At 38.7% G+C, this 57671-nt stretch carries 57 protein-coding genes and 2 pseudogenes (2 of these 59 cut by a window edge); 18 read left to right on the top strand and 41 right to left on the bottom strand.

What is annotated here, in order from left to right:
• From AC6UDD_RS00800 to AC6UDD_RS00785, 4 genes are all read right to left on the bottom strand, one after another.
• Window positions 1–1299: the 5' end (the start) of an MMPL family transporter gene (locus AC6UDD_RS00800; RefSeq protein ID WP_500717565.1), read on the bottom strand. 1431 nt of this gene lie to the left of the window's left edge; 1299 of the gene's 2730 nt are visible here — the first part of the coding sequence; it begins with the start codon at window positions 1297–1299; the stop codon falls past the left edge of the window.
• A gap of 132 nt (window positions 1300–1431) precedes the next feature.
• A complete protein-coding gene (locus AC6UDD_RS00795; protein WP_500717562.1) occupies window positions 1432–2343 on the bottom strand; it encodes a DMT family transporter in 912 nt (303 codons plus the stop codon).
• Between the two features lie 14 nt (window positions 2344–2357).
• A complete protein-coding gene (galE, locus tag AC6UDD_RS00790) occupies window positions 2358–3350 on the bottom strand; it encodes a UDP-glucose 4-epimerase GalE (protein ID WP_500717559.1) in 993 nt (330 codons plus the stop codon).
• A 12-nt stretch (window positions 3351–3362) separates the two neighbouring features.
• Window positions 3363–3635: a GNAT family N-acetyltransferase gene (locus AC6UDD_RS00785; RefSeq protein ID WP_500717557.1), complete on the bottom strand. Its 273-nt coding sequence runs from the start codon at window positions 3633–3635 to the stop codon at window positions 3363–3365.
• Between the two features lie 152 nt (window positions 3636–3787).
• On the opposite strand from AC6UDD_RS00785, the gene AC6UDD_RS00780 reads away from it, so the two are divergent.
• Entirely contained in the window at window positions 3788–5527 is a 1740-nt protein-coding gene (locus AC6UDD_RS00780; RefSeq protein WP_500717555.1) for a phospho-sugar mutase, read from the top strand.
• A gap of 51 nt (window positions 5528–5578) precedes the next feature.
• On the opposite strand, the gene AC6UDD_RS00775 is transcribed toward AC6UDD_RS00780, so the two are convergent.
• A complete protein-coding gene (locus AC6UDD_RS00775) occupies window positions 5579–6079 on the bottom strand; it encodes a hypothetical protein (protein ID WP_500717553.1) in 501 nt (166 codons plus the stop codon).
• A gap of 184 nt (window positions 6080–6263) precedes the next feature.
• Here AC6UDD_RS00775 and AC6UDD_RS00770 point away from each other — a divergent pair, with 184 nt between their 5' ends.
• From AC6UDD_RS00770 to AC6UDD_RS00720, 11 genes are all read left to right on the top strand, one after another.
• A complete protein-coding gene (locus AC6UDD_RS00770; RefSeq protein WP_500717551.1) occupies window positions 6264–7025 on the top strand; it encodes a pyrroline-5-carboxylate reductase family protein in 762 nt (253 codons plus the stop codon).
• Window positions 7026–7048: 23 nt separating this feature from the next.
• Window positions 7049–8458, top strand: coding sequence for an MFS transporter (locus AC6UDD_RS00765; protein ID WP_500717549.1), 1410 nt, complete (start codon window positions 7049–7051; stop codon window positions 8456–8458).
• Entirely contained in the window at window positions 8451–9674 is a 1224-nt protein-coding gene (locus tag AC6UDD_RS00760; RefSeq protein ID WP_500717546.1) for a DUF2075 domain-containing protein, read from the top strand. Before AC6UDD_RS00765 ends, AC6UDD_RS00760 begins: the two co-directional genes overlap by 8 nt.
• Window positions 9675–9875: 201 nt before the next feature.
• Entirely contained in the window at window positions 9876–10616 is a 741-nt protein-coding gene (locus tag AC6UDD_RS00755; RefSeq protein WP_500717544.1) for an amino acid ABC transporter ATP-binding protein, read from the top strand.
• Window positions 10617–10633: 17 nt separating this feature from the next.
• Window positions 10634–11497 (top strand): transporter substrate-binding domain-containing protein, encoded by an 864-nt coding sequence (locus AC6UDD_RS00750; protein WP_500717542.1) that lies wholly within the window; start codon window positions 10634–10636, stop codon window positions 11495–11497.
• Complete coding sequence (locus AC6UDD_RS00745; RefSeq protein ID WP_500693380.1) at window positions 11494–12144, top strand: amino acid ABC transporter permease; 651 nt, start codon at window positions 11494–11496, stop codon at window positions 12142–12144. Before AC6UDD_RS00750 ends, AC6UDD_RS00745 begins: the two co-directional genes overlap by 4 nt.
• A complete protein-coding gene (locus AC6UDD_RS00740) occupies window positions 12141–12785 on the top strand; it encodes an amino acid ABC transporter permease (protein WP_500717539.1) in 645 nt (214 codons plus the stop codon). The genes AC6UDD_RS00745 and AC6UDD_RS00740 overlap by 4 nt, the downstream gene beginning before the upstream one ends.
• 70 nt (window positions 12786–12855) lie before the next feature.
• A complete protein-coding gene (locus tag AC6UDD_RS00735; RefSeq protein ID WP_500717536.1) occupies window positions 12856–13122 on the top strand; it encodes an AbrB/MazE/SpoVT family DNA-binding domain-containing protein in 267 nt (88 codons plus the stop codon).
• Window positions 13122–13469 (top strand): type II toxin-antitoxin system PemK/MazF family toxin, encoded by a 348-nt coding sequence (locus AC6UDD_RS00730; protein WP_500693377.1) that lies wholly within the window; start codon window positions 13122–13124, stop codon window positions 13467–13469. Before AC6UDD_RS00735 ends, AC6UDD_RS00730 begins: the two co-directional genes overlap by 1 nt.
• Window positions 13470–13682: 213 nt before the next feature.
• Complete coding sequence (locus tag AC6UDD_RS00725; protein WP_500717534.1) at window positions 13683–14234, top strand: biotin transporter BioY; 552 nt, start codon at window positions 13683–13685, stop codon at window positions 14232–14234.
• On the top strand, window positions 14227–15012 hold the full coding sequence (locus tag AC6UDD_RS00720; protein WP_500717531.1) for an energy-coupling factor transporter transmembrane component T family protein: 786 nt from the start codon (window positions 14227–14229) through the stop codon (window positions 15010–15012). The genes AC6UDD_RS00725 and AC6UDD_RS00720 overlap by 8 nt, the downstream gene beginning before the upstream one ends.
• Here AC6UDD_RS00720 and AC6UDD_RS00715 read toward each other — a convergent pair.
• From AC6UDD_RS00715 to AC6UDD_RS00700, 4 genes and pseudogenes are all read right to left on the bottom strand, one after another.
• Window positions 14993–15349, bottom strand: coding sequence for an MmcQ/YjbR family DNA-binding protein (locus tag AC6UDD_RS00715; protein WP_500717529.1), 357 nt, complete (start codon window positions 15347–15349; stop codon window positions 14993–14995). The genes AC6UDD_RS00720 and AC6UDD_RS00715 overlap by 20 nt on opposite strands.
• A 1-nt stretch (window position 15350) precedes the next feature.
• A pseudogene (locus AC6UDD_RS00710) lies at window positions 15351–16466 on the bottom strand (glycerol dehydrogenase).
• Between the two features lie 106 nt (window positions 16467–16572).
• Entirely contained in the window at window positions 16573–17232 is a 660-nt protein-coding gene (locus AC6UDD_RS00705) for a histidine phosphatase family protein (protein ID WP_500717526.1), read from the bottom strand.
• Between the two features lie 83 nt (window positions 17233–17315).
• Window positions 17316–19979, bottom strand: a complete 2664-nt coding sequence (locus AC6UDD_RS00700; RefSeq protein WP_500717523.1) for a YfhO family protein — start codon at window positions 19977–19979, stop codon at window positions 17316–17318.
• 314 nt (window positions 19980–20293) lie between these two features.
• Between AC6UDD_RS00700 and AC6UDD_RS00695 the strand changes: the two genes are divergently transcribed.
• Window positions 20294–20815 (top strand): HdeD family acid-resistance protein, encoded by a 522-nt coding sequence (locus AC6UDD_RS00695; RefSeq protein ID WP_500693370.1) that lies wholly within the window; start codon window positions 20294–20296, stop codon window positions 20813–20815.
• 47 nt (window positions 20816–20862) lie between these two features.
• Here the strand turns inward: AC6UDD_RS00695 and AC6UDD_RS00690 are convergent, their stop codons facing one another.
• Window positions 20863–21036, bottom strand: coding sequence for a hypothetical protein (locus AC6UDD_RS00690; RefSeq protein WP_500693369.1), 174 nt, complete (start codon window positions 21034–21036; stop codon window positions 20863–20865).
• Between the two features lie 145 nt (window positions 21037–21181).
• Here AC6UDD_RS00690 and AC6UDD_RS00685 point away from each other — a divergent pair, with 145 nt between their 5' ends.
• Together AC6UDD_RS00685 and AC6UDD_RS00680 are read left to right on the top strand one after the other, a co-directional pair.
• Complete coding sequence (locus AC6UDD_RS00685) at window positions 21182–22126, top strand: NAD(P)H-binding protein (RefSeq protein WP_500717521.1); 945 nt, start codon at window positions 21182–21184, stop codon at window positions 22124–22126.
• Between the two features lie 133 nt (window positions 22127–22259).
• Entirely contained in the window at window positions 22260–23588 is a 1329-nt protein-coding gene (locus AC6UDD_RS00680; protein WP_500717519.1) for a replication-associated recombination protein A, read from the top strand.
• 77 nt (window positions 23589–23665) lie between these two features.
• On the opposite strand, the gene AC6UDD_RS00675 is transcribed toward AC6UDD_RS00680, so the two are convergent.
• The 8 genes from AC6UDD_RS00675 to AC6UDD_RS00640 all read right to left on the bottom strand — a co-directional run bounded on the left by AC6UDD_RS00675 (window position 23666) and on the right by AC6UDD_RS00640 (window position 30034).
• On the bottom strand, window positions 23666–23863 hold the full coding sequence (locus AC6UDD_RS00675) for a hypothetical protein (protein WP_500695384.1): 198 nt from the start codon (window positions 23861–23863) through the stop codon (window positions 23666–23668).
• A 158-nt stretch (window positions 23864–24021) separates the two neighbouring features.
• The gene (locus AC6UDD_RS00670; RefSeq protein ID WP_500717517.1) at window positions 24022–25062 is read right to left on the bottom strand and encodes a ketopantoate reductase family protein; all 1041 of its coding nucleotides are present in this window, start codon (window positions 25060–25062) and stop codon (window positions 24022–24024) included.
• A 77-nt stretch (window positions 25063–25139) separates the two neighbouring features.
• Window positions 25140–25622, bottom strand: a complete 483-nt coding sequence (locus tag AC6UDD_RS00665) for a CPBP family intramembrane glutamic endopeptidase (RefSeq protein WP_500717515.1) — start codon at window positions 25620–25622, stop codon at window positions 25140–25142.
• Window positions 25623–26021: 399 nt separating this feature from the next.
• Window positions 26022–27536, bottom strand: a complete 1515-nt coding sequence (locus tag AC6UDD_RS00660; RefSeq protein WP_500717513.1) for an FGGY-family carbohydrate kinase — start codon at window positions 27534–27536, stop codon at window positions 26022–26024.
• A 112-nt stretch (window positions 27537–27648) separates the two neighbouring features.
• On the bottom strand, window positions 27649–28089 hold the full coding sequence (locus AC6UDD_RS00655) for a helix-turn-helix domain-containing protein (protein ID WP_500717511.1): 441 nt from the start codon (window positions 28087–28089) through the stop codon (window positions 27649–27651).
• A gap of 16 nt (window positions 28090–28105) precedes the next feature.
• Window positions 28106–28453 carry a hypothetical protein gene (locus AC6UDD_RS00650; RefSeq protein ID WP_500717509.1) on the bottom strand — a complete coding sequence of 116 codons (348 nt, stop codon included), beginning with the start codon at window positions 28451–28453 and terminating at the stop codon, window positions 28106–28108.
• Window positions 28454–28647: 194 nt separating this feature from the next.
• Complete coding sequence (locus AC6UDD_RS00645; RefSeq protein WP_500717507.1) at window positions 28648–29406, bottom strand: hypothetical protein; 759 nt, start codon at window positions 29404–29406, stop codon at window positions 28648–28650.
• A gap of 130 nt (window positions 29407–29536) precedes the next feature.
• Window positions 29537–30034: a methylated-DNA--[protein]-cysteine S-methyltransferase gene (locus tag AC6UDD_RS00640; protein ID WP_500717505.1), complete on the bottom strand. Its 498-nt coding sequence runs from the start codon at window positions 30032–30034 to the stop codon at window positions 29537–29539.
• Window positions 30035–30165: 131 nt separating this feature from the next.
• On the opposite strand from AC6UDD_RS00640, the gene AC6UDD_RS00635 reads away from it, so the two are divergent.
• Together AC6UDD_RS00635 and AC6UDD_RS00630 are read left to right on the top strand one after the other, a co-directional pair.
• The gene (locus AC6UDD_RS00635) at window positions 30166–31212 is read left to right on the top strand and encodes a zinc-binding alcohol dehydrogenase family protein (protein WP_500717503.1); all 1047 of its coding nucleotides are present in this window, start codon (window positions 30166–30168) and stop codon (window positions 31210–31212) included.
• Window positions 31202–31330 (top strand): hypothetical protein, encoded by a 129-nt coding sequence (locus AC6UDD_RS00630; RefSeq protein WP_500717500.1) that lies wholly within the window; start codon window positions 31202–31204, stop codon window positions 31328–31330. Before AC6UDD_RS00635 ends, AC6UDD_RS00630 begins: the two co-directional genes overlap by 11 nt.
• Before the next feature lie 49 nt (window positions 31331–31379).
• Here AC6UDD_RS00630 and AC6UDD_RS00625 read toward each other — a convergent pair whose 3' ends face one another.
• The 6 genes from AC6UDD_RS00625 to AC6UDD_RS00600 form a co-directional block, all read right to left on the bottom strand.
• Complete coding sequence (locus tag AC6UDD_RS00625) at window positions 31380–32378, bottom strand: Abi family protein (RefSeq protein ID WP_500717498.1); 999 nt, start codon at window positions 32376–32378, stop codon at window positions 31380–31382.
• Window positions 32379–32501: 123 nt separating this feature from the next.
• The gene (locus AC6UDD_RS00620; RefSeq protein ID WP_500717496.1) at window positions 32502–34331 is read right to left on the bottom strand and encodes a putative glycosyltransferase family protein; all 1830 of its coding nucleotides are present in this window, start codon (window positions 34329–34331) and stop codon (window positions 32502–32504) included.
• A gap of 107 nt (window positions 34332–34438) precedes the next feature.
• Complete coding sequence (locus AC6UDD_RS00615; RefSeq protein ID WP_500717493.1) at window positions 34439–34699, bottom strand: hypothetical protein; 261 nt, start codon at window positions 34697–34699, stop codon at window positions 34439–34441.
• Window positions 34699–35148 carry a helix-turn-helix domain-containing protein gene (locus AC6UDD_RS00610; protein ID WP_500717490.1) on the bottom strand — a complete coding sequence of 150 codons (450 nt, stop codon included), beginning with the start codon at window positions 35146–35148 and terminating at the stop codon, window positions 34699–34701. The genes AC6UDD_RS00615 and AC6UDD_RS00610 overlap by 1 nt, the downstream gene beginning before the upstream one ends.
• A 322-nt stretch (window positions 35149–35470) precedes the next feature.
• Window positions 35471–36670 (bottom strand): hypothetical protein, encoded by a 1200-nt coding sequence (locus AC6UDD_RS00605; RefSeq protein WP_500717488.1) that lies wholly within the window; start codon window positions 36668–36670, stop codon window positions 35471–35473.
• Window positions 36667–37050 (bottom strand): hypothetical protein, encoded by a 384-nt coding sequence (locus AC6UDD_RS00600; RefSeq protein WP_500717486.1) that lies wholly within the window; start codon window positions 37048–37050, stop codon window positions 36667–36669. Before AC6UDD_RS00600 ends, AC6UDD_RS00605 begins: the two co-directional genes overlap by 4 nt.
• Window positions 37051–37571: 521 nt before the next feature.
• Between AC6UDD_RS00600 and AC6UDD_RS00595 the strand changes: the two genes are divergently transcribed.
• A complete protein-coding gene (locus tag AC6UDD_RS00595) occupies window positions 37572–38699 on the top strand; it encodes a DUF3290 family protein (RefSeq protein WP_500717483.1) in 1128 nt (375 codons plus the stop codon).
• Between the two features lie 52 nt (window positions 38700–38751).
• Here the strand turns inward: AC6UDD_RS00595 and AC6UDD_RS00590 are convergent, their stop codons facing one another.
• From AC6UDD_RS00590 to AC6UDD_RS00510, 17 genes and pseudogenes are all read right to left on the bottom strand, one after another.
• Window positions 38752–39309, bottom strand: a complete 558-nt coding sequence (locus AC6UDD_RS00590) for a hypothetical protein (RefSeq protein WP_500717479.1) — start codon at window positions 39307–39309, stop codon at window positions 38752–38754.
• Between the two features lie 27 nt (window positions 39310–39336).
• Window positions 39337–40365 carry an acyltransferase gene (locus AC6UDD_RS00585; RefSeq protein ID WP_500717476.1) on the bottom strand — a complete coding sequence of 343 codons (1029 nt, stop codon included), beginning with the start codon at window positions 40363–40365 and terminating at the stop codon, window positions 39337–39339.
• Between the two features lie 144 nt (window positions 40366–40509).
• Window positions 40510–42147 carry a putative glycosyltransferase family protein gene (locus AC6UDD_RS00580; protein ID WP_500717473.1) on the bottom strand — a complete coding sequence of 546 codons (1638 nt, stop codon included), beginning with the start codon at window positions 42145–42147 and terminating at the stop codon, window positions 40510–40512.
• Window positions 42148–42258: 111 nt separating this feature from the next.
• The gene (locus tag AC6UDD_RS00575) at window positions 42259–43320 is read right to left on the bottom strand and encodes an acyltransferase (RefSeq protein ID WP_500717469.1); all 1062 of its coding nucleotides are present in this window, start codon (window positions 43318–43320) and stop codon (window positions 42259–42261) included.
• Between the two features lie 120 nt (window positions 43321–43440).
• On the bottom strand, window positions 43441–45081 hold the full coding sequence (locus tag AC6UDD_RS00570; RefSeq protein WP_500717466.1) for a YfhO family protein: 1641 nt from the start codon (window positions 45079–45081) through the stop codon (window positions 43441–43443).
• 222 nt (window positions 45082–45303) lie between these two features.
• Window positions 45304–45909: a nitroreductase family protein gene (locus tag AC6UDD_RS00565; protein WP_500717462.1), complete on the bottom strand. Its 606-nt coding sequence runs from the start codon at window positions 45907–45909 to the stop codon at window positions 45304–45306.
• Between the two features lie 18 nt (window positions 45910–45927).
• Complete coding sequence (locus tag AC6UDD_RS00560) at window positions 45928–46917, bottom strand: NAD(P)-dependent oxidoreductase (protein WP_500717459.1); 990 nt, start codon at window positions 46915–46917, stop codon at window positions 45928–45930.
• Between the two features lie 11 nt (window positions 46918–46928).
• A complete protein-coding gene (locus tag AC6UDD_RS00555; protein WP_500717455.1) occupies window positions 46929–47921 on the bottom strand; it encodes an NAD(P)-dependent oxidoreductase in 993 nt (330 codons plus the stop codon).
• A gap of 267 nt (window positions 47922–48188) precedes the next feature.
• Window positions 48189–49526: pseudogene (locus AC6UDD_RS00550) on the bottom strand (DUF3329 domain-containing protein).
• 115 nt (window positions 49527–49641) lie between these two features.
• Entirely contained in the window at window positions 49642–50400 is a 759-nt protein-coding gene (locus AC6UDD_RS00545; protein WP_500717453.1) for an NADP-dependent (R)-specific alcohol dehydrogenase, read from the bottom strand.
• Between the two features lie 119 nt (window positions 50401–50519).
• On the bottom strand, window positions 50520–50963 hold the full coding sequence (locus AC6UDD_RS00540) for an aggregation-promoting factor C-terminal-like domain-containing protein (RefSeq protein ID WP_500717450.1): 444 nt from the start codon (window positions 50961–50963) through the stop codon (window positions 50520–50522).
• A 146-nt stretch (window positions 50964–51109) separates the two neighbouring features.
• Window positions 51110–51877, bottom strand: a complete 768-nt coding sequence (locus tag AC6UDD_RS00535; RefSeq protein WP_500717448.1) for an SDR family oxidoreductase — start codon at window positions 51875–51877, stop codon at window positions 51110–51112.
• A gap of 86 nt (window positions 51878–51963) precedes the next feature.
• Window positions 51964–52995 carry a glycosyltransferase gene (locus tag AC6UDD_RS00530; RefSeq protein WP_500717445.1) on the bottom strand — a complete coding sequence of 344 codons (1032 nt, stop codon included), beginning with the start codon at window positions 52993–52995 and terminating at the stop codon, window positions 51964–51966.
• A gap of 29 nt (window positions 52996–53024) precedes the next feature.
• Window positions 53025–54149 (bottom strand): glycosyltransferase family 4 protein, encoded by a 1125-nt coding sequence (locus tag AC6UDD_RS00525; RefSeq protein WP_500717442.1) that lies wholly within the window; start codon window positions 54147–54149, stop codon window positions 53025–53027.
• 26 nt (window positions 54150–54175) lie between these two features.
• Window positions 54176–55600, bottom strand: coding sequence for a flippase (locus tag AC6UDD_RS00520; protein ID WP_500717439.1), 1425 nt, complete (start codon window positions 55598–55600; stop codon window positions 54176–54178).
• 2 nt (window positions 55601–55602) lie between these two features.
• Window positions 55603–56721: a UDP-galactopyranose mutase gene (gene glf / locus AC6UDD_RS00515; protein ID WP_500717436.1), complete on the bottom strand. Its 1119-nt coding sequence runs from the start codon at window positions 56719–56721 to the stop codon at window positions 55603–55605.
• 167 nt (window positions 56722–56888) lie between these two features.
• Window positions 56889–57671: the 3' portion of a GT-D fold domain-containing glycosyltransferase gene (locus AC6UDD_RS00510; RefSeq protein ID WP_500717434.1), read on the bottom strand. Its footprint extends 57 nt past the window's final position; the window shows 783 of its 840 coding nt (coding positions 58–840); its start codon lies beyond the right edge, outside the window — the gene reads right to left on this strand; its stop codon occupies window positions 56889–56891.

The raw sequence follows: 57671 nt of genomic DNA, 5'->3' as shown, positions 1-57671 counted from the left end.
CTCGTTATTGACTTTGTGTTTTGATTGAATATAAATCGTTGATGGTTCGGCAGTCCCCTTTGAGAAATGTTTAGATACCGTATTCAATCCCTGTTTTGAAGGCAATGAATTGCTTAATTCAACCGAATTATCGTAATTCAAACTGCTCTTTCCAGCAAAGAAAATCAACGGCAAAGTCAAAACTAGAACCAAGGCAATTGCCATCACTGGGTGAGCCACTGAATGACTGGACAAGAAGTACCAGATTCGGCTACCCCGTTTCTTTGATGACAAATTCTTAGCGGGCCAGTACATGGTCTTGCCAAGCAGTGCCATAAAGAACGGATTTAACGAGAGAAGTACCAGTAATAGAACTACTACCCCGATGGCAACGGCTACTCCAGACTGGTAAATTGAAAACTTGGCTAGCCCAAGCGCAAAGAAACCAATCAGGACCGAGCCACCACTGTAGAGAATGGTCTTACCAGCGCGTCTTCTGGCATCGACTGTCGCTTCCACTTTGTCCATTCCTTGCCCCAGATTATCCTTAAAACGATCGTACAGCAGGATGTTGTAGTCGGTTCCAATTCCAAATAGCACTACCACCATGAAGACCTGGGTAAAGTTTGAGAGTGGAAAGCCCATATATTTCGCTAAATTCATGACGACACTCAAAGAGACAATGAAAGAAACTCCCACGGTCAGAAGCGAAATCAACGGAACGATTGGGGACTTAAAGACGATGATCAACACAATCAAAATGAAGACTGCCGCAATGATTTCGGTCTGCTTGATTCCGTCGATCATTGACTGCCGCATGTCGTCATCTAAGACATCGGATCCCGTCACGTACGATTTCAAGTTCGCCGTTTTCGCACCCTTTTTGAGTTTGTTGTTCATCGTTTCAACCGAATCCTTTTTAGAAACATTCAGTTGAACTAATTCAGTCGTACCGTCCTTTGAAATCAGTTGTTTCTTGGTGGCGGCATTCTCATTTGCTGAAGTAACACCCTTAATTCCATAGTAATCAGCGTCATTTTTTAGCTTCGAAACGGTGTGATCAATGTTAGCCTGTTTACTAGCATCGATGCGTTTATCACCGTTGTTATATACCAATACAACCTGTCTGGTATCGCTAATGTGATGACCCCAATGCTTTTGAATATTTTCAGCAACCTGACTCTGCATGTTAGCTGGAATCTTAGTTTGTCCATGTTGTGCAGTTACCTGTGAAATGCTGGGCAAAAAGAAAATGGCAGCTAAAACAGCAAGAACCCAAAATATCGCAAAAAATATGTATTTTTTGACGAACCTATTCATCAAACTCCTCCTCAATGCTTAATATTTTACTTAAAATATTAATTCGTGTATAACGCTTTCAATTATACAAAAATGATCACAAACAAGCAATACGCCAAAAGTGGCCTAATCAAAAAAGCACCAACCGATTAGTCAGTGCTGAAGTGATGATTTCCTGGGTCTGATTGCCAGGATAAAAACGGTACTTAAGACCAAAATGCCACCAATGGTTTCATAGATATTAAAACTAGTGTGTAAGAAAACCACCGTTCCAATGGTTGCTGAAAGTGGTTCAAACGTATCAAGTAGTCCGGCAGTCGTGGCGGACACATACCTTAGACTCGATGTGAAGCATAGAAATGACAGCATTGTGCCAAAAAGCACAATGAAGGCCACTCCCAAAATGCCACCAAGGGAAAGCTTAGGAACGTCCACCCAGAAGGGATGAATACAGGTGAAGATCACTCCACCAACGATCATTGCCCATCCAATAATGACAAACGTGCTGAAATTTTCTTGGAGTTTAACCGGCAGCATGGTCTGAAGCGCACCAGCAAAAGCCAGACAAAGGCCAAGCGTAAACGCTTTGGGACTCATTGCAAGATGAGTCAAGTCCCCTTTCGTTACCAGTAACCACGTTCCAAGTAAGGCAACCACTACGGCAACCCCCTGCTGAATCGTTGGCGCTTTTTTGTACACAATCACCGTCAAAATCATGATGATGACCGTTCCCAGGCTCTGCATGATGGTCGAAGTGGCCGCATTACTGGCTCTCGTTGTCAGTAAGTACAGGTATTGAACGGCCGATAAACCAAAAATAGTATAACAGAGAAGGATGACCCAACTATAGCCAGTGTGCCAAATTTTTAAAATCCTATTTTTTTGAACAAATTTTGTAAATAAAAGAATTAAGATGCCGGCAACCGACATCTTAACTCCCATCAGCCATTCCGTTGAAAAGTTCTTGTCTTGAAACAAGTACTGCGAAACGGGTCCTTGAATTCCCCACATGATGGCTCCAGCAATTGCTAGGATGACACCAATGTAAGTTTTACTCTTCTTCAATATTTGTGCCCCATTTACTTATCTTCGTAACCATTTGGATGCTTAGTCTTCCAAGTCCAAGCGGTTTTAATGATTTCTTCAACATCATCAAACTGTGGTTTCCAACCAAGCACTTCTCTCGCCTTGTCAGAGTTTGCAACCAATGTATCCGGATCGCCACCACGTCTTGCCGCAATTTCAACCGGAATCTTCTTACCGGTAACTTTTCGAGCAGCATCAACGATCTGCTTATTGGAAAAACCAGTCGATGAGCCGAGGTTAAAAATGTTACTTGGATTGCCTTTTTCCAGGTACTTCATGGCTAAGATGTGAGCGTCAGCTAAATCAAGGACGTGCACGTAATCACGAACGTTAGTCCCATCTGGCGTGTCGTAGTCATCCCCAAAAATCTTCATGGTATCCTGCTGACCCGCAGCCACTTTTAAGACGATGGGAATTAAATGGGTCTCTGGATGGTGATCCTCACCAATAGACCCGTCTTCCTTTGCTCCAGCGGCGTTGAAGTATCTAAGAGCAACAAACTTAATACCGTAAGCTTCATCAACCCACTTCATAATGTGCTCCATGATTAACTTGCTTTCACCATAGGGGTTGATGGGGTCCTTTCGGTCTTTTTCATAGATTGGAATTCGCTCTGGATTACCATAGGTCGCAGCGGTAGAAGAAAAGACCAGGTACTTGATCCCAGCTTTCTTCATTGACTCTAACAATTTAATCATCCCAATGACATTGTTATCAAAGTACTTCAAGGGATCCTTCATTGATTCTGGAACCAGTGAGAAAGCATCCATGTGGATGACAGCGTCAATATCTTCCTTAGCAAAAACCTCATCCAAAAAGTCAGAGTCACGAGTATCTCCCTCGTAAAACTTGGCCTTTGGATTAACAGCCTTGCGGTGTCCTGTTGATAAATTATCAATTACCACGACGTCATAACCCTTGTTAATTAAACGATCGACCATGTGAGAACCAATGTATCCGGCCCCTCCAGCAACTAGTACAGCCATCTTAATTACCTCCTATTTAACCAGTAAATCATCATATTGAGTGTTTTTTTCGAAAAATTTAACGGCAAAGGAACAAACTGGTTTGATTAAATCATGGTTTTCTTTGGCGTAATCAATCATTACCATAATTAACTTTCCAGCTAGGCCCTGGCCACGATAATTTGGGTTCACAAACGTTTCGTTAATGGAGACCACTCCATTATCTTCAGTAAAAGTAACTTCAGCAATTAAATCACCACGGACATCGTTAGCATAGAAACGGCCTGGTTCATAATCAAATTTCATTTGTCTCACCACCTTAGCGTAAGTATATCATAGTCTTAACGTCAATATAAAGGCGCTTACATTGACGGAGTGTCAGACTTTAATTATAATCCTTATTAGAAGTTACAATTCAAACTATTCGACGTGGAAAAATTGTTTCCAGGAGGAAAATTATGAGTGCAACAGATACTAAACAGGAATACGATAACTGGGTTTCTCAAGAAGATATGCCCGCAGAACTAAAAATTGATTTAGCTAAGATGAGAAACGATTCGGAACAAATTGAAGACGCTTTTGGTTCATCCCTTTCATTTGGAACGGCCGGAATGCGTGGAACGCTCGGTGCCGGGACGAACCGGATGAACATTTATACCGTTAGACAGGCCACTGAGGGTCTCGCCCAATTGATGGACACCCTTGATCCTGAGGTAAAAAAGCGTGGGGTCGTCATCAGTTTTGATCCCCGCTACAACTCGCAACTTTTTGCTCACGAAGCGGCTCGGGTCCTTGGTGCTCACGGCATCAAGACGTTTGTTTTTGATGACATTCGTCCAACCCCAGAACTTTCGTTTGCTGTGCGTCACTTACACACTTACGCCGGAATCATGATTACCGCTAGTCACAATCCAAAACAATACAACGGTTACAAGATTTACGGTGAAGACGGTGGTCAAATGCCACCCAAAGAGTCCGATCTAATCACCACTTACGTTCGAAAAGTCAACGACCTCTTCAAGATCCCAGTTTCAGAGGAAAAAGACCTTAGAAATGACGGACTCATGAGTATCGTTGGTGAAAACGTCGACGTGCCTTATCTAGAAGCCGTTCAAACGGTCAACGTGAACCATGACCTGATTAATAAGGTAGGAAAAGACCTGAAGTTTGTCTACACTCCCCTTCATGGGACTGGTAAAATCATTGCTAGACGAGCACTCTCAGACGCTGGGTTCAAGAACTATGACGCGGTTGTTGAACAAACCATCGCCGACCCCGAGTTTCCTACTACACCATTTCCTAATCCAGAATTCCCGCAGACCTTCGATCTTGCCATCAAATTGGGTAAAAAGGAAGATGCAGACGTTCTGATTGCTACTGACCCTGACGCTGACCGTCTGGGAGCTGCCGTTAGACAACCCGATGGTGAGTACAAACTCATGACTGGAAACCAAATCGCTAGTGTACTTTTAAATTACATTCTTCAAGCCAAAAAAGACGCTGGTACCCTTCCAAAGGACGGGGTCGTGGTTAAATCAATCGTTTCAACCGAACTCGCCACTGATATTGCCAAAAATTACGGGATTGAGATGAAGAATGTCCTCACCGGGTTCAAGTTTATCGCGGAACAAATCAAAAACTTTGAACAAAATCACGATCATACCTTCCTCTTTGGATTTGAAGAAAGCTATGGCTACTTAATTAAACCATTTGTAAGAGATAAGGACGCCATTCAGTCGACTTTACTGCTTGCTGAAGTCGCTGCTTACTACCGAGAAAAAGGGATGACCCTGTACGACGGTCTTCAGGATATCTACAAGAAGTACGGTTACTTTAGAGAAAAGACCATCTCTAAGGAATTCGATGGTCTAGAGGGTAAATCCAAGATGGCCGCAATCATGAAAGACTTTAGAGACCATCCCATGACGTCGTTTAACGGTGCCAAGGTAGTCAAGCTTGAAGACTTCCAGACATCCACCACCACGATGGCTGATGGTTCAACCCAAAAGATTGAGTTACCACAATCGAACGTTTTAAAGTATTGGCTTGATGACGGGACTTGGCTTGCAATTCGTCCTTCTGGAACGGAGCCCAAGATTAAGTTCTACATCGGTGTCAAAGCTGATACAGCAAAGGCGGCTGATCAAAAACTTGAAAGCTACACTAAAGCCGTTGACGATGAACTATTAAATAAATAATTTTAAGCAAACAAAAACTGGACTCGTTTGAGTCCAGTTTTTTTAGTACGTTCATTTAGCGGCCGGTTCATCAGCATTCACAAGGGCCACCGTGTACACTTTTTCCACCTTAAATTCCTTAATGGCCTTCTCACTACGCCAGAACATCTGGATCGCAGCATGACCAGTTGTTCCTTGGCGCATATCACGCCGCATCCCCGTAACATAATCAGAAACATACGTAATCATCTTAATCAACTGCGCAATTAAGGAGGCCAACTTTGATTTTTTGGGTGCGTCCATTCTCTTTAACAATTTAATCGAATAAGCGCATTTTTCAAGCAAGTTATCGTCATTGACTAGGTCACCAATCGCAAACGCAAATGAATTCTCAACGGTGTAACCATCCCCACGATAATGAACTAACCCGGAGTTATCCTTAAAACTATTAACAACCGTTTCAAGGTATTTTCCTTCGTTATCAATGAATTGAACGTTATCCGCCAGTTTTGAATCCGAAAGGCTCAGGGTCTCCTTATCCGTCAAATTACTAAACCAACTTTTTAAGCTCAAATTGCCAACCCCTTTCTGATGTTTGGTTTGTGAATTATTACCTTCATTATATCATTAGCTGTAAGCGCTTACCAATAGTAACTTTCTCCTGGGTAAAATCATCGGTTTGTTAATTCCTGCTTACATAACCAATTAACAATGATGTATCATTATTACCATAATGATAAATTAAGGAGTGAATCACATGAAAATTGGAGTATTAGGTGCCGGCCACATGGGCAGCGCCATCATTAAAGGACTTGTTAACAAATATACCGCGAGTGACGTTTTAGTAAAGGGACATCACGTAACAGACGAGCTCAAAAACTTCTCAAAAGACCTTGGCTTTACGATTGTCACCGATGATTTTCCAAGTGACTTAAACGTCCTATTTGTAACAACTCCCGCACCAATTACAGTGGCAGTGCTGAAGAACACCAAATTACCAGACCAAACTGTGATCGTTTCAGCAGCACAGGGAGTTAGTGAACAAGCCATTAACGACGTGCACCCAGACAACTCAGTGGTCTGTATCGTACCTAACATCCCGGTTGCTGTGAACGCCGGCTGCATCGCCGTTGGTGAATCTAAGAATGCTAATGAAGAAGACATTAAGTCGGCCTTAGACGTTGTCGCTAACCTAGGGACACTCATTAAGACCAGCAACCAAAACCTTGGCATCGTGGGAACGGTTGCCGGATGTGGTCCCGCCTTTGTTGACGTCTTCCTGGACGCCTTGGCTGATGCTGCCGTTCAAAATGGACTTGACCGTGAAACGGCCTTTAAGGTCGCTGCAAGTATGGTTCAAGGCAGTGGCAAATTAGCACTCGATACTGGCATTTCACCGGCAACTTTGAAAGACCAAGTGACCTCACCTGGCGGATCAACCATTCGTGGGGTGGTTGCTTTAGACGCTACCGGGTTTAGAAATGCTGTCAACAAGGCGGTTAACGACGCCAACAAGTAAAATACGGTAATGGAGGAAATTATTTGGATTCAAAAGTAAGTTTAAAAACCAAAATCGCGATCCTCGCCACCGCGTTACTATCATTTTGTGGAATTCTACTAGAAACCTCAATGAACGTTACGTTTCCGGAACTCTCACAAATTTTTCACATTTCGTTAAACTTAGTTCAGTGGATTTCAACTGGATACTTACTAGTTGTTACCATCACCATGGCAACAACGGCATACCTACTAAAGAAATTTCCGCTGAAAAACATTTTCATCTTTGCAGTCACCGCGTTTATCCTTGGCGATATTTTGTGTGCGGTCGCACCCAACTTCTGGCTCCTATTAATTGGACGACTAATTCAAGCGGCGGCTACTGGGATCTCACTTCCAATGATGTATCAAATCATTTTTGCTGAAGTACCACGACCAAAAATCGGTTTTTACACTGGAATTGCCTCCATGGTTATCTCACTAGCTCCCGCACTGGGACCAACTTACGGTGGAACGCTATCATCACTACTTTCATGGCGTTACATCTTCATCGTGGCTTTTCCAATCGTCCTAATCACCCTGTTTATCGGACTTAAGAGCATTGACCTTAAGGCTCCGGGAATCTCCAAACGATTTGACTTCGTTAGCTTTGCCCTCTTGATCGTGACCCTATTCTCATTTGTTTGGGGTGCTAACCAGTTTGGCGTCAAGGGTGCAACGTTTATGAGTGGCCTCATTCCCATCGTCATTGGATTAATCACCCTGGTCTTATTTATCTATCTCAATGGCCACGGTGATTCACAGCTAATGTCGCTTCACCCCCTCAAGATCCCCACGGTTTCACTGAACGCCGTGAACTACTTCTTGTTGATGTTCATCAACATTGGGGCGTCATTTGTAATTCCAATTTACGCTGAGACGGTCCTTCATACCAGTGCCATGGTTGCCGGACTGATCCTGCTGCCAGGTTCAATCATTGGTGGACTCATTTCGCCATTTGCTGGAGGAGCTTACGACCGGTTTGGTGCCTTTAAACCAATCATGATTGGGATGGTTCTGCTGTCAATCGCCACGTTCTTGTTTAGTTCCATGACCGCTGCCTTCACGGTTATCGTGTTAACGCTGTTATTTGCACTTTTACGAATTGGATTTAACTGTGCGTTCTCCTGTACCATTACCAATGCTCAAGAAACCGCACCACAATCTGATTCAGCCGACGTGAACTCGCTATTTAACATGCTCCAACAATACGCTGGTTCAATCGGTACTAGTGTCCTGGCAACGATCTACGCTTTTAACCAGAACCAGGCTCACAGTGCTGCCCAATACGTTTCAAAGACGGTCATGGGTGGTCACATGGACTTCCTACTATTATTTGTCCTAGCAGTTGCTGGATTAATTCTCTCACTAGTTAACTGGACCATTCAAAGAAAGCACCACGTCAAAAATGCATAACAATCAAGCAATTAAGAAACTTGCTCCGAACCTTCACCATTTAACTACGGAACAGGAACAATTAATCAATCAAATCGAACAATTTATTAATCAACGAATTGATCAAAAACAACCGTCCGTTTTCACGATCTTCGGGGATGCCGGCACGGGCAAAAGTGTCATTTTAAGTCAACTATTTTTCAACATTCAACAAGCCGCAAAGAAAAAAGGCAAGCTTCATGATACTAAGAACTACTTCTTAGTTAACCATCCAGAAATTTTGAAGGTTTACAAACAAATTGCTGGATCTGAAGATAATGTTTTAAAAAAGAACTTTATGCGTCCTACCTCTTTTATTAACCAAATGCATAAGCGAAACGAACATGCTGACGTTGTGATTGTTGATGAGGCCCATTTACTACTGTCTTCACCGGACCACTACAATAATTTCTATCAGGAAAACCAGTTAGAAGAGATCATTAAGTCAAGCAAGGTCGTCATTGCCGTCTTTGACATGAATCAGGTACTACGGACCAAGTGTTACTGGGACAAGCAACGTTTAAATAAACTACTTGGGCCCTACTATCACGAAAGCTATCAACTGACTCATCAGTTTCGCATGACCGCTAAGCCAGACTTGGTCCACTGGATCAACGAATTTACGAAGGGCAAGCTGTTACCAATCCCCAAGGACGCAGATACTGGTTACGACTTTCAAATCTTTGATGACGCTGAAAAAATGCGCCAAGCGATTGTGAAGAAGAACGATGAAGTGGGCTTATCCCGAATTGTTTCGACCACTGGCTATCCATCGACTTTAGATGGCGGAAAACATTACATCAAAGAGCTTGGTGGTTTCAAAATGCCGTGGGATCAGTACAATTACACCAGTACCCCGTGGGCGGAAATTCCCCAAACCATCAATGAAGTTGGTTCCATCTACACCTGTCAGGGATTTGATTTGAACTACGTCGGCATCATTTTAGGACCGCCCATCTATCTTGACCCTAAAGATCACCGCGTAAAGGTCGATTTAAAAAAGCAAACCGATGTTGAAAGTAAGAAACACCGAAGGGACATCACGGATCCAAAGGAATTTGCACAAATAAGACGGCAAATCATCCTGAACTCCGTGAACGTGCTGATGAAGCGCGGTGTTTTTGGGACTTACATCTTTGCTCACGACCCGAACCTTAGAGCAGCATTGATGAAATCATTTCAAAAGATCACCCACTAAGTAAGTTCCATTTTAAAGATAATTAAGCAGAAAGACTCCATAATGTTCGCATTTTGGGGTCTTTTTTGCTGTTTGGATAAAAAAATTCAATTTTGTGTAACAAAATGTGCCATCAGTGCTAGTAATTTCTTTTCAATGCGTATAATCTAGTCATAACCCCAAAATACATTTTTTGGAGCTTATGATAAGGAGGACAATTTAATGGGATCAATCATTCAATTCAAAGACGTAGAAAAGTACTACGGCAAATTTCACGCGTTAACCAACATTAACCTTGATATTCACGAGGGTGAAAACGTTGTGTTAATCGGACCATCTGGATCAGGTAAATCAACTTTACTTAGAACCATTAATGGACTAGAGACCATTCAAGAGGGTCAACTCGTTGTTGACGGCAAAGATCTGTCAAGCAACAAAACCAACCTCAATAAACTTAGAACTGACGTTGGGATGGTCTTTCAGCATTTCAACCTCTACAACAATAAAACCATCACCGAAAACATCACGTTGGCTCCACGAATCGTCTTAAAACGTCCTCAAGCTGAAAACGAAAAGGTAGCAAAGAAACTCCTTGAACGAGTTAACCTCCCAGACCAGGGAGCCAAATACCCAGCTCAATTATCTGGTGGTCAACAACAGCGAATTGCCATTGCCCGTTCCCTAGCAATGAATCCCAAGGTACTGCTGTTTGACGAACCAACCTCTGCTCTTGACCCAGAAATGGTCGGGAGTGTGTTAGACATCATGCAGGACATTGCCAACACCTCGGACATGACGACCCTCGTTGTTACTCATGAAATGGGCTTTGCCAGATCCGTTGCCGATCGGGTTATTTTCATGGCTGACGGGAAAATCCTGGAAAACTCTAAGACCGACGAATTCTTCGATCACCCTAAGACCGAACGAGCTCGCAAATTCCTATCACAAGTTGAACATAAATAAAAAGTGAGGTAGATTCCATGAGTAAATTTAAGTTAAAACGAGTGGGTTTGATTGCCTCCGTCATCTTAATCGTCATAATCATTGGCGGCATCTTTACTGGTCTTGAGGCCAAGAAACATCAGTCGGTCGCAACCAATGACTACGCCAGAATCAAGGACAGCCACGTCATGCACTGGGGCGTTAAGGGTGATACCAGACTGTTTGGCTTAATCAGTCCCAAGACTGGTCAAAGTGAAGGATTTGATGTCGACATGGCACGCGCCGTTACCGCCCAAATGGCAAAAGACGCCGGAACGAAAATCAAGCCCGAATTCACTTCCGTTACCACTAACTCTAAAATCCAGTTACTAAAAAATAATCAGGTTGAAGCAGTGGCCGCAACGATGACCATCACGCCCGAAAGAGCCAAGGTAATTGACTTTACTAAGCCGTACTTTCCAGCCGGTCAATCGATTCTGGTTAAAAGAGATTCACCGATTAAAGACATTCGTCAGTTAAACAATCCTAAGTACACCGTAATCACAACGATTGGAACGACTGCGATTCAAACCATGAAACAGTTTGCCCCGAAGGCAAAGGTCATCTCCATGCCAGATAACTCTCAGGCCTTAAGTGCCCTTGAGTCCGGTCAAGGAGTTGCCGTAACCACCGATAACGCCATTCTGTACGGTTTAGCTGATCAAAATCGATCCACCAAAGTTGTCGGAAAACCATTCACTAACCAACCATATGGATTAGCAATGAACAAGCACCAACCTGAACTGAAGGCCGCCATGGATAAAGCTTTAGAACAGGTCATTTCCGACGGAACTTACAACAAGCTGATTAAGAAATGGTTCTCAAACGTGCCTGGATTAGATTGGAGGAGTCTTGAAAAATGATAAATATCTTTCTTGAAAATTGGAAAACTCTTCTAGACGGCTTCTGGATTACCATCTTATCCTCAATCATTGGATTAGTTGGATCACTAGTCTTGGGTACCATCTTTGCCCTTTTAGAAATGGCTCCAAATAAACTACTTAAATTCATCGGAAGTGCGTTTGTCGAATTTTTTAGAAACATCCCACTTCTAGTTATCACCCTGTTCTTCTACGTGGTGGTCGCCGCCGATTTCCACATTTCCGGCTTTTGGTCTGGAACCATCGGACTAATCCTCTATACGTCTGCGTTTATCGCTGAGTGTATTAGAGGTGGTGTTGACTCAGTTGATCCGGGCCAGATGGAGGGTGCTAGAGCGAACGGATTAACGTACACTCAGGCCATGATTCAGGTGGTCTTACCTCAAGGATTCAAACTGGCCATCCCATCACTTGGAAACCAGTTCATTAACCTGGTTAAAAACTCATCAATTCTGTCATTCGTGGCCGGATTCGATTTAATGTACCAGGCGAACGTTATCTCTGGTGAAAATCTTGACCCATTTAACACCTACATCATCGTTGGAATTTTGTATCTCATCATCACCGTCTCTGTTTCCAAATGCATGAGCGTGATTGAGCGCAAAGTGAATGGAGGTGTCACACAATGAGTGGAGCATTTAGCTTAATTAACATGCACTATTTACTGGGTGGTCTAGTGGTTACCATTCTGGTATCAGTGATTTCAATTATTATTAGTTTTATCCTGGGAACGCTGATCGGAATCATCCTATTTGAAAAAGTTCCCTACTTTACCAAGACAGTTCGTTTCATTTCCAACACCATTAGGAACCTGCCACTACTGCTTCTCATCTTCTTCACCTTCTTTGCTCTACCAAAGTTAGGGGTAGAACTGAATGCCTTTGCGGCTACGGTCGTTGCCATGTCGGTCTTTGAAGCCAGCATGGTTGGTGAAATTATCCGTGGCGGTCTACTCTCAGTCGGAGTGGACCAGGCTGAAGGAGCCCTTTCTACCGGAATGAACAAGGCCCAAACGTTATGGCACATCCTGTTGCCACAGGCCCTAAAGAAGTCCATTCCACCCCTGATTTCCCAGTTCATTTCACTAGTTAAGGATACTTCGTTAGCAACCGCCATTGTCCTTCCAGAACTAACCTTTAGGTCTCAGGTCATTTACGGTCAGAACCCTAACTACATGATTCCGATGTTTGTCACGATTGCCATTATGTACTTCATTATTAACTACGGACTTTCCTTACTTGCAAAATGGTTTGACAAAAGAATGGTCTAGCATGCACAAATTGCTTCCCATTCTCTTGATTTTGAGCTACATTGGATGAGGGCATATGGGAGGTTAATGCATGTTGACAAACAAAATTAAAATCACAGCAACAATGACGAGTAAGAATCAAATTACGATTCCAAAAACCGTCCGTGACATTCTCAATCTTAAGCAAAACGACCAACTAGAATTTACAGTTCAAAAAGATGGCTCGGTAACGATGGCACCTAAAGAATCTTTTGAGGGGTTTTGGAAAATCGTTGAAGATCAGGAGAAGAAATACGGTAACGTCAGCAGTTCGGAACAAGATTGGGGCCCTGATCAGGGGTCGGAGGTTATCGATTAATGAATTATAAACAAGGTGAGATTTACTTCGTTAATCTTGAACCGGCACTTGGCACCGAAACCAAGAAAAAACGTCCGTGTCTGGTGGTTAGTAACAATCACTATAATCATCTAATGAACACGGTGATTGTAATTCCAATCAGTTCTTCCGCTAAGTACTTGGAAGAAAAGAAGTACGTGAAGTCACCACTATACTTTCAGGTTAATAACAAAAATGTTCATGGGACTGCCATGCTTCAGCACGTCAGAACCGTGGACATGGAAGTTAGAAGCGAAACTAAGTTAGTTGCGAAGTTAGACGATCGGGACATGCGGAAAATTACTAATAACATTAAACAGTTCTTTTAAAAGGTACGAAAAAGAGGCCACACGAAGGTGTGACCTCTTTTTTTGTGTTCATAGGTTGCAAAAATAAATATGTGGCTCAATTTTATTTTCGGATAAATAATTGATCCAATAACATTTGACCAACATCATTTGATGAAATGATTGTTTCTCATGAATTTAATCGATAATCTTAAATAAAGACATTTAAGTAATTAATTAAGGAGAGCAACAATCATGAAAACCAAAGAACTTGTTTATGACGCACTATTTGCCGCAATCGTCGTTGTCTTAGGCCTCTTTCCACCGCTGACACTGCCATTTATCCCAGTTCCAATTACGCTACAAAGTATGGGCATCATGCTTCAGGGAAGCTTTCTAGGTAAGAAAAACGGCTTTCTAAGTGCCCTACTGGTAGTTATCCTGGTCTTAATTGGCCTGCCTGTCCTCTCAGGCGGACGTGGCGGTTTAGGAATTTTAGCTGGACCAACCGGTGGTTACTTCATCATTTGGCCCATCGCCGCCTTTCTCATTGGGCTTTTGGTCGAAATATCATGGAGGAAGATTAATTTCTGGAAGTACCTCATCGCCAATGTCATCGGTGGTGTGATTCTGATTGATGTTTTTGGGGCCTTGTACCTCTCAGTAATTGCCCACATATCAGTGACGGCCTCGCTAGTCTCAAACTTAGCCTTCATCCCTGGTGATATCATCAAGGCCGTGATCGTTAGTCTCATCTGTGTCGTAACCAAGAAAATTAGTCTGGTGTCACAACTCAAACATGAATAATTTTATCTTTGGCACATACGCGAACAATCATTCCTTCATGCAGCAATTAGATCCGCGAACTAAGCTCATTTTCATTACGCTCATCACGATCACATTCATGTGGTCAACCACGACTATTCAAATTGGCATCGGAGCTTTAGGACTAATTGGACTGTATCACTTGGCCCACATCAAACTAAGCATGGCACTTAGTTCCATCAAGCCCATTTTATTCATTTTAGTGTTTATTTTAATTTATCACGGAATTTTTCCGACCAATCACGATTTGTACATTAATCAGATTAATGTGGGTGGGTGGCTTTATGGAGGCAAGCTTTGCGTTAAAATCATCCTTCTGCTTCTGGTGGCCGCCCTTTTATCGTTTACGACCAGTCCATCAGATCTATCACAGGCAATCTCGCGACTACTGAGGCCATTAACTTATCTTCATCTGCCTATATCTGAGTTTTCGTTAATGATTACTCTCACCCTGCAATTCATTCCCATTATTTTAGGTGAACTAAACGATCTAAAAGTTGCCCAAACCAGCCGCGGAGTTGACTTTACTTCATCAAAATTGACCAAGAAAATCAAACTCCACGTTCATCTCATCATTCCACTGTTGTACGCGGTCACAAACCACGCTGACAAGATGTCTGATACTTTAGACGCCCGTGGTTACGTCCCTAACTCCCAAACGACTAGGTATCACGAAACTAAGTTTAGTATCCAAGACATCATCTTTGGTGGCGGTGTCATCATCTACTTAGTTTTAATTCTTACTTTAAGGTCATTTTAAAACTATCCTGAATCATCTTTTGAACCTGTTTTGAATCAACTTCACCAAGCACAATCGTAAGCCAGTGCTCCTTGTTCATGTGATAAGCCGGTAAATAGCCCTTGGACTGTTTCAAAAGTCCGGCAACATCTGGATCCACTTTCACGTCTAAGACATCGATCTCATCGATTCCGTTTAACCCTAATTTGTTTTGCGGTACGTTCATGACTAGGCCAAACCACTTCTGGTCATCCTTGTGACGAAAAGCCAAGTACTTTGGATATTCTTTAAAAGGCCGGTCTGGTTCCACGTCAAACTGCTTTTTAATGTATTTAATTACATCATCACGATTATTCATTTTACTCACCTAATCCATTCTTAACCTGGTACTCATGACTGAATTCAGAAACAGCCTTCATGGCGTTCATCACATCTGTTGGTGTTACTGAAACTGGTAAGTTTACCATGGTGTCACTTGGATCACATGCTTGAGTGGCAGCCTTCATTAATTCTTCATCACTGGCATTGCCCAACTTCAGATCCGCTAGCGTGGTTGGTAGGCCAAACTCAAGATCGAATTTCAAATACTTTTCAAACTGACGATGATCGGCACCCGTCAGAACCAACTCACATAGGGTTCCGAAGGCGACCTTTTGTCCATGTGATAACTGGTCAATCTCACCACTCAAAGCCGTAAAGCCATTGTAGATGGCGTGAGCAGCGGCCAAGCCACCACTTTCAAAACCAATCCCACTAAGAAGCGTGTTGGCTTCAGCGACTTTATCAAGTTTGGTAGTCACCGATCCAACCACGTTTGCGGCAACCGCTAGGCTTCCATACTTAAACAACGTTTATTCACACTTTTGCCCAATTGCTTCACCAGCAAGGGTTGATTTTCCACCTAGCATGTTCGTTCCGTTAGACTTGCGGGTATCTGTCGCCTCAATGTTAGTCGCCATGGCATCGGCCATTCCCGAAATCAGAAACTTGACTGGTGCCTGACTAATCACCTTGGTATCAAGAATCACCATGTCGGGATTTTTCTTATAGAAACGATAGTGGTCAAACTGACCACCGTCAGTGTAAATTACCGACAACCGCGAACATGGTGCGTCCGTCGAGGCAATCGTTGGGGCAATCACTACGGTTGTGTTCAAGTTGTCAGCAATCGCTTTAGCACTATCGGACACCTTGCCGCCGCCCAGACCAATGACAACGTCATCATTGTTAGCTTGACCAATCTTAGTAACTCGATCAATCTCACTTTCAGATGACTCCCCGGCAAAATCAACCACCTCCACGTCAAAACCATTTTGTTTCAAGTAATCAGCAAAGTCATTGCCAATGATTTTTAAAACCGAATGACTTGACAACAGTAAAACCTTTTTCCCAAACTTGCCAATTCGATCCGCACTGCTCATCAAAACGTCTGAGCCTTGCACATAGTTACTAGGACTTGCGTATAATTCAACCATTTTTTAATCCTCCTTTAAACTGTCATAATTATATGATTCACAAATTAAGAAGTAAACCATTTAAAAATGCATAAGAAAAAGCCGAGACAAACGTCTCGGCTTTTCATTAGACCTTTTCATCTAAACTATTGAAATACTCAACTTTAATGTCTTTATCAGTAATGATTAACTTGGTAATACTACCATTCTTAGCCGGCTCACCAATATCAAGCGCTGGATTATACCGATCAACAATGGACCGAATGGTCATCCCATGAGAAACGATCAGGATCTTGTCACCATCCTTGGTGTTTTCTCGGATTCGATCAATTCCACGATCGACTCGTTTCCAAAATGTCTTATTGTCCTCCGCGTTGTTGTACAAATCGGCTCTGGCAATCAGGTCACGAGCTTTCTCAAGACCAAAGTTTTTGAGCACCCCGGCTTCAGAAGTCGTTTTGACCTGCTCACCAACAAATTGCCACATCTGCTCCAAGTTTTCACCCTCAAAGTAGCCGTGGAACTGTTCTCGTAACTCGGGGAACTGATAACTAATGATATTGATGTTATTGTTATTGGCCTGCAAAATATGGCGGGCAGTTTGAATGGCTCGACCAGAATCACTACTAAAGGCCGCATCAAAATTGATGTCTTTCAGCCGTTCACCAGCGTTATCGGCGTCTTCAAGTCCTTTTTTGGTCAAAGGTGAATCAATCCAACCCTGTACCTTGTTATAAAGATTCATATAGGTTTGTCCGTGTCGTACTAAGTATGCAGTTACTTTCATAATTTATTACCTCACTCGTTTCCTTAACTCTAACCCAATTATAACAAAAAAGCATTCCCAGAGTATTTTGGGAATGCCAATTTTTATTTATTTCGTTTGCGATAGAACAGCCACTCGCAGAACGCGCCAACAATTCCGACTATCGTCAAAAGCAATCCAAGGATTAGTCCAGGGGTGCGGTAATGGAAGTGAAGAGTGTGCTTACCAGGCTTTAATTTCACTCCAGTAAGACCGTCAGCAACCATCAGCGTCTTGACCTTCTTTCCATTCTCAGTCACGTGCCATCCCTTGTCATAAGGAATACTCAATAAGAGCACGTTGCGCTTTGAAGTTGTCTTTACGTGACCAGTGAAATCGGATCCCGAAAGTTTCAGGTTCTCAGGATGATCCACTCTTAGCTTGTATGGCTGGGTCTCATCCACAAATTGGTTGAAAGCCACACCGTCTAGACCAGAGAAGCTCTTTAATAGGCTCTTCTCTTTTAGACTATTAGAAGAAATAATCTTAACCGTAAATTTCTGTCCCTTATCAAAGTGACCTAAATTAACGTTTTCAGTCCCAATCATGCGGTATCTTTCGGGAATCTTCTTACCATTCACAAAGATTTTATCCTTGTAGAGGTTGGCCTGACTCAGATACATGTATTGGTCACCGGAAATAGCTGGATTAACCGTCAAATTGTACTTGTATCCGTCCACCGTATCCATTTGCCTAGTATCGTATGGATCAACCGTCTGATAACGGTATTTACTAGAATTATTAACGGTGACCTGGGCCTTATGCATGAACTTCTTTTTGGTACCGGACTCGTCTTGCACAAAGCGATTCAGGTTCTTAAAAACATGCCCTTTGTTCAGTTTGGTCTTAACAATCCGATCAGAAACCGCATAGCCTAGTCCACTGTAGCGTTCATCCTTTTTATTGATCGTCTGACCATTCTTCAAAATGGTCAACCGGTTGGTAACCCCAAGCAACTGGTCGGTAATTGGTGAACTACCAATCACGCTAACCCGGCGCACGTTTCTTGACGATAATCCGAGATTAGAAAGGACCGCTTGAGTATGCATGTTTAGAGTGGAACTATAACCACTCACCCCACGGTAATTAAAGATAATCCCATCATTATATTGGTTGTAATCCTGATCAAAGATCCCACTGTATAGTTGATTATTCACGTCATTACGATGGAACGTCGTTTGATTCTTCTTATTATCAACTTTTTGGTCAATAATGCCCTTAGATTGGTTGTAGGCATTTTCAAATTTCTTTTGGTTTCCAAACATTGCGGGAGCATTTCTAAACGCATCAATCCGTCGCCCCTGAAGTGAGAGATAGAGGTTAACTCCCATCTCAACACACAGGACTGCGAAAAGCAGGTACCAAATCTTTTTGCCGTAGCGATTCGTTGCCATTAACAACAACGTGGTGACTAAGACAAAGATTAAAGCGTAGATCAAGTGAGAATTCCCAGCAATAAGCTGAATGCCATACTGATGCATGTGGTTAAATAAGGCCACCAAATCACCACAACCGTACCCAATTACTAACAGGAAGGAAACGATTAAACCAGCATTTCGGACCACCTTGTTGTCCTTAAACGCTCCGTTAATGTAGGCTTCGTAGGCGAACATGATGGTCACAAAGCCAAACATGAAGGCTTCTCGATACGGGAACCCAGCTGGATTTTGGAACATGTGCCAGATGGTGTTGAAAGTTGTAATCCACATGCCAACGAAGATTGCTCCAACCAGCCAGAAGGAAGCGTGTTTCTGTCGTTTCGTAATTTTCTTTGATAACCAGAAAACCAGGAGTCCCATGATGAAGATCGTGCCAACAAAGATACTGGGGTCATGTGACAAACGTCCCATAAAGTTATTGGCTCCAACCCCAAGATTAACAAAGACTGCGGGGCTAAACCTTGGATAAGGCAGAAAGTCCCAGATCTTGAACAATCCCTTACTGGTCGAAAGCATCCCCACGATTGATGGAATCAGCATGAAACACGACAATAGGGCGGCAATGATTGAGCTAACGACGTACTTGCAGGTCATGGAACCATGAACTTTTAGGTAATGCCAAAACCCAGTTTTAGCTGGACGGTTCAAAAAGACAAGATAAACAAAGTAGATCACGGAGTAAATACACAGCATGTAACCCATGTAGTAGTTCATGATAATGATGGCCGTTAAAGCGACGACGTATCCGCCCCACTTGCCCTTATAAAACAGACGCTCAATTCCAAGAGTCAGAAGCGGCAGGATCATTAAGGCTTCCAGCCACATGAAATCATAGAAGTAGAGAGCAACGTAACCACTCAAACTGTATGCTACGGCAGCCATGATCTGCACCATGTCCTGTCTGTGATACTTCACCTTCAAGAAGAAGGCCATTGACCAACCAATTAGTCCAATCTTAATCAAAATGATAATTGAGATCAGAATTGGCATGTGAACGACACTGAACCATGAGACTAGCAGGTTTAGAGGACTCATGAGGTAGTAAGTGTAGATCGGGACGGTGTTATCACCAATCGACACCAAAAACGAGTACGCACTAAAGGTATGATGGAGCATCTGATCACGAAGTAACTTAAAAAATGGCATGTACTGCGTGAGCAAATCACTGATAAGTAGATTATGGTTACCAAACGGTGTTATTCCGTAAATTGCGAAGACGATGGAAGCAACTACGACCGGAATAATAAAAGCGGCCGCGTAGTATTTCCAAACATGCATTTTCTTTTTCATAGCTAAAAAATCCCTCGATATTAATATTTGTAAAATTATGTAACCACAGTTCATTGTATTATATTTTTGTGACGTAACCTAACAAATGTGACAATTCTTTAAGAATAATTTGTTAGTTCAATCATTTAACGCTAATGTCTTTGACAAAGCCAACGGGTCTTCATAACTAGGATACGTCAATTATTCCAATTAACTTCCCTTGAAGTTAAATATCTTACTAAATTACGTCATTTAACATTTCAATGGTGGCTTATTTCTTAAATTTTGGTAAAATGAATTTAAGCTTAGGCTAATAAATAAAAAGGAGTGTTCATATGTTTAGTAAAACAAAAGGCTTTGACCCGTTTTCATTGGTTATCGGAATCTTGAGTGTCATCTTATCACTCTTCATTTTGAAGAATCCATTGAACTCATTTAAGGCATTAGTTTTCGTCATTGCCATCTTGTCAATCGTTGAAGGTATCTTCAAGATTGCTGAAATTTCTCAACTAGACAAATCATTAGGGATGTCACCAGTTTGGCTTGTCATTAACGGTGTGCTTGATATCATCATTGGTATCTTAATCTTCTTAGACCCTGCCGTTGGTGGAATCTACATCTGGTTGATGTTATCAATCTGGTTCATCATCGATTCATTGTTTGAACTATGGTACAGTCGATTTGCCGAAAGAAACCACAAGGGTTACTTCTGGTTTGAAGTCATTCTTGGTATTATTGGCTTGATCTTAGGAATTGTTCTATTATTCCAACCAGCCATGGCAATGTCAGTTGCATTATTCTTAGTAGCATTTTACTTCATGTTCTTTGGAATTTTGTTAATTGTTCGTTCATTCTAATCAAAAATAAAAGATCGCGGATTCGCGATCTTTTTTTGTACCATTAATTATTTGCGATCCTTATTTGGTTCTTCAGGACGGTCACTACGTTCGATGTGTTTATGAATCTCTTTTCCATCGGTTGAACGGTTTTCATGGCCACGATCCTTTTTGTGATCGTCTTTTTCTAATTTATGCAATAAGTTCTTTTCTTGTTTTTCACTAGGTCTTCTGTCACTCATACTAAACCCTCCTCTTCTGTTTATACGTTCCTATTATATCATTATCACCGTGGCTTTCATAAAGAATCATTTCCAAAATGGTTTAATTGCCTTTTGAAAAGATTAATGCTAGTTTCTAGATAACGAAAATGAAGGAGAAAATACTATGAAATATGGAGTTACTGCCGGAACGGGTCGTTTCGGTGAACGTGCTATCTTGGGCCTGATTCGGTTGGTTCCCGTCGAAGACATCGTCGTAATCGCTAGAAACAAGGAAAAAGCAAAAAAGATGTATCCTGCGGGAGTTGAAATCAGAAGGGGTGATTATAACGACACCGAGAGCCTAAATCAGGCCTTGAGTGGAATTGACAAGCTCCTGTTCGTCTCATCACAGCCCGATCCAGAACATCCCCGCTACGTCCAACACGAAAATGTGGTCAACGCCGCCGTCAAAGCTAAGGTTAAGTTTATTGCTTATACGAGCTTCCCTCACGCCGACATCGCCAAGGTGCCACTGGCAGAGGACCACGCCAAGACCGAACAATTAATCGAGGCAACCGGCATCGACCATTCCTTTCTTAGAAATAACTGGTACCTAGAAAACGACCTCGACGTAATCAAACGTTCCGCTAAGGGAGCGGACTTTATCTTCTCCGCTGGTGACGGCAAAGTGGGTTGGGCCGAAGAGAAATACTACGCGTTTGCGGCAGCTAAAGTCATGGCAAGTGACGAAAAAACCAAGGATGTCTATGAGTTCTATGGCAACGAACACACCTACGCCGACCTAGCAGCCTCGATCGTTGCCAACACCAACAAAGACTTTAAAGTTAACTTGTTAAACGATGACAACTACCGCCAAGCTTTAGCAAAACGTGGCTACGACAAGGACTCAATTGATTTCATGATAGGCGTCCAAGACATGATCAGGGCCGGAGTTTTGGATGAAAACATCGACGAACAGGCCGTCAAATTTGGGATGACTCATCAAGAAATCCTAGAAAACAATACTGACAATGATCCGGACCTACCACAGGTCATTGGTAGACCACTACCAACCCTTGATGAACAGGTCAAAGATTTACTGTCCCCTAAACCATCATACGAAATCTAAGTAAAAAAAGTTCTTTGATTAAAATTTTAGTCAGAGAACTTTTTTAAACCCATTGATTGCATGATTTATCCAAGTGTATTAACTTAAACTTAATTAACTACTAAACTTTCTAGCAGAATCGAAGTGAACAACCATGCGGCAAGAATCACTTTTTAATAATCAAGACCAAAACGTTCCCTTAGCCAGTCGGGTTCGTCCCAAGACTTTAGACCAGTTTGTGGGACAGCAAAATCTCCTTGGAAAGGGAAAAATCTTAAGAGAACTAATTGAAAACGACCAGGTTTCTTCTATGATTTTCTGGGGACCACCTGGGGTCGGTAAAACCACGTTGGCCGAAATCATCGCCAGAAAGACGCAGTCGAACTTTTACAGTTTCAGCGCGGCCGACAGTAGTATCAGTAAGATTAAAAAAATTATGCGGCAGGCCGAGCAGGATCAGCAAATTGGGCAAAAAACAATTGTCTTTGTCGACGAAATTCACCGTTTCAATAAAGCCCAACAGGATGCCTTTCTACCCTACGTTGAGCAAGGTAGCATCATCTTGATTGGGGCCACTACCGAGAATCCGTCGTTTGAGGTCAATTCCGCCCTCCTATCACGTTGTAAGGTCTTCGTCCTGCACGCCTTAAAACCGTCCGATGTGGTAACACTTTTAAACAACGCCTTAAAGAACCCGGACGGCTTTGGCAAACAAAACATCAAGATTGGCAAAGATGAAATTAACGAGATTGCTAATTTTGCTAACGGTGACGCCCGTAAAGCGTTAAATACCTTGGAAATGGCAGTCCTCAATGGTGACAAAAAAGACGGTGTAACTACCATTACACTTGATGGCCTGAAACAACTGATCGGTAACAAGTTTGTGCTGTACGACAAAAATGGCGAAGAACACTACAACATTATCTCAGCTTTGCATAAATCGATGCGTAATAGTGACGTTGACGCTACTATTTACTGGCTTTCTCGTATGTTAGACGGTGGAGAAGACCCGCTTTACATTGCAAGACGACTGGTGCGGTTCGCAAGTGAAGACGTTGGCTTAGCCGATACCAATGCCTTAAACGTCGCTATTAACGTGTTTCAGGCCTGCCAGTTTCTAGGAATGCCCGAGTGTGACGTCCACCTCGTAGAGGCCGTGACGTACCTCTCACTCGCACCAAAATCAAACGCCCTCTATAAGGCACGACTGGCGGCCAAGAAAGACGTCAAAGAAACCGCTGATGATCCCGTTCCCCTCCAAATCAGAAACGCTCCCACCAAATTGATGAAAAACTTGGGCTATGGCAAAGGGTATGAACTTGCACATAACTATCAAGACAAACTGACGACGATGAAAACAATGCCACCATCGGTTGAGGGTCACATCTACTACAAACCCACGAGCGAGGGTCATGAGATCCGGTTTAAGGAACGCCTCGAACAAATCAAGAAGTGGCATGAACAACACGATAATAAAAATTAAGAAAAAAATTGCCAACCCTGATTAAATTATCGGGTTGGCAATTTTAATTTACTATAATTTAAAAAGAATCGACGCTACTAATAATTAAATAACGCCCCAAATACCACTAGTACCAACATAATCAGACCGAGAATCCAGAAATTAGCCGCAAACAAACCAATCGTAGCGGCTAATAGAAACATCAACAAAAGACAACCACAAGCGGCACTGCTGATAAACTCAAACAGTAGCCAGACCAGAAACAAAAAAATAAAGATTGATATTGCAACAGTCATTTTTCGCCTTTCTAAGATACGATTAATTCATACACTTTATATTTAAACACAAAAAATGAACCTCTCAAAGTTCCTTTAGAGATTCATAATATTACATAATTTAAAAGTAAACAACCAATTATTCTAACGTACTGTGAACAGTCTCATTAGAATAATTCCTACTTGTTATCAAGTAACTGCTGAAACTGCCCCATGGTATCATCAAACTTCGGTAATTTACCAGTATCTTGGGCATTTTCAACAATCTTAATGACCAAGTCGTTGAATGGAGTCTTGATTCCATATTTTTTGCCCGTCTCGGCAATCACCCCATTGATGTCATCAACCTCAGTCTTTCTACCCTTCTCCAAATCCTGCAGCATGCTGGCCTTTAGATTCTTACTGTTATTCATCGCGGACTTCAGGTATTCCAACTGTGCTGGTTCATCATTGGGATGGTCGATAGTAAGCGAACTGAGGTCATGATTTCCCATTTTGGCAAATTGCACCCTGTCAGCATGACCGACCTTTAATCCTTCTTTGACGATATTTAGCGCACTCTTTAAGCCAATCTCATTGTCAGCAACCTGGCCAAAAGTAGCATCACTTGCGGCTGATAACCCACTAAACGATGAGTTAACCAAAAGTTTAGACCATTTGGTTCCAAGTAAGTTATCGGAAATGGCGGTGCCACCAACGTGACTCAACACGTCTTTGACCTTCTTAATGCGGTCGGTATCCTTCCCGTCAAGTTCACCAATCTGAAACGCCGCATTTTCAAAGGCAGGAAGTGCCGTGGTCAATTCCGACTCCGTGTGGTTAAGTTGGGTACCACCAAATTCAACGGAACCAGCAACGATGTTTGCGGGGCCAATGACCTTTGAAATCGCAATTTCTGGAACCCCGTTTTGAAGTGAAACCAAGGTTCCATCCGGTTTCAATACTTCTTTAACTTTGGGGAGAACTTCACCATTATGAGTCTGCTTGGTCAAAAGTAAGACAAGATCATACTCGTCCGATTTTAATTCATCTGGGGTCTTGGCCGATACAGGAACGGTAAAATTAGCCGTACCAGTGACCGTCGCACCCTGATCATTTAAATCCTTAACGTGCTGGGGATTGTCGGCAATCAAATCCACGTTGTCTTTGCCGTATGCTTTGGTGAGATATGCACCAATAATGGTCCCAAGTGAACCAGCGCCATAGACTGCAATTTTCATTATTACCATACTTCTTTCTTTTTTTGGAATACATGGGAAGTATGTAGCTGTAAAGCGGGAATGTCAAAAATGTGGGCTTATGAAAAATCATTAATGATATCTTGTGAATTAGATTTTCTAATAAAGCAAACCATAAACAATAAACTAACCAACACCACAATCGACATCGTTGTAACAGCTGAGACAATCTCACTAGCGGGAAGGACTTCATGGATTCCATTACTAGCTGAAGTAGTAAAATTCCACAAGAAGTGCATCAACATCGGAAAAAGAACGGTTCTGGTCCGAAGATAAATCACACCATTAATGATTCCCATTGCGATCGTGAACAGGACCTGAACCAGCGTTACCCATAATCCTTGATGAAGGGTTTCAATATTAATTAAGTGAGTTCCCGAAAACATCAGACTACTAATCGTGACCGATATGAGGCAAATAAGATGGGTTTTATTTTTTAGAACGGGAAGCAAGATTGACAATAACATGGTCAAAATGACTCCTCTAAAAAGAAATTCCTCTAAAATGCCTGAGCCTAACGAAATTATCAATGGCTTAATCATTGACGTTCTAAATAAATCTACGGAAAATAGTTGCAATACAACTAAGCAAATAAAAATTAGTATTATTACATCAATTATCCACTGCTTTTTAAATGGAACGTTTGATTTTAAGTAAACTGGTTGTTTTAACCACCAAAAATTCACCAAATAGAAAAACAGAAATAAACCAACGTATGTAACCGCGAATACGGTGATTCCCTTATCGGTAAGTTCATAAATTAAGTGAACACATGGAAATGACAGTAAAATCGCAAAGTAAAACACAATTAATTGAAATAAATGATTTTTGGTTAACGACTTAATTGAAAACACATCCTTAAGTATTTAGGTATAAAAAATGAGTGTTGATAAGCACTCACTTTATCTTTTAATAAAACATCATTTCAGTATGAAGTTTATTTAATCATGATTATTAACTAACTCATTGTACTTCTTATAAAAACCCTTCGTATCCGTATACGCCAAACGATACAACTCATAGTACTTGTTATACTCTTTATGTATTTCAGGATTGGGTTCAATCTTTTCATTAATTTTGACCCACTTTTGGACCGCTTGAGGTTGAATTTGATTCAATCCAATTCCAGCCAGAATGGCACTTCCGAGGTCAGCTTCACCGCCAGAATCGGTTGTCTTGACAGTCTTACCTGTCACGTCTGCAATGATCTGGACCATTTTTTTAGAACTGCTAACGCCACCCACCAGGGTAAACGAGTCGCCAATGTGATCACCAAACTGTTCAATACTCTGACGAACCGAGTAGGCAATGGCCTCCTGAAACGCCTTAAACAACTCGTAACGTTTCGTCGTCATTGAAATCCCAAAGATGGTTCCACGAACGTTGGAGTCCCAGACCGGACTGCGTTCACCCATAAAGTACGGTAAAACAATCAAGCCATTACTACCAGCGGGAACGTGCTCACTTTCTTCGTCCAGCATTTTCGTGCTGTTATTATTATCAACTTCCTGAGCGAATTCTCGGGTGAACCACGCAATGACCGCGCCAGCCGTGTTAGCTCCGGCAAAGTTATAGTAGTATTCCTTCGGTTTATAAGCGTAAGGCCAAATAATCAGATTGTCATCTTTAAGTGGCTTATCGGTCACAAGCGCCGCATTCATTGACGTTCCTAGCGCAATCGTCATACGCCCCGTTCCAAGAACGCCAGTTCCGACCGTTGCTGGTCCAACGTCAACTCCAGTATTAAAGATTGGTGTCCCCGCTTTAACGCCTAATTCCTGTTCCCACTCGTCAGTGACTTGACCGGCGACATCCGTGCTAGCAATCATCTTCTGTGGTAATTTATTTAAATCGATGCCTAATTTAGTGGCCAGTTCAGGTGACCACTCATCATCATTAATGTTGAAAATTCCAGCTAAATTACCAGCCGCGGAATAATTAATGCTGATATTTCCCGTTAACTTGTAAATGACGTACGATTCAGGTGGCAAAAATTGATAAGTGTCGCGGTACAACTCCGGCTTGTTTTGTTTCAGCCACATAATTTTAGTGTAACCGTAGTACGGATCGGCCAAGTTGCCAGTGATGTCCATCAGTTCTGATTTACTGACAAGTTTCAATGCCTCTGCAGTTTCTTTTGTAGCCCGACGATCCATCCAAATCAAAGCGGGACTGAGTGGCTGACCACTTTTGTCAATTGGAACCCCAGAACCACCGTAGAGACCATCGATGCCAATACCAATGATGTGGGTACTATCGATTTTTTGGGCCAATTTTTTAATCAAAGACGTCACTGCCTGAAGCCAGTCGTCAGCATTCTCTTGCGCCCACTCTGGATGTGGGGTTTCTAATTGATATGAAGCTTTGTCTTGAGCAATAATTTCACCAGTGGTAGTCATCAAGATGGCTTTGGTGCTTGAGGTGCCGATGTCAATTCCTAAAATATATTGGGTCATGGAAAGTCTCCTTTGCGAAATAAAGTGAGCTGTTTTGATGACTTAAGTTTAGCTTATTGAGAGTAATTTGTTAATGAGTGAACATAAAAACAATGTATCTCAAAAATAAATATTACAATTCCATCTCAGTTGCTAGCTTGTGATTATCATGATGTTCAATTACTAGCCTTTCAAAAGCACTTCTATCCCTAGCCATCTGAAACAATGCATCTTGTTGGGTACTTTGCACAATATGGTTATTTTCAATCTGGTTCAGGGTTCCATATCCCATTCCCAAAGTTTTAGCAAAGTCCCTACTAGACAATCCATAACTTTTCCTGAGTTTTCTAACATCTGTTGGCACCATGAATCCCTTTAATTTACGGTAAGCATCAAATATCTTATGAATATTTTCGTCTGGATCATTAAAATCCAGCCATTTTTCACCTGATTCATCAACGAGAAAATGTTCGTTAACATTAACATCTACACCCTTAAAATTGACAGTTTTATTTTCGTAGACATCTTGGTATTGACCAGTTTGGTCTGTTTCTGGATTATATAATAATTTCATCATTATTTTCTCCCTTCTACTTATAACGATAATGTATTGGATATTCAGCAATATGAATTGAAATCCAATATACTGAATTCTTCTTCAATTGAAATTTTAAATACAAATCATAATTTAATCTAGTTAACCCGAATACCCAAATGTCTCCAGAAATTGGTGGAACGTGGTTGTCACTTTCCGGACCACAAACATAATCTTTCCAAGAAAGATTGTCATAAATAAAATTCATGATTCCTACTGAATCCATCTCTAGTTTAATTTGAGTTCCCAGATTTTTAGAACGCCTGCTTACTTGCCAAGTTGATCGATTTCTTTCGATCTTTTTTAAAACACTTTTAACTTTACGCTTAGATGCATTGTTCACAGTGTTTATCACCATATCTTTCTTGGCTAATATCATTATACCATTTGTTTCTAATCAGAAACAAAACAATAAATTAACCATAATAAAAAACCACTTAGTTAAATTAATTAACTAAATGGTTTACATAGTGCATATACGCATTAATTATTTATATTCACATAGACTTTTCATAAAAATACTTTTTCTGTTACATCCTACAACTCATACGAATACTTCACATCATCCGCCTGGGCGTCCGACTTAATCAACAAGGTCTCAAATAAATCAGTCAAGCCGACAATTTCGTAAGTGTGGAATGTAATGGTATTTTCTTTCTTATCAATCTCAGTATCAAACGCATTTTCGGTAATGCGCCAGTTCTCGTTGGTCCAGTCTTCCTGATTAAAGGCCTGAAAGGCAATGTAGTTATTAATCAACATCTCACCCTGTTTGGATAACCAAGCGAGCACGTTCAAGTCAATCCCTTGAAAACCTTCCCTTAAGGCTGGCTGCAAAATTTTTTCTGGGTCGTACGGTTGAAAGACCTCTAAATCAATGTTGTCCTTAATCAAATACTTTTTAGCTCCAATGTAGCCACGTTGAAGCGAAGCAATGGTGGCCTCTTTCATCTTGTCATCCATGGGTTGCTCAAATTGACCGTAGACCTCCATGAAAGTTGAAAGAAACTTCTGCTGGTCACGCTGGACGTGGTCGTAGAATTCGTCCCCATTGTGATTCATATCAGCCGCGAGCGCCTCCACCGTCGACGGAATATCATCCCGGTTGAAGTCAACGTTGACCATGTAGACTCCGATCGCAGCGTTTGACAAATAATTATCGACGATTACGTCTCTAATTTGTTGCGGAATCGGTCTGACCTTGTTGAAGTCAAACTGATTACTATTATCATTGACTCCCGTAGCTACCAGTCGCTTAAACACTCGCCCGTTGTCTGCCTTAATAATATGTTTCATCCTAAATACTCCATTCATTATTTGATTGTGATTATGACTATACAACATCAATCATCTTTACAAAAGCGATTTTGCCACTATTTTTTATAAAATAAAAGAGACTTCACGACTGAAATCTCGATTTCATTATTTACTTTTTCGGATGCTCAAGATCCACCAAGAAATCACGGGTCATCTCGTTTGTCCGGTACGGATACCGTCCGTTTCGATCCGTCACCCGGTGAAGCGGCAACACGATCCAGATGGGACTTCTTGAAATGGCAGCTTCCACTTTATCCTGACTCACACCAGAACGGTCTGCCAAATCGGAAACCGTGACTAATTCACCAAATGGGATCTGGGCAATTTCGTTCCAGACCAACCGGTCCCCATCAGAACCGTAGCCCATAAAATCAGTTGGTAAATCAAGACTAGTTGATTTACCTCTCAAATAGTTTTTAATTGTTTTACGATACTGTAAGCTATGCTCACTATTTTTGGCGTACTCAAAATGATCATTCGTATAAAAATCAAGCAGTTGAGACACTCCTTGACCTGGACTGCTTACGAAATTCAATCCATGATCGTCAATCGTGAAGAAGACTTTATCCCCGTTAACATGAACGGAATCCCAATACAATCTTTGCATTTTTTTACCTCATCCCACTCTTTCCATATCATCATTTTATCATAAAATGTGATGGCAACCTAACTTCAGGGAAACAATTATCGCCGTCCGCGTGGTATCCTAGGGGTAGAATACGAAAAAGGAGAACGTTTATGACTAAAGAAATGAATGCCGTTGGTTACACAAAATACCTACCAATTGATGACCCCAAGAGTTTATTTGACTTCACCACCGAAGTACCCAAGCCGGAACCACACGACTTGTTAGTAAAAGTGGCTGCCGTTTCGGTTAATCCCGTTGACGTTTTCACCCGTGAAGCCCAAAAAGAACCACTAAAAGAACCAAAAATTATCGGATGGGATGCCGTCGGAACCGTTGAAGCGGTTGGCTCTAAGACTAATCGTTTCAGCGTCGGTGACCGCGTCTTCTACGCCGGCTCACACGTTCGTCCAGGTAGTGACAGTGAGTATCAGGTGGTTGACGAACGCATCGTCGGCATTGCCCCTAAGAAGTTAGACAATGCTCATGCTGCCGCCATGCCACTCACTAGCCTGACGGCATGGGAAGCCATGTTTGAACAGATGAACATCGACTTTTACGACCGTGACGAACAGAACCACAATAAGTCAATCTTAATTATCAATGGTGCTGGTGGAGTTGGTTCAATTGCGACCCAATTGGCTCATCAAGCTAACCTCAAAGTCATTGCCACTGCCGGCAAAGATGAGACGAAACAGTGGGAACTCGATCACGGCGCCGACATCGTCGTTGACTACCACGATGACATCGTTTCAAAGATCCACGACCAAGGTTTCAAATACGTTGACTACATCTTAGATTTACGTAACATTGACGCTTACTGGGACGAAATCTGTGAGTTAATTGCCCCATCTGGCACAATCGTATCAATCACTGGCTCTGGCAAGTCACTCGACATGAGTAAATTAAAAGAAAAACGGGCTCGCTTTGCCTGGGAATACATGTTCACCAAGTCTGAATTCCATACTTCTGACATGATTACCCAACACGAAATCCTGGATAAGATTAGTATCATGCTTGATGAGGGTAATCTGGTAAGTACGATGACCAAACAGTTTGGCCCCATCAATGCCGAAAACTTACGAAAAGCTACCAAGTTAGTCGAAAGTAAACAAATGATTGGTAAGGTTGTGGTGGCCAATGATGAAAATGAAAAATAATAGTGCCATAAGGGAAACCGAAGAACTAAAAAAGAATGGTCAACTCAAAGAGGCACTTGAGGGACAAAAAGACCAGAATCCTAATCACTATTCTGATATTAGTAAGGGAATTAAATAATATATAAAATTAAAATAGCAGGTTTAGATATATATCTAAACCTGCTATTTTAAAACTCTGTACTTCCAAAATTTAACTCTGTTTCATTTAAAATATATTCTTTATCATTAGGATAAAGTTTAAGATATTCACTTAAATTATTTTTAATTTCAATTTTCATTTCGTTATATGGAGACTTATTTTCAAATACTTTAAGTACGTTCAACACGGTTCCAACACTACTACGACATACTTTTTTATTAAATTTCTCTCTAGAAATTGGTAAAATATCATCACGATAAATAAATCCAGAATAATGTTTAATTCCATGAAACTTAGAACGGTGAGAAAATACTCTTCCCCCATGTGCTGTCAGATTCCGATAATTTAAAAATAAATCAAGAATATCACCAAATGATTGGCTTATTTTTAATTGAGCATCAGATTTTTTATACAAACTCAAATCCATTCCTACCATTCTAGAAACAACTTCTTGTCTTATATCTTTTTTTGATAATCTAAACCAATAAATAGCATTACCAAATGTAAAATTTTTAATCATAATCCATGGCGGAATATTATCATGTTGATTTCTATAATATAAATATGGATTATGATCCGACCTTAGCGTCCGTTTAAACGATTGTAATAATTTATTTCTATCATTCCTATTTCTATTATTCCTAGAATGTACTTTCCCAGTATTATAATGAGATTTTAAAGTGTAATGACTATCTTTATATGATAATTTTTCAGAAATTACATAAGCTAAATTCTCTTTAAATATACCCTCGAAATCCTCTAAATTTTGCAGAATGGCATTCCTAAAAGATTTATCAAGATTATATAAAGCATATATATGTTCAAATGTTGTGTCAGGCTTAAATCCATGATCATCGTCAATATTATCAATCATAAAGTTATCTTTATATCCATTAATAACTTCATAATAACCATAATCTTTTAATATATTAGCGTCTGCAGATTCATTAGAAAATAACAAATTTCTTTCCTTTAATATTGTAATTTGTTCTTCAGTAGTCTTAAACGGTTTTGAATCTTCTGACATAATAAAAATCTCCATTTACTAATATTAAATAAAAGGGGAAGCTAATAAAACATAGCCTCCCCAGTTGACTCAAACGAGTCATTCATTTGATTAACTATATTATATCGATTCCCACTCTATTATTCAAGGAAAACATTTATAAATTCCCTTAATGATCACGCATCCGACCATAACAATCCATACCAATACCGACAGAGCGACCACTACCATGAAATGCGCCGGGTTATGATATCCAACCGTCAACTGATTCTGACCAGCTTTTTCTTTGACCCTTGCTGCCCCAATATCGGAAACGCGATATTGATTACGATTAAGTTTGGTGCCGTTCAATTTAACCGTTGAATTATGGTACAGGATGACCGGAACGGTTCGATAATCATTCTTAGTCTGACTGGGATCAGCGTTCCACTTAACGGTTAAATCACCATTATGGTCTACTTGTTTTTTAAAACCATGATTATTCATGACATCAGCATGGTACTGCGATCCAACCGAATTAAAGTTGGGATTACCAGAATCATTTGGCAAGTAGTCCCCATTTGACTCAGAAACGTCACGCAAGGGTTTATCGAGGTTGCCACTTATAAAGTCAAAGCGAACCTGTTTCACGCTCAAATCCTTCTTAAACGGGCTCTTAGCTGGTGGCATGTACGCTCGTGGTGTCTCCACGTTTGGAAGGGCCCGAATCATATTACGTTTAATCGGGGAACTCTTTGGGTTATGCCAAACATCCACGCCATACTGAACGTTTGAATATGCAAGCCACAGGGAAGTGACCGTCATGACAGCTACCACGATTCCCATGAAAATTTTCATGTAGTTGTAGCGAATATCACCGTGCGATGCGCTGATTTTTTCGTACCAGTCACGACTAATCTGACTGATTGACATGAAGAAACCAACCATCAACAAAATTGCCGCATACGGAAAGAAACGGTACGGGAACTGGATAAAGTTCTGCACGTAGGTCCACTTCTCACCCATTGCGTTCCAAGGTAGCATCGCCGATGATACTAGGAGAAACAAGCCACCCACAATCGTGACCACGATGTTAGTCAAATTCTTCTTTTTGGCAATAATCATGTAACCCAACTGGAAAACACAAATCAGTGTCAGTACAATTCCAACTTCATTGGGTAAGTTATTATAAAAATTAAAATTCGCTGAATACGTACTCATGTCCTTCATCATAAACGGTGGCATGAGTTCGTTTTTCCCGAAAATGTTCAAGAAACCAACGAAGTAATTTCCAGCCAAAATCAACGTTAAGAGCACGTTCAACGCAATCTTACCCAAATACTTCCACTTAGCTCGTGAACGCCAAAGACCAACGACCGCAAACGGGACTAGCATAATGACCGTGAACAGGGCACTCAAGATGTGCATCTCAAGTAAAATCGCAACGACTAACGCTAACGTCACGTGAATTTTCTTCGGTGAACCATCCAGCAAATCGAGAGCCACCATCACCGCAAACGGCAGGACGGATGCACCCCAAGCTAGAAACTGCGCATCAGTCTGCCAACCAGTAATGAAGTTCTGAGACAAATAAATAATTGCGCCAGCTGTGGCAAAGAAACGGTTGACCTTGACACGGCGAAACAAGCCGTACGAACCCAGTCCAGCGATGACATACAGAACAAAACTCGTTACCAGTTGGAAGCTAAACCAACTCTTAGTCGCTAGCAAAACTACGCCCAAAATAAAGGCCATGTAAGGTCCATAGACTGCGTTGACAATTCGGCCAGTCTGATTGAAGCCATAGTTAGTCATGAAATAGTTGAAGTTGCCGGTCTGAAGCTGTCTTTCAACGTCATAAATGCGATTGAAATGAAAGAGCGAGTCATTTCCCAGCAGGATACTGTGTGAAAAGTACTGAATTCCAACTAGGAAAAGGGCCGCTAACAAAATTAAAAAAGCCGCTAGCGTCGTTTTAGCATATTTATTCTTCATGATTTCCTCTTATAAGTAATTGTGATTAACTTCTTAATTATCATCAATTATACACTACTTAATTGCCACAAAAAAAGACGGTTACCTATCGTACCGCCATTATTTCGCTACTTTTGATCAGAGTTCTTTTGATTGGCTTCCCTTTGGAGTTTCTTCTTCTGGTGAATGTAAACTAGCGCCATTACACAGACGATAAACGTCGTAAAGACCACTAGTAGCGCCAACAAAATCGTCCAGATTGAGGTTGGCTTGGTTAAAAAGTAAACCACGATAAAGATCACAACCAGTGGCGTTAAACCCCAGTTCGCAAAGTTATGCAGATTCTTAATCTTTTTGTTTAGTGCTTCCTCTTTACTTTTTGACTCCATTAAAAAGACTCCTTTAATTTTCCCGTTTTGGTAGCAAAATCGTGATGATCAGTTGTCCATGTGTTAAAAATTGCTGAATTTTGGGCCGCTTTAAATAAATTATCCTGTTGTTTCGTTTGAACTATTTTATCATTTTCAATCCGATTAAGCATGCTTGAACTTATCCCAAGAATTTTAGCAAATTTTCGAACCGTACAACCATATCGTCTACGAACTTTTTTCACTTCGATTGGCAACATAAACCCCTTTATTTCACGATATTTATTAAAGGCGACACGCAAATTTTCTTCAGGATCATTAAAATCAACCCAAAGTTCACCCTTTGAATCTTTTAAATAATGCATTCTTAAAGTAATCGACTCATCTTTAACTTTGATTGTTTCAGTAGGAAAAACATCTTGATAAACGTCATATTTATCTAATTCTTCATTAAAAAGCTTACGTGTCATATAATTCACCTCATTTAAAATGATAATTTATTTCACGCTTGCTAATTTTCCACTTTCCTCTTTGTTCTTTTATATTTCTTACCGCCAGACAAACCTCATGTTTATTAATAAATGTCAAAAATCAAACCACCTATAGTAGTTCAATTTAATTATAGCATATGTGTTTCTCTCAAAAAACATAGCCATAAATTCAAAGACTACGCATTTTTATGAAATACGTAGAAAAATAAGACAAATGTGTTTTGCATTAAATTTATTCACAAAAAAAGTGCTCTGTACCTCCTAGCATTCACACTAGTAATTACCAAGCACTTCAATAAATTTATGTGGCACTCTTTAAAAGACTCTCACTAGAACCACGTTGACTTATCAGTTCCATGATCTGACCAGCAATAATAAACAAGGCGACGTTGTTAGCGTAAAACATGTGGTCGGTAAAGACCCCTTCGATTAGCGTAATGATAATGATCAAGGCTAAATATGAGGCCACCGCACTATCTTTCGACAATAAACGAGCGAGGCCAATGGTAATTAAAACCATCAATATTACAAACACAATGTAGCCGTCCATGAACAGTACTCGTGAAAAGCTAGAATCAATGTAGAAGTAATGTAAGACATCACTTACCTTACCACCGTTCCCACGTTGCTTGATGTATTGACCAAACATGCCTGGCATGTACTTAAGATAAGCTTCATGAACCAGCGCCAATCGATTACTAAACAGCTTATTTAAAGTTAACCAGAGACTATCATTTTTATAAAAAATCATTGATATGATGGTCCAGAAGGCAATCAAGAGCGGCGTCAGTTCCGCCAGTATCTTCGTGTATCGATTTCTTAAGTTAATGAAAAAACATGAAAGGATGATAACAATCACGATTGCAATGTTAAGCAACAAATCGGTTCTTGAATCAGTAATCAAGTAGATGGCAATCGTTCCAACCGCCATTATTAATGAACCAATCAACTTATTCTTAAGTGATATCTTATTAATCACTAAATAACTTGCTAACGCAACGTTCAAGAAAAAGACCGCTGAGGATAACAATAATGGATAAACGAAACCTAAACTATTGCGAATTAATCCGTTTCGCGGAAATTGCAGGTTTGGCAAAATACCAAATGCGGAAAATAAAATAACTACCCCAATCACACAGATCGTAACAATTATTTCCGTTTTAATAATCCGCTTAATCGGAACGTCTTTCATACCAACGAGAAACACCATCGTATACAACAAACTTTGGTCTCTCGCAAAATGACCGTTTATGAATATGAAAGTAATTAGGACAAAAATTCCCACCAAATAAATCGGCTTTAAGTTATCAAAGAAAAAAATCTTAAAAAACACATAGACAAACGCCAACAGGAGCACCAAATGTAACACGTGTCCAATGACTGGATGCATTTTAATGATCATCGTGGTCCCAACTAATGCATCGAGGATTCCGACTACCAGAGCACACAGATACAAAGAAGATTCATGTTTTTTTAAAAAATAAATTGAATCTTTTATCATTTTTCGGTTACAACTCCATTTACGTAATTCTCATTTAATAATTTCAATTGTTTATTAGCAGAATCGTCATTAGGCACAAAATCTTTATGATTTTTATACTTAAAGTCGTATTTACATGACCTTAAAGTTACTTTACTGCCAACCGTGGCATTGCTAATCACTGGTTGCGTAATTATCGTTCCACTGAAGGGATGAATTGGCGGTTGAACGTCCATGCTAACGGGCTTATCCAGCATCGAAACATAGACGGTCTGATTTTTCCGTTTACCGTTAACTTTAATCTCATACAAGTAATTATCATCAGATTGATTAATGTTGGTAATGGTACCTGTCTCGTCAAAGTTAACTTGATTAGTTTTTTCAATCTCATTCGGGTCCACCGCTCTAGCCTTAACGTACTTAGAGCCAACAAAGAAGATCCCGATGAAGACGATTCCAATACAAACCAGCCATATACCGGTCCTTTTATGATTTGGTTTAATGCCATGGCTATTGCTTGCCTTGTCCTGATAGTAACTATTTCTGATCAGAACATATCCAAGGACTAAGATAACAAACGCTACCAGTAATATTAATAATACAAATAGTTTGCTAGATAGTAGCTCAGAGGCTTTATATATAAACCATTGCGTATTTGAATATTTGATAATACCACTCCTACTTATAAATGATAATACGATTAATGTATATATTATTTTTAATTAATAGACACGTTAATAATAATACAGATATTATAGCACAAACCACTGGATCACTTTCATAAGCTTTAAATTAATACCATTTTCACGCCTTACTAGCCAATAAAATAAACAAAAAGTTAATTTCTTGCTAAATATAAAACACAAACCGCCCGAATTGAGTATAATTGTTACATAACTAATACAGAACTGGAGTGAGAGTAGTGAAACTTTATTCATATTCATTCATTTCCCACAACTTCAATTTTACCAACTACATCTTTATTGGTTTAATCATTGTGATTGCGTTGGTAATCATTGGAACTGGGATCTTCTATTATCGAAATAGAAGCAATCTAAGATTTCGGAGTCTGTTCATCCTAGTTACGATGTTAGGGGCTCTGATTATCGCGATGCAGACGGGCCGAGTCTTTCAGCAAAAGAACGCTGATAGTCAAACCACTCAGACCGTCCAAATCATGAAGAACATCAGTAAACAGAAGAAAGTGCCACTGAATCAGATGTATTCCAGCAGCAACAATCTGGTCGATGGGATGACGATTCAGGCAGGAAAAGACGCCTACGTTGTTCACTTCAATACTGACATGACCAACTACATGGTCACGCCGACTAAGCTAGTCGCTAAGCCCCAGTATATTAATAAGGGTGGCTTCACGTGGAGTAGTAGTGACTCTCAATATTGGACGATCTTCTTGAAGTTCCTAATTGGATTCATCATGATTGTCTTACAGATTAACCTTTCTGGTAAGGGTAATCTGGCTCCATCAAACGCCGTCGATCAACTCCAGAACTATATTCTTGGTGGAATTATTGGTGGTGTTATCTACAACCAGGACATCACCCCACTTCAATTCGTCATCATTCTGTTGATCTGGTCTGTCATCGTCTTCGCAAGTAAGTTCTTGACCGGAACGAGTAACACGCTGAATAGGCTCATCAACGGAAGTCCGCAGATACTGATTCTAAATGGTGTCGTAAACGTCAACCGTGCATTGCGGAACGGTCTAACAGCTAATCAGCTTGCTTTTAAACTCAGAACTCATGGCGTTAACGACTTCAAGGACGTTAAGAACGCCACCCTTGAAGAAAACGGCCAATTGACCGTAACGTTAAACGACGAACCTACCATGAATTACCCGATTATCACCGATGGTCAACTAAACGAAAACGTTGCTCAACGTCGTAACTTAAGTGACGATCAAGTTGAACAAATGTGTGAGAAACAGGGATGCACTATTCAGGATGTCTACCTAGGTCAGTTTGGATCTAAGGGTGATCTAGACCTTGTGTTGTATCCAAAGAAAAGAAAAAGTTTGAAGAAAACTAAATAGATAGTAAATAAATAAGCCCAATCCATCTGGATTGGGCTTATTTTTGTATATATCAATTTAGACTTTTCACAACACTTTTTACAGATTCATTTGCTTTCAATATAAGATCATATAAATTACCATCATTTTTGAGCTGATCTAATACTTTTTTTCGTTCTGCTTCCGTACTATTCGCACTACTAAAAAGCTTCCGATAATTTTCAAGCAATTCTTTAGCTTTATTTTGAACTTTGGTTATATCATTATCATAATTTAAAGATGTATTAATATATTTTTTGTATGACACTGAAACAAACTGAGCATAATTGCAAATAGAAAGTATATAATTCATATTATTTACTAACTTTCTTTGATCTTCAATATTCAATATGTCGCCAGTGGATTTATCTATAATATATTCACACTCAAGAATATTAGAAGGGGCCACAAAACAAAACTTCTTATAAACATCTGATAAATCACTTATCAGATGTTGATGTATATCTTCTTTTCTGCTTTCTTTTAGTTGAAACGAAGTATTTTTCTGAGTTGTTTTAGCACCAAAATAAGCACCAAATAATCCTGAACACACAGATATTAATGACATAATTAAAGACATAGAAGCATCCATAATATACTACCCCTCCCACTTATTTTCTTAAGGTAAAATATCTTTTACTAGAGGAACTTTTTTTAATCCAAATACTAATAGTCCACATAGAATATACGTTACAACTGGCATAACAAATACATGAACCAGCCCTGACGGATTTGATTTAAAAATAACATCAAATAGTTTAAAGAATAATGGATGCAAAATATAAATACCTAAACTAACAGAAGCCATCTTTGCTAAAATGCTTTTTACATGAAGATTATTAAATAATTCAAACTTACCTACTAACAATTTAATCAAGGTAAATACACCGATCACATAGAAAAATAAGTATGGAGAATTTCCTAAAATGTTATGAGAAGCAACATCAGGAAGAAAGATTTCTGATATTAATAAGAAAGCTAAAGCGCATATACCAACAACTGAGATACAGGTTTCAATTTTTTTAGAAAAATAGTTAGTATTAATCAAATACCCCATGATAAATATCCCAATAAAGGCAGAAGCAATTGGATTTATTTGAACTTTAGTTGGATCAATCGGTAACTGATACGCTTGAATGGCATATATATAAAGAAAGTCTCCAACAAAGTTTAGAATTACAAGATAAAATAATAAATCCTTATGCTGGTCAGCTAACAAAGATAATAAAGGAACTAATAAATATAAAAGAATAATGGCATAGAAAAACCAAAATATATTATCAATGTTGTTATTCAAAAATCCCAAAATAAAATCTTTGATACTTGGATTAGGATGAGGAATTGGTCCTGGAAATGCTGTAAATTTTATATCATATAAATACCAAATAATACTCCATACAGCAAAAGGAATGACAACACGTTTAATTCTTTTAATAAAGAATGTTTTGGTATCGTATTTTGATCTATACCCAATCAAAGTTGCACCAGAATTCATCAAAAATAAGTAAATTGCTGGAATAAAAATTGCTTGAATAATATTATTTTTTAAAACAATCCCATTAGTCAGATACTGTGATGAATGCAACATCAAAACATCAAAAATTGCAATAATATTAATTACATCAATATAAGTTAATCTTTTTTTCATAATATCTCCAAATTATGTAATATTTAGTACATTTACAATAATATCAGATTTTCAATTAACAAAAAAATATAATTTTAATCCACTAAAAAGGGTAAGGAAATATTTCCTTACCCTTCTACGATTACTTGTTAATATTCTTTTCGTCTATCTATTATATCTAAATTTCTTATAAACTATCCAACTAATTAAAAGAAGCCAAGTGATAATACTAATCCATAAAGAAATAATCTGAGTCACAGTCTGCTTATAAATTACATCAATATCATTGCTACCCCTTCTTACTGGGATTCTAATCGCATTATTTTTATTCGTTTTAATTGGTACTTCTTTATTGTTCACATAAACATGAAACCCAGGATAGTACTCATTGGGTAAATTAATATACTTTAACTTGTTATCGTTTTTTATCTTGTAATGAATGGAATTAAATGATGTAGAATAACTATCTTGTTTGATACTGCCATCCTCATTCATTAATGGAATTGAATGTCTCTCTAACTTATTAATTATTGATCCAGCGCTCTTTGGAAGATAATCATAACTGGAAATTTGAGAAGATCTAGAATTAAATTCATTTATAGAAATTTTAGGAAAAGTTTTCCTGTTCATCTCTGCCTGTGCGGTAAAGATACATAATTCTAAAATGACTAATCCACTAAAAAATAAAACAAGTTTATTTTTTACGTTATCCTTATTAAATAAAATTAACAAACATTGTCCACCGATAATTGCCACTAAAAAATTAGTTATGGCAAGGAATCTGATTGGAAATTGAATAGGATACAATATTGATTGAAAAATTCCCCACGGGAATAAATTAGTTATAAGTAACAATGAAATAAAAATTTCAATTAGTATATATCTATAAAATGTTGATAAATATTTAAAATATACCAAAGCCATAACTATTATTGCTACTTCAATTAATCCAACCGATACCCCAATAATATTGTTAATATTAACGGTATTAGTAAATAAAATACTTTTACCCATTAACAAATTTCCCTTGATAGACAAATAATTTTGAATTAACGGGCCGACAAATACTAGCGATAACAGTAAACTAATAATTCCAGATATTACTAACCAAAAGATTCTTTTAAGCTTAATTTTCCAATTACTTTTTTTAATAAAAAGCATTCCAAGTGAAAGTATCATAAATACACTTAAAACAACAACTGACAAGATATGTGTAAGGATTAATAATGAAAGCCCAATTGATAGTATCCACCATTTCTTATAATCAAGACATAATATTTGATACATACCATAAAAGCAAATGGGTATAAGGATAAAAGCTATACTCTCTGCTACATTTTGAAAAACATACATGTCATTAAGTTTATATTGAGAAAAGCCATAAACAATTGCGGAAAATAAGGCTGCTCTTCTACTGTTCATTAATTTCTTAGTGACTTCATACATAGAATAAAATGTTAAGAAGTTAATGACTATAAGTGACAGTAAATATGATCTAAAAACATTTAAATGAACCATTCTAAATATTAACGCTGGATAATACGTAAAAGACGGATAAAACAGGTTTTCAGGATAGCCAAATTTTCCCATCGTTTTAGTGCTGATACTTGGGAAAATATTGAACCACTGATGTTCTTTAATAAAATAAGTTGCTTCATTCAACGGCGCTAAATGATATGGCAAATCATTAACAACATATGGATAATTCCAATATGGAACAATCATTAATAAACTTAACAAACAAAATATACTAAATATTAAGACATTTTTGTGATTATTTATAAAATCAACGGTTTTATTCATTTAATCAATTCCTTTACGTTTTTGTTAATACAAGTGGCATACACACAAAACATTACCAAATTACATAATAATAAAATTGTAGAAACAAGTACTTAAGTTCACTAAAAATCATTAGGGAAAAAGATGCTTAATAACTGGAATCTTCTTCATCAAATAAACAAACATACCACAAACAACATAGACAACAAATGGCATTAAGAAAATGTCCCAGTATGAAGAATAAGTTAAATGAAAAATCTTATTAAATGTCTCATAAAACATTAAGTGCAAAATATAAATTCCTAAACTAACCGATGAAACCTTAGCTAAAAATGACTTAATCTTCAGATTATTAAACCAATGTGCTTTGTTAATTAATCTTTTAATGACAATGTAAAATCCAATTGAATAAAAGAAAGTGAAAGGCGAACCATAGCCAGTACTACCATAACTAATTAATTTTGGCCCAAAATTTTCTGTAGAAACAAATTGAACTGCAATTACAAATATTAGTGATATCAATCCAATTATTACTAATATATTTTGAGATTTTTTATTGAAATAATTTTCCTTTAGTAAATAACCCATGATGTAATAGCCAACATAATTTGCTGTTGAAAATAAATACATAAAGGCAATAAAATATGGTGTGGTTCCTAAATTAAAAATATCATGAATAAATAAAATCAGATTATTAATAAAAACCAAAATGACAATGTAAAAAAGTGTATTTTTACTTAGATCTGCTAAAACTGGTGTAATAATATACATCGCAATAATGGCGTAGAAGAACCAGAATGATCCGTCGATATTGTTTCCAATAAAATTCTTAATAAAATCAATAATCCCTGGATTAGTGACAGGTGTAATTGCCCCTGTAAAATGACCACTACATGCAATTAAATAAAAAATCAAACTCCATGCCACTAAGGGAATTACAACCCTTGATATTCTCTTCTTCGCAAAGGTCAAATTATCATATTTATTTTTATACCCAATCAACGTTGCCCCGGAATTCATAATAAAAAGAAAAACGGCACAAATACATATCGCATGAATAACTGAAGTTATCATTAACATTGGGGTACTAATCGTTGTTCTATCATTCCAGGCAACCGATGACGCATGAAGCAAAAGAACAAATATAATTCCGATTATGTTGGTTACATCAATATAAGTTAATCTTTTTTTCATATTTTCTCCTGTATTATGTAATATTTAACACAATTACAATCATATCAAACTTTTAACTAACAAAAAACACTAGTTAAGTATAATAAAAACGCGAAGAATGACTTCTTCACGTTTATTTACTTACATATTTAATCTTTTACGATTCCTTTTTCTATTGACAACCTTCTTATAAATAATCCAACCGATTAATAAAATCAAACTCAAAATACTGATCAACAGAGTAATGATTTGAACCAAAGTCTTTTTGTAAACAATATCAATATTGTTTGTTCCCTTCTGGATTGGAATATTAATTGCTTTATTTTCATCAACTTTGATTGGTACCTCTTTGTTATTTACGTAAGCATGAAATCCAGGATAATAAATATTAGGAAGTCTGATACTAGATAAATCTTTATTCGAATATAACTTATAACTGATTTCATTATATGAAGTTGAATACTTATCTTGCTTTAAGCCCATCTGTCCAGGATTCATTTTAGGAATAGAATGTTTAAATAAATCATCTCTAACAGGCTGAGATGCTTGGGGTAAGTAATCTAAAGTGTCCCACTCGGGTGCAACTTTTTCAAACTGTTTTTTTGTTAAAACAGTTCTTTCACTGTGTTTCAAATATTCAGTGGTAGAAGTCGCAAAACACATTCCAATAAAAGCAAGTGACAACATAAACAGCACGCCAAATTTCTTAGAAGAGCTGATCAAATTATTATTGATAACAATTTGTGCAGATTTAGCACCTAAAACCGCCAAAAGAAATGAAACAATCAGCATGAACCTAATTGGGAATTGCAGAAACTTCATTACATTTTGAAATAAGTTCCAAGGAAACAAATTAGTGGTTAATAAACCAAAAATGATTAATCCTAATACTAAGTACCGGTATTCTTTATTCAAATGTTTCCATGCCAGACAAATTAAAACGACTGAAACTAATCCTAAAATTCCAATGCCAGAAAGCTCAGTCCAATTAGTCACTGCATTATTATTTTGTAAGTAGTTAAAGAAGAAGTTTTGCAAATTGATTGTAAACTTATCTAGTTGAAGGATAAACACAGAAATGTTTCCCACATAGTGCATATTTACTAATAATGGTATCAAGAAAAAGGCAGACAATAGGACAGTAACAACGGCTGATAAAGCTAAATTCCCAATTCTTATTAATTTGTCACGAAAACTATAATTGATAAAGAAAACGTACAGAGCTAAGAAAAACACAAACATCGATACAATCAACAAAGAAACAATGTGAGTCATACAAATCAAAAACATCCCAATTGATAGGATGTACCACTTCTTATAGTTACCAAGAATGATTTGATAAACTCCATAAAACGCAATGGGTAAAAACATTAAAACCATTACCTGTGATATATCTTCATTATTAAATTGCCAAACAAAATTAAAACCTGACAATTCGTAAATTAAAGCACCAATTACAGAAGCAACCTTCGAAATCTTTAACTTGCAACACAAAATAAACATCGATAAAAGAATCAAGAAGTTTACTATCAACGCAAAAATTAAATATGAAACCCATGCATCTTTAACAGCTAAATGAATGAAAATTTCAGGCAAAAAAGTGAAAATCGGATAAAACAAACTATTAGGATACCCAAAACTACCAAATGTTTTCGTATTTATATCCGGCAGTATCTGAGTCCAATTTCCACTTTTTGCGTTTAAATAATTTTCTTGAATACTAGAAATATGAAATTGAAGATCAAATTGATTATAGACAACCCCACCATGAAAATATGGCAATATTAACAGGAAACTTATCAATGCGAAAAAAAGATATATTATTAAATTACTGTGTTTATGTATATTCATTTCCAACTTTTTAGTACTAATTTGATTCACCTCATAGAATTATTTATTCACTTTATATGATAATCATATCAGAACTTTTAAAAAATAAGAAATTTAATTTTTCATACAAAAAGAGTGTGAAGATAAAATCTTCACGCTCTTTTACGTATTATTCTATTTAAGAACTCTAAAGCGCTTGCTATCATCCATGAACTCTTTTTCGCTAGCTGGAGTGTTGATTGAACCAAAGTTCATCTCAGCCCGTAACTGCCAGTGATCAGGAATATCAAAAGTTGAAGCCACTTGAGCATTAATCAATGGGTCATAGTGTTGAATGTTAACACCAAGTCCATTTTCTTCTAGACCAGTCCAAACGGCAAACTGAGCGTTCCCCTGTCCTTCTTCAGACCAGTTGTACATCTCGTATTGATAGGTCTTGAATTGACCCTGCAATTCTTTAACCTTGTCCATATCAGTGAAGAACAAGATTGAGGCGTAGGCATCCCTAAAAGTTGAGATTTTCGCCTTAGTTCGAAGGAACCCGTCGGCAGGTACCTTTTCTCTCAATGCATCTTCAACGATATCCCACAACTTATCATGGTTTTCGTTAAAAAGTACCACAGCTCGAACCGTCTGCCCATTAAAGGCACTTGGTGTGTATTTAATTAATTCCTTGATATAAGTATATAAATCGTCCTGTGAAAAAGGTACATCCTTACCCAAGTCATAGATAGTCCGACGATTTTTCTCAAGATCTAAGAATTGTTTCTTTAATTCCATGTTCCAAAACTTCTTTCGTTAAATTTGATTCTTGGTCTTTCCCGTTGTCATTGCTTCGTGGAAATTATCGTAACTAACCTTGATCATGTCAACCGTGGCTGGCTCAGTCAGATAACCAATGTGCGGAGTAATAATAACATTTGGATAACGCTTCATCAATTCTAACACGTCTTTATTAGGAAGGTCATCTAATGAATTGAACTCGTTACCGTCAATCTGATTCTCATCAATAATCACATCGGCGGCGTATCCACCGATGTTACTACCAGACAATGCAATCGTAACGGCCTTAGTATCAACCAGTTCACCACGGGCAGTGTTAACTAAAATAGCGTTTCGCTTCATCTTGGCTAACTCTGGAGCTCCAATCATTTCATCATTTTCACCCGGTACGTAAGGAACGTGAAGGGAAACAATGTCCGACTTCTTCAACAACTCATCTTCATCAACGAAGGTTACATCCGGGTTATCATTTGGATGACGTTGATAGCCGAGCACGTTGGCACCTAAGTTGTGATACAACTTGGCTTCTGCACTCCCCATGTGCCCAACTCCGATAATTCCGACGGTCGCATCATGAATCTCATTACTGAAGTACGTTGGCAGAACGCGAAAATCAGCGTTATTTGTATTTACTGTTGCTTGGGCAACGTGTCTGAATAAGTCCATTCCCATCGTGAGTGCTAATTCGGCAACGGAGTATGGTGAATAACTGGGAACGTTAGCGACCATAATACCGTCTGCCTCAGCAGCATCTAGGTCAATGTTGTTGTAACCAACAAAACGGGTAAACAGATACTTAATTCCCATATCCTTGACCTTATCCAAGACATCTTTATCAGCGACACAAGAACCGTCAATTAAGATGGCATCCGTGCCCATTGCCTCGTCAACCGTATCAATCTTCAATGGTCTTTCAACCAAATTTAAATCAAAGTCATATGAATTTAAATCCACAAAGTATTCTTTTTCAAATGGCCTTACGTCATAAGCAGTAATCTTTGCCATTATATCTCTCCTTAGTTTAATGGATGAAGTGGTTTCCCGGTCTCAATCACCTTTTGAAAGTTCTCAAAACTGATACGAACCATATCCTTATTGGCTTCCTCGGTAAATGAACCCATGTGTGGCGTTACAATCACGTTGGGATAGTTCTTCATCAGCTTCTTATCTTCAGCACTAGGAACATCGTCCAAACTGTTGAATTCTTTGCCCATAATCTGACCTTCATCTAGTAGGACATCAGTTCCGTAACCACCAATTTCAAAGTTTTCGACGGCATCAGCAACCGCGTTGTTGTCAACCACGCCGCCCCGAGCTGTATTAACCAGGATGGAATCGTTCTTCATCTGATCAAGTTCGGTCTTGCTAATTAACTTCTCGGTCCCGGAAGTGAGTGGAACGTGAATGGAAACAATATCCGACTTTGTAAGTAATTCATCCATGTCAACAAACTTAACGGAATGATTATCAGGATCAGCATGCCGTTGATAGGCTAAGACGTTCGCTCCAACTGCATCATACATCTGAGCTTCAGCCGTTCCGATCCTGCCGGCACCGATGATTCCAACCGTTGAATCATGAATCTCACGACTAAAGTACAGTGGTAAGATACGAAAATCAGCATCATGCGTGTTGGCGGTTGCTTGAGCAACGTGTCTAAAAAGCGTCATTCCAAGGGTAAAGGCTAATCCTGCCACCGCATGTGGTGAATAGTCAGGTACATTAGCAACTTTGATGCCCTTTTCGGTTGCCCGCTTAATATCAATGTTATTGACTCCGACAGAACGAGTAAATAAGTACTCAACGCCATAATCGGCTAAGTGGTCAACGATTGTTCCGTCAGCATCGCACATCCCATCGATCAAAACTCCGTTTGATCCCTGAGCTTGGCTTACATTGGCCATCGTTAACTTCTCATTGACAAACTTTAAATCGAATTCTGTTTGATTATAATCTTCAAAGTATTGCTTCTGCATCGCATCAGCATGGTATATTGTTATTTTAAACATTAAACTATCTCCTTATCTTAACAACCCAATTATGAATTAAATCGTGGTTAAAATGCAATTCTTTTCTCTTATTAAATGCTAAAATGTTCATAACCAATCAGAGGAGAATAGTATGGCAAACAAATTTAATAATTTTCACAAAACTCAAGTTAAACGAATCATAGTAATGGCAGTAGTAATGATCATTTTGGTCATCGCTGGCATTTACGCAATCCTAACGAAATAAAAAAGACGACTTTTAAAAGTCGTCTTTTTTTATAGTAATAATCAATAATTATCAATAGCTTTTATACTCTTAGCATTAAACATATATGCATAAGAAGTATTTTGCCAATTTGTTGGATCATCAAAAATGATACTACCTAAAGAATAATTCGAAGAACCAACATTTGTAATTTGAGGAACAATAACATTTCCCTTATTTTGCTTCTTTTTCAATTCATTTTTGATTTCTTTTTGTTGATTTAACAATTGCTTATCTGTTTTATAGGATATTACAAATCCAGAAGTAAGATTAAGGATTAAGTATCCACCCAAACAAATTATAAAAGCACTAATTAATAATTTAATAATATTATCTTTAATATTAAACGGAACTAATTCTACAATTGCAATTATTAATAATATTGTCACAAAGAAATAACACCTTCCTTGGTCTGCACCTTCTGGAGAAATTACTAAAGCATAAAAAGTAATAAAAGCTGAAACAAACAAAATTAGAGCATTAGTAATAGCCTTTTTGTTTTTAACCAGATAAATATTAATGCAAAGAAAAATGACAAAAATAATGAGAATGGGCATTAAATTATTAATAATGTACTGATTAATAAGTGGAAAATTAATCCCAATTTTTTCAAAAAAAGTTTTATCTAAAAATGAAGAGTCTCTCAATCTTGCCCTTGCCATGTTACCAGGAGCAATTAGTAACAATACATACCCAATAACATACGATATAATCATTACAATTCTAGGAACAGTTAATCCCATGTGTTTTTGAGAAGAAAATAACATCAGTCCTAGAAGTAAAACAATCATTCCAACTCCAAGGTTTTCGTTAGAACATCCAGCTATCAAACCAAAAATTCCCAAAAAGAAAACAAAAATCGTATTTAAAATTCGATTATTCTTTTTTTTATATGTAATCCATAAGCTTACAAACAGTAAATTAATTACAGTTGTCCATAATTAATTTCCAGAACCAGCTCGGTAAAAAATTGTAAGTGAAAATTGGGGGATAAATACGAAAGCGAGAATTGTTGCAAGTAAATATTTTAAATTAATATTTTTAAAATTAATGGAAAATTGAGCTGATAAATAAGTAATTAGTAATAGTAAAACTATAAATGCTAAACCATTTATCAATCCGAAAGATGTTGGCGACAAATTTACTAAACATCTGTAAATAGTTTGGCCTACAAACCTACCATTCCAAACAAACCAATCTTTGATCCCTTCATGAACTATATTTCCCAAATTCATTCTAACTGCTAAAGCATCATCACCAAAGATCGGGGTAATCATACTCCAAAAAGACATCAAGCAAAATATAAGCACCGACATAATTCCAATAAAATACTTTTTACAAAAAGACAATATCTTATCCATAGACAATTCACCTCATAATATAGATATCCTAATTGTATCATAAGAAAAAATATCAAAATACATAAAAAAGGACTATGCACATAGCATAGTCCCTTCATTCTCGTTTTAATAAATCTTATTGAGCCGTGTATCCACCATCGACCACTAACTCACTACCAGTCGTAAATTCAGATTCATCAGAAGCCAAGTAAACAGCTGCATAGGCGATGTCTTCTGGCTTACCTAAGTGTCCCATTGGAGTTTTGGTTCGTTGTGACATGGCTTTCGCAAAGTCTGGTTTAACCATTGGAGTTTGAATATATCCAGGATGAACAGAGTTAATCCGAATACCATAATCTTTCAACGCACAATCAAGTGCAGCTGATTTTGACATCATGCGAACCGCACCTTTAGAAGCATTATAAGCACCCAAATTTGGGTCACCTACTAATCCCTCAATCGACGACATGTTCACAATTGAAGCACCTACGTTCTTATTCTTCATTTGCTTAATGCCTTCACGTATCCCATAAAAGACTCCGTCAAGATCGATACTCAAAACCTTATGCCATTCTTCGGTCGTAGTATCTTCAATGGATTTGCCAAGAGCAATCCCAGCATTATTAATCAACGTCGTGACCTGGCCAAAGTCTTTTTCAGTTTCTTCAAAGACCTCTGGCCAACGCTCTGGATCCGACACATCCTGTTTCATGAACTTGACGGTTCCAGGATATTTCTTATCAATTGATTCAACTGCTTCACGTCCACGATCTTCATTCCGGCCAGTAATGGTTACTTTTGCACCTTCTTTTGCGAACATCTCGGCAATCGCATAGCCAATTCCAAGTGTTCCACCAGTGATAATCGCAACTTTGTTCTTTAATCTGTCTGTCATAATATATCCCTCCAATTACTTAATCATTTATTGACCTCACTGTACCATGAAGGTTTGTAAACGCATACAAAAAGGACTCATGACTTTCATCACAAGTCCCATCCTAAATATACTTTACTTTAGTACCAGTTGTTACTTTCCCAGTGTTTCTTAGCGTTTTGCCACGAGCCATATCGATTATGGACGTAACTATCGGCCGTACGTTCTTGATTTTCCTTAGAATAATCACCATGTAAGTATGGACGACTTAGTTGGTACTTACCGTAAACCGTCGGATTCGTTGGATTCTCAGCATGATAGTCACCACGTGATTCATGATAAGCAATCCAGTTCTTAGCCGCCTCTTCCGATTTATTTGGTTTTGCTACTGAACTCTCAGACTTAATTACTTTTACAGGTTGTTTAGCCTGGCTTGCTTTACGAACTTTTTCCGATTTTGTAACAGTGGTGTATCTCGATGAATCGGCGTTGGCGTCGATGCGTGAACTATTTGCGACTGCTATGCCCGCGGTAAAAATAGCTGCAACGCTTGCTACGGTTAGAATAATATGTTTCCACTCCATTTAATTTCCTCCTCTCAACATTCAATACGTTAAGGGGTGCAAATTTCAACAATATTAGGAAAATATTACACGGATGTTAAAAAACATTGCAGAAATCGGGTTTTAGTATTATTAAGCCTTAAGAAATTATTTTACTGTCATGCACCTTAAAATTGAGTGTTATGGAGCTTTTTCAGATCAAGAATTGGGTCTTTTACGTACTCTTTCTGGGTGTCATCAGGTACGATTTTTGCATCTTTGCCTTTTAAGACTTTTTGAACAAATTCATCCCGAGTAATCATTTTATTGTTTGTTAAATGATACATTCCATAAGATAAATCATTTTCAATCACAAACAGCATAAACTCTGCCAACGTTCTGGTATCGGTTACCTGTATTGGCTGGTTACTACCCTCAATCTCACCACCTTTTAGTAATTCGTCCACCAATTTGCTTCCATTTTCATCATATAAATTAGCCGTTCGAATCGTATAATATTTCGTACTAATTTCCTCAATGGCACGTTCTGCCATGCGTTTCTGCTTACCATACTCACTTACTGGATTGGGAATGTCCGTTATCTCATGCAATTTAGAATTATCATTTCCGTCAAACACTCGATTCGTGCTGATATGGACTAGCGTTGCATTCACATCTCTAGCGGCTAACGCCACGTACTGGGTACCAAGAAAGTTCACGTTCTTATTGACGGTCTTACCCGGTTCCCTTTCGGCGTTAACAATGTCGGTGTATCCAACGCAATCAAAAACAACTGCTGGTTGATGGACCTGAAAATAATCCATTACTTGTTTCTGATTAGTTACATCAACTTCTTTTGAAGAAGGTGCCTCAAATTCGATTTGTTTTTTCTTTAGTAGATTTGAAAAAGTCCGACCTAACTGACCAGTTGAACCCAGTACCAATACTTTCATCATAAAATCACTCCCATAAAAAATAACGACGTGATGATCATTAGCTAATAATATTAACTAATAGATTAACACGTCGTTTCTAATTTGTTTTACTTAATTTTCTCAAAAACCTGGTTAAAGGCTTGTTTGGTGTAAAAACCATCATGAAGCTGCTTGGCGAGTTCATGGGCATTATCCACCATTTGAGTAAAATCATCATCAGTCACTTTTTTAAGTGATGAAGCTAGGTCAGAAATGGAATCCACTGATAACCCAACGTGATGCTGTTTTACAAATTTAGCCACGGCTGATTCTTCCCAGACAATCACTGGCATGCCAGCACTCAGATATGACGATGCCTTATAGGGGTTATTGTAGCGCAAATAGTCGCCAATCTTGCCGTAGACAGTATCAACACTATTGCCATCCCACACGAGTCCGTAACCATGACCTAATTTCTTTGATAAAACGTCTGGTGAGACACTCCCCATGTATTCCAGTGAAGAGTTTAAGGTCTTTGGATCATCAATATTACCAAAGACCTCAAATTTAACGGATTTTGCAACGTTTAAATATTTTAAGAAGACCGACTTATTTAGATTTCCCGCAAACGTCACATTATCTTTGTATTTTACCCCATTTTTTTGACTTTGAACGTCAGAAAAATAATCAAAGATTTCAAGGTCCACACAGGGAACGTTTAACCCATTTTCTTTTAACGTGTCTGACATCGTACTGTTTGGTGAAATAACGGCCGTAAAGTTATTTAAAAACTCGGCTTCTTCTTTGACGGTTGCAAAGGTACTGTTAGGAAAACGTAATGAATCAATATCATGGATCACTGCCACCGTCTTGACGTGACGGTCATTAAGATACCTTAAAAGTGTTTCTTCAAATTGTTTTCCAGAATAAATTGGATACTGAATAACAATTACATCAGTTGATTTAAGGTGATACTTGTCAAGTTTATTAATTCGATAATTGATCAAAAAATGACGATCGAATTTGCCATACTTATACTGCTTTAAGTATGCCATTTGAAAACCATAATCGTTTTCAAGAACTTCATTAATGTCCTCTTTGGGCTTGCCAATCCCATCATTTGCTTTTGACCGGACCACATCAATAATCAATTTTTTCATCAGTTCCACTAAACTCCTTCAAGGTTTACCTAATCATTAAACTTTCGAGTTAATTCATTGAAGCCGCGTTCCCACGCCTTCCAGTTCAATTTTGTTTCATATAGTTTTCGCGCGTTTTGAGCCATCGTTTCCAACTTTTCTGGTGACTGCGTAAGATCGATCACTGCATCAGCAAAGTCCATTGCCGTGGCATTCTTATTAAGACGATAGCCACTGTAATCATTAATGACATAAGTGCCAATCCCACCGGTGTCATACGTGATGGAAGGTAATCCATATTCAGCGGCTTCTGCAAACGCAATCCCCGCACACTCCGCCTTCGTTGGCAGAACAAACAGGTCACTTTCATTATAGAGTTGAATCATCTCGTTAAGACCGGAATCCGTGTGTTTAGAAACAAAGCCATGAAACTTAATGTTGTCTGGTAAATCTTGGTCGGCTGGTTGATTAAGACCAATGACGTTAATCATAAACTTATCAGGGAATCGTTCGTTTAACTTGTCCATCATGGAACAGATGAGGTCCATCCCTTTTCGTTTCCACTCAACACCCACAAACAATAATCTAATCTTACTGTTCGGGTCAGCTTTATGAGCTACAAATTTATCGGGTAAATTAGCGCCAAAGGGTAACACCTTGACCTTGTTTTTATTAATTCCATAGGTGGTGACAGCTCCCTCTTTTGCCCATTCACTGGCCATTAAAATCAAGGAAGCTTTTTCAAGGGTGACTTTATCCATGCGGGTGTGTACTTCAATTTTCTTTTTTGTTAAATTGAAGTAATAATAATTAATCATTTCACTAAACGTCGCATCATTTAAAAAAACGATGGGTAAGTCGGTCTGCAAAAATTCAACGAGGTTATCCTCAGCAGCAACAAAGATAAAATCAATATCAAATTCATACTTCAACTTCCGCTGTAAAGATTGACCTTCAACTCTTGCAATCCACTCGTCAGAGAATGCTTTTAAGTCGGGTAAATTAAACCACTTGGTAAACTTTCGAAAGACTTTTCCTAAAAACAGCTTAATACCAGACGGACGAACTGAAACAACTCGGTTTTGTTTAGCAATGACGTCGTAAATATTACTCGTCGTTCCCGACCAAACTGAGACATCATTTAATTTATCCTCACTAATAAAAGCAATCTTCATTGACTCTTAACCTCTTATTATTTTAACTAAAATCTCTTTTTAACAATGGTAATTATATCCTTTGAAACTTTTGTTTTAAACAAAAAGATCAGGAGACCATAAATTACGATTCCAATCCCAACTTCGATGATCAGATCAATCCATTTAACTTTTAGAGTCATATCCAATAACGAAACAATGGAAAACATTATGAGCCCTGCAACAAAGTACTTAAAGAATCCGTGGTACAACTTTCTAAAGTCAATTTCATCCTTAACAGCATATAGTTGGACTAGAGTGACAATAGATTCTGACAGAACCGTTGCAATCGCGGTTCCCACTGCTCCCCACAGTAAAATCAAAGGAACGTTAGCAACGATGTTAACAATTGCACCAATAATGACCGAGTAATTGTAGGCCTTGTTTTGGTTGGTCGGAACCAAGTATTGAACTCCAATGGCATTGCTCCACGCAATCATGACGACCACAATTGACTCAATCATCATCAGTGGAACAACTGCCATAAATTTCGGACTGAAAAACAGTGGGACAAAGCTCGGAGCAACGGCTGCAATTCCAAACGCAATTGGAATGGACAATGCCGTCACAAACTCAAAGCTTTGATACAAGTAATCCTTAACCTTTTCGTGCTTTCCTTGCATGAAGGCGTTGGCCACGTGTGGAAGCATGACGGTTCCCGTCGCCGTAACGACCGCTAACGATAATTTAACGATTTTATCGGATTGATCAAAGTAACCAGCCGCCGTGACAGAAGTCATTGCCCCCAGCATCGTCTTATTAACCACTAAATAAATCTGAGTGGCAATCTCAGGTACGAATAGAACCATCGACGGCCAAAAATGCCTAAACCAGTGAAAGTTTTTCCAGTCCACTTTCCCTAAGTATCTTCTCAAACTTGGGAATAAGGTCAGATTTCCAATCAATAGCGACATAGACAGTATAAATATGTATAACCACAAGTCACTATATGACTTGACGAACGCAAAAATACTGAAAAGCGTGATTATTTTAACAACAAAGTTTCTTAAAACGGTCACAGCAAAGTTTTCGACCCCCTGAAAGAACCAGGAGATATCAAAAGCTGCCGCAAGCAATGAAAAAGATTGGGCAATGTAATAACTGTGAAAGCGATGCACAAATGCCAAAAAAATAAAGAAGGCAATGTACGCCACTCCAATCGTTACCATTCGCATAAAGAATATTTCATAAAAAGTGTTAGTTAGTTTTTGCTTATTGTTTCGCACATACGCAATCTGCCGATTACCGTAGAGTGCGACCCCAACACTTCCAAAGATAATGAAATATTGAATATTAGCATTTGTATATGAATTAATACCAACTCCCTGTGGTCCCAAAACACGGGCCAGATAAGGAGTGGTGATTAAGGGAACTATCAACACGAATAGTTGATAAGACGCGTTATACAAATAATTCTTAATTACTTTACCCAAATTTATTCACCAAATTCGTTTTTAACTAGTCTCAAAGCTGACATGATGGTCTGATCCATGTTGTAGTAACGGTACTGACCTAAACGACCACCAAAGAAGACGTTTGGCGCATCCCTTTCAGCTAATTCTACGTAATTCTTGTACAAAGAACGATTCTTTTTGTCATCGATTGGGTAGTATGGTTCATCCCCACGGTGCCATGTCTTGGGATACTCATGAGTGATGACGGTCTTGTGCTTGTTACCCTTACCAAATTCAAAGTGTTTGTGTTCAATAACTCTGGTGTAAGGGGTCTCAGCATCGGTATAGTTGACTACCGCATTTCCTTGGTAGTTATCAACGTCTTTCACTTCAGTATCAAACTTCAAGCTACGATACTCCAGAGCTCCTAATTGATATTCAAAGAATTGGTCAATCATTCCGGTAAAGATGATACGCTTACCGGATTTTAGATACTCATCCTTTTTATCAAAGAAGTCAGTGTTAGTTTTAACATCGATTAAGTCACTAGCAAGCATCTTTTCAATAATTTGAGTGTATCCACCAATTGGAATTCCCTGGTATGGATCACTAAAGTAGTTGTTATCATAAATAAATCGAACTGGAATTCTTCTGATGATAAAGGCCGGGAGATCGGTGGCTTTTCTGCCCCACTGCTTCTCGGTATAGCCCTTTACTAATTTCTCATACAAGTCAGGACCAACCAGTGAGATAGCCTGTTCTTCCAAGTTAGTTGGCTTATCCGGAATATTGGCGCTACGCTTTTGTTCTTCAATCTTAGCCTTAGCTTCTGCCGGCGTTCTAACTCCCCACAGTTTATTAAAAGTATTCATGTTGAACGGCATGTTATAGATTTCACCGTGGTAGTTGGCAATGGGACTGTTAACGTAGTTGTTAAAGTCCGCAAATTGATGGACGTAATCCCAGATATCCTTCATCTTGGTATGAAAAATGTGAGCTCCATATTCATGAACTTGGATGCCCTCTACTTCTTTGGTATAGATATTGCCACCAACGTGATCACGTTTCTCGATCACCTCAACGTGATTGCCGCGTTTAGCAGCTTCGTATGCAAAGGTTGATCCAAATAATCCAGAACCAACAACTAAATAATCAGTCATGTTATCCTCCAAAATGTATTAATTTACTAGGGCAAGCCCTGCTTAAATGTTTTATTTTCTGTCTGAAATGTACCAATAACTTACTAAATTAATAGATAGTCTTACTTTATCAATAATAGTAAAGAATAATAATACAAGCAACAATGCAATCAAGATTGTAATGTCAATTAACTATCCTTTACTTCATTAACGGCTTTTCCATCAATCTTGGTTCTCTTCTTATCTCCGTTTAAAAACCAAGTATACTCTACATCAAAATGTCCGATATCAAGAACCTGTTTGTTTAACGTTTTAGTTAAGTCATACGAAAGAATGGTGGCCGTTGGTCCAAGCGCAGCTAGGACCAAGTCTGGATTATCTCTTACAATTAAATCTTTAGATCGAATTAAAATGTCATCATACTGTTCAAAAGCATTATGACTTGGGCATTCCAGCCTCAAAACTTCTCTGGCACTTTCTAACAAGTCGTTTCCCTTGCCAAAGTGCGTTTGGTCTCCCTCAATTACTAACACCCTTTTATTTGCGACATACTTCTTAAATTCATCAAAAACATACTTAGCGATGTTCTTATCTTTTAGATCCATATACGGACGCGTCACACTGGTATTATAGTAAGTCTTACTCCGATCTAAATCTTTAAGCCACTCTGAGCCATACTTCCCCATTTCACGTTCCCAGTACATGTCAGCGTTCATGATGCTTGGGTCTTTAAATGCTTGAGGAAGACCAATTCCATGACCATTAAGATTTGAGTGCAACACTTCTAAAAGCCGTTCGCTTAATTCTTTTGAATCGCGTTCAAACGATTTCTGACCAGTCATGTTAATCCACTTAAACTCGCCATCACCAAATCGGCTAAGAGAAATATGGTCCTTAGTAATCGCATCGATGGTTTGTTCAATTGATTTAACTCTCAAGGTTTGAAATTGTTTCTTATATTTAATTTGATA

It is taken from the genome of Fructilactobacillus sp. X2R1C3 (genome assembly GCF_059901425.1).
The sequence above is the reverse complement of the archived record's forward strand: the minus strand, read 5'-3'. Positions and strand labels throughout refer to the sequence as shown.

Coding starts and splice junctions, on each gene's coding strand:
- AC6UDD_RS00680 (WP_500717519.1), top strand. CDS start 22,260: ATGCGGCAAGAATCACTTTTTAATAATCAAGACCAAAACGTTCCCTTA.
- AC6UDD_RS00645 (WP_500717507.1), bottom strand. CDS start 29,406: ATGAAACATATTATTAAGGCAGACAACGGGCGAGTGTTTAAGCGACTG.
- AC6UDD_RS00610 (WP_500717490.1), bottom strand. CDS start 35,148: ATGACACGTAAGCTTTTTAATGAAGAATTAGATAAATATGACGTTTAT.
- AC6UDD_RS00785 (WP_500717557.1), bottom strand. CDS start 3,635: ATGAAATTTGATTATGAACCAGGCCGTTTCTATGCTAACGATGTCCGT.
- AC6UDD_RS00770 (WP_500717551.1), top strand. CDS start 6,264: ATGAAAATTGGAGTATTAGGTGCCGGCCACATGGGCAGCGCCATCATT.
- AC6UDD_RS00655 (WP_500717511.1), bottom strand. CDS start 28,089: ATGAAATTATTATATAATCCAGAAACAGACCAAACTGGTCAATACCAA.
- AC6UDD_RS00665 (WP_500717515.1), bottom strand. CDS start 25,622: ATGATTAAGCCATTGATAATTTCGTTAGGCTCAGGCATTTTAGAGGAA.
- AC6UDD_RS00705 (WP_500717526.1), bottom strand. CDS start 17,232: ATGAAAGTAACTGCATACTTAGTACGACACGGACAAACCTATATGAAT.
- AC6UDD_RS00640 (WP_500717505.1), bottom strand. CDS start 30,034: ATGCAAAGATTGTATTGGGATTCCGTTCATGTTAACGGGGATAAAGTC.
- AC6UDD_RS00760 (WP_500717546.1), top strand. CDS start 8,451: ATGCATAACAATCAAGCAATTAAGAAACTTGCTCCGAACCTTCACCAT.
- galE (WP_500717559.1), bottom strand. CDS start 3,350: ATGGCTGTACTAGTTGCTGGAGGGGCCGGATACATTGGTTCTCACATG.
- AC6UDD_RS00620 (WP_500717496.1), bottom strand. CDS start 34,331: ATGAAGAATAAATATGCTAAAACGACGCTAGCGGCTTTTTTAATTTTG.
- AC6UDD_RS00545 (WP_500717453.1), bottom strand. CDS start 50,400: ATGACAGACAGATTAAAGAACAAAGTTGCGATTATCACTGGTGGAACA.
- AC6UDD_RS00635 (WP_500717503.1), top strand. CDS start 30,166: ATGACTAAAGAAATGAATGCCGTTGGTTACACAAAATACCTACCAATT.
- AC6UDD_RS00715 (WP_500717529.1), bottom strand. CDS start 15,349: ATGAATAATCGTGATGATGTAATTAAATACATTAAAAAGCAGTTTGAC.
- AC6UDD_RS00750 (WP_500717542.1), top strand. CDS start 10,634: ATGAGTAAATTTAAGTTAAAACGAGTGGGTTTGATTGCCTCCGTCATC.
- AC6UDD_RS00585 (WP_500717476.1), bottom strand. CDS start 40,365: ATGAAAAAAAGATTAACTTATATTGATGTAATTAATATTATTGCAATT.
- AC6UDD_RS00780 (WP_500717555.1), top strand. CDS start 3,788: ATGAGTGCAACAGATACTAAACAGGAATACGATAACTGGGTTTCTCAA.
- AC6UDD_RS00575 (WP_500717469.1), bottom strand. CDS start 43,320: ATGAAAAAAAGATTAACTTATATTGATGTAACCAACATAATCGGAATT.
- AC6UDD_RS00700 (WP_500717523.1), bottom strand. CDS start 19,979: ATGAAAAAGAAAATGCATGTTTGGAAATACTACGCGGCCGCTTTTATT.
- AC6UDD_RS00725 (WP_500717534.1), top strand. CDS start 13,683: ATGAAAACCAAAGAACTTGTTTATGACGCACTATTTGCCGCAATCGTC.
- AC6UDD_RS00660 (WP_500717513.1), bottom strand. CDS start 27,536: ATGACCCAATATATTTTAGGAATTGACATCGGCACCTCAAGCACCAAA.
- AC6UDD_RS00555 (WP_500717455.1), bottom strand. CDS start 47,921: ATGTTTAAAATAACAATATACCATGCTGATGCGATGCAGAAGCAATAC.
- AC6UDD_RS00675 (WP_500695384.1), bottom strand. CDS start 23,863: ATGACTGTTGCAATATCAATCTTTATTTTTTTGTTTCTGGTCTGGCTA.
- AC6UDD_RS00615 (WP_500717493.1), bottom strand. CDS start 34,699: ATGGAGTCAAAAAGTAAAGAGGAAGCACTAAACAAAAAGATTAAGAAT.
- AC6UDD_RS00560 (WP_500717459.1), bottom strand. CDS start 46,917: ATGGCAAAGATTACTGCTTATGACGTAAGGCCATTTGAAAAAGAATAC.
- AC6UDD_RS00730 (WP_500693377.1), top strand. CDS start 13,122: ATGAATTATAAACAAGGTGAGATTTACTTCGTTAATCTTGAACCGGCA.
- AC6UDD_RS00740 (WP_500717539.1), top strand. CDS start 12,141: ATGAGTGGAGCATTTAGCTTAATTAACATGCACTATTTACTGGGTGGT.
- AC6UDD_RS00690 (WP_500693369.1), bottom strand. CDS start 21,036: ATGAGTGACAGAAGACCTAGTGAAAAACAAGAAAAGAACTTATTGCAT.
- AC6UDD_RS00630 (WP_500717500.1), top strand. CDS start 31,202: ATGAAAAATAATAGTGCCATAAGGGAAACCGAAGAACTAAAAAAGAAT.
- AC6UDD_RS00720 (WP_500717531.1), top strand. CDS start 14,227: ATGAATAATTTTATCTTTGGCACATACGCGAACAATCATTCCTTCATG.
- AC6UDD_RS00605 (WP_500717488.1), bottom strand. CDS start 36,670: ATGATAAAAGATTCAATTTATTTTTTAAAAAAACATGAATCTTCTTTG.
- AC6UDD_RS00525 (WP_500717442.1), bottom strand. CDS start 54,149: ATGAAGATTGCTTTTATTAGTGAGGATAAATTAAATGATGTCTCAGTT.
- AC6UDD_RS00580 (WP_500717473.1), bottom strand. CDS start 42,147: ATGAATAAAACCGTTGATTTTATAAATAATCACAAAAATGTCTTAATA.
- AC6UDD_RS00535 (WP_500717448.1), bottom strand. CDS start 51,877: ATGATGAAAGTATTGGTACTGGGTTCAACTGGTCAGTTAGGTCGGACT.
- AC6UDD_RS00625 (WP_500717498.1), bottom strand. CDS start 32,378: ATGTCAGAAGATTCAAAACCGTTTAAGACTACTGAAGAACAAATTACA.
- glf (WP_500717436.1), bottom strand. CDS start 56,721: ATGACTGATTATTTAGTTGTTGGTTCTGGATTATTTGGATCAACCTTT.
- AC6UDD_RS00590 (WP_500717479.1), bottom strand. CDS start 39,309: ATGGATGCTTCTATGTCTTTAATTATGTCATTAATATCTGTGTGTTCA.
- AC6UDD_RS00565 (WP_500717462.1), bottom strand. CDS start 45,909: ATGGAATTAAAGAAACAATTCTTAGATCTTGAGAAAAATCGTCGGACT.
- AC6UDD_RS00745 (WP_500693380.1), top strand. CDS start 11,494: ATGATAAATATCTTTCTTGAAAATTGGAAAACTCTTCTAGACGGCTTC.
- AC6UDD_RS00695 (WP_500693370.1), top strand. CDS start 20,294: ATGTTTAGTAAAACAAAAGGCTTTGACCCGTTTTCATTGGTTATCGGA.
- AC6UDD_RS00685 (WP_500717521.1), top strand. CDS start 21,182: ATGAAATATGGAGTTACTGCCGGAACGGGTCGTTTCGGTGAACGTGCT.
- AC6UDD_RS00670 (WP_500717517.1), bottom strand. CDS start 25,062: ATGAAAATTGCAGTCTATGGCGCTGGTTCACTTGGGACCATTATTGGT.
- AC6UDD_RS00735 (WP_500717536.1), top strand. CDS start 12,856: ATGTTGACAAACAAAATTAAAATCACAGCAACAATGACGAGTAAGAAT.
- AC6UDD_RS00530 (WP_500717445.1), bottom strand. CDS start 52,995: ATGAAAAAATTGATTATTGATGTGGTCCGGTCAAAAGCAAATGATGGG.
- AC6UDD_RS00540 (WP_500717450.1), bottom strand. CDS start 50,963: ATGGAGTGGAAACATATTATTCTAACCGTAGCAAGCGTTGCAGCTATT.
- AC6UDD_RS00755 (WP_500717544.1), top strand. CDS start 9,876: ATGGGATCAATCATTCAATTCAAAGACGTAGAAAAGTACTACGGCAAA.